We start from the raw sequence: 52,346 nt of genomic DNA, 5'->3' as shown, positions 1-52,346 counted from the left end.
GAGGCCCAGCGCGAGGCCCTCCGGCAGGAGGCCGACTCGGCGGTGGCGCTGGAGCACTGGCTGGACGCGCTGGGGGAGTGGGTCACCGCCTTCGACGGGCTGCCCGATCCCCTGCGGGCGGCACTGTCCCAGGAGTCCTCCCCGCTGGCGATCACCTGCCAGGGCTTCATCGCGACCACCGAGGAGTTCCTCGGCGCGGCCCAGCGCGAGGGCACCGCCCGGTCGTGGGTGCGTGGGCGGGACCTGTTCCTGGCCGCCCTGGCCACGGCCTGGGTGCGCGGGGCCGCCATGGCCGACGAGGCCTCGACGCAGGCCGTGCGCGAGATGGTCCGCTCCGGCTGGGCCACACCCCGACCCGAAGACACCCCGGCGACCTGACCAGCACCAGTAGCCACGGGGACGCCCGCACAGCCCAGTGCCGAGCACGGCGCTCCTCAGGACGAAGCGGCAACGACCGCGGAGTCCGTGAGGGTTCCCAGGTATCGGCCCGCCGGCTCCTCGTGAACCGCCACTGCGGGCCCTACGCCCGAGTGGACGTCACCACCTTCATTCCATCCCACCTACCCCGGAACGAGGACTCGTCATGCCCACCCTTGGCATCATCGGCAGCGGCAACATCGGCGCGGCCATCGCGCGCCTGGCGACAGCGGCCGGCATCCCGGTCGTCATCGCCAACTCCCGTGGCCCCGAAACCCTCACCGACCTCGTCGCCGAGCTGGGTCCGCTGGCCACCGCCGGCACCGTCGAGCAGGCGGCCGACGCCGGGGAGCTCGTGGTGCTGTCCGTGCCGCTGACCGCGACCACCGCCCTCCCGGCGGGGCTGCTGGACGGCAAGACCGTGCTCGACACCAGCAACTACTACCCGTTCCGCGACGGGCGCATCCCCGAGCTCGACGCGGAGGAGCTCACCACCAGCGAGCTCGTCCAGCGACACTTCACCGGCGCCCGGCTGGTCAAGGCGTTCAACAACATCCTCGCCCACCACATCCCCGCCCTGGCCCGCCCCGCCAGGTCCCCCGACCGCACCACCCTGCCCATCGCCGGCAACGACGCCGCGGCGAAGACCCAGGTGACGGCACTGATCGACCGGCTCGGCTTCGACACCCTCGACGTCGGCGCCCTGACCGAGAGCTGGCGGTTCGAGCCCGAGGCTGCCGCCTACACCCGCCTCTACCTCGCCGACCCCGCCACCCCCGATGAGCGCCTGCTCGAGGCCCCCGCCGCCCCCGTCACCGCCGCCCGGTTGGCCTCCGCCCTCGAGGGGGCCCAGCGGGTGCGGGTGGCCGAGCGCACCTTCTGACCCGGCCCCGGAGGCGCACCCGCTTACCGATCCCGACGGTGATGACCGCCCCGGCCCGCCCCTGGGTCGAGCGTGCGCCGCCGTGATGCCCAGCCCAGAAGATCACTCACTGGGTGATGAATGAGGCCTCGTCCGCAGCCCCGGCGCCCTTCCCCCATGCCGCCCCGATTGAGGACGGGAGTACCGCACAGTCCCGGGGCGGGGTGAGGTGTGACTCTGGAGTCGCCTCGGTGCTGACAACAAGGTGCCACCCCGCAGACCGGCCCTCCTGGCGATCGTCGGCAACCAGGCGCCGAGCCCATGGGCCAGGGGCAGCGCCGGGCCGCCGTCGGGATGTCGACACGGTTGCCCACTACTTCGCCGGCGACATCGGTCCCCACGGTTACCCAACACTCATCGGCCTCTCCGGGTCGAGGAGGGGGGGGGTCGCTCCGTTGACAATGTGGAGACAGTCTCCATATCTTTGGGACAAGTAGGCGGAGAGACACTCCGTTTAAGTTCCCTCACACTGGAGAATCCTCGATGACCAGCCCGCAGATGATCCTCGGCATGCAGCTCGGCAACGGCTACGGTTCCCAGCCCGCCGCCTGGCGTGCTCCCGGGGTGGACCCGTCCAGCTACACCGACTTCGACGCCCAGGTGCGCTACGCCCAGGCCGCCGAACGCGGGAAGTTCGCGTTCCTGTTCCTGCCCGACTTCCTGGCCCTGAGCGGGAACCTGGAACACGAGGCGCCCCAGCTCACCCTGGAACCCATGATGACGCTGGCGGCGATCGCCCGTGGCACCCGGCGCATCGGGCTGGTGGCCACCGGGTCGACGACCTTCAACGAGCCCTACAACCTCGCCCGGCAGTTCAAAGCCCTGGACGTGATGAGCCACGGCCGTGCCGGCTGGAACGCGGTGACCACCAGCGACCCCAGCTCCGCGGCCAACTTCGGCCGCCAGATCGCCGCCCGCCCGCAGCGCTACCAGCGCGCCCACGAGACCATCCAGATCACCCAGGCGCTGTGGGGCAGCTGGCAGACCGACGCCTGGCTGAGGGACACGAGCACCGGACGGTTCGCCGACCCGGCGAAGATCCAAGCGATCAACTTGGGCGGGGAGCACGTCGCCTCCCAGGGGCCGCTGCCTGTTCCGCCCTCGGAGCAGGGCCAGCCGGTGATCTTCTCCGCCGGAGGCGGAGCGAACGGACTCGAGATAGCCGGCCGGTACGCCAGCGCCGTCATCGGTGCGGTCTTCACGATCGAGGACGCACGCACCCAGCGCGAAGCCATCAGGGACGCTGCGCGCGGGGCCGGACGGAACCCCGACGAGGTGAAGTTCTTCGCCGGGGTGATGCCGGCCATCGGCCCCACCAAGCGGGCCGCCCTGGATCGCCGCGTCGCCTTGGGTGAGCACACGTTCCCGGCCCGGGTGCCGTACCTGGGGTCCATGCTGGGACTGGAGCTGGAGGTCAGTCAGCTGGACCGGCCACTGACCCCCGCCCAGCTGGCCGCTGCGCGGCCTAGCCCCTTCGATCCCCGCTCCCCGCGAGCCCTGGAGGTCGCCCGGGAGGGGTGGACCATCCGCGACATCCTCGCCCACGGGGTCATCGACTACCACCCCACACCGGTGGGGCCCGCGTCAGTGACCGCCGATCACCTGCAGGAGTGGTTCGAGGCCGGGGCCGCCGACGGTTTCTGGGTCTCCATCGACGTCTACGAGGACGGGATCGACACCTTCGTCGACGAGGTCGTGCCCATCCTGCAGGAGCGCGGGCTCTTCCACCTCGACTACGAAGGTCCCACCCTGCGCGAGAACCTCGGGGCCCCTGCCCAGTACGGGCTGGACCCCCGGCTCACGGATCCGGCCCGATGAACCCGGCCATGAGCACAGCAGCCCACCGGCGGGACATCGACCCCCCGGGCCTTCGGGGACACGCTCGGGCTCTACGCCTCTGGGATCACGATCATCACCGGCCATGACGAACAGGGCCCGATCGGGTGCACCTGCCAGTCCTTCTACAGTGTCTCCACCGACCCGCCGCTGATTTCCTTCAGCGTCAAGAAGACCTCCACCACCTATCCCCGGATCCGGCAGACCGGGAGATTCGCGGTCAACGTCCTCTCGCAGGCGCAGCAGGGGGTGTCGAACCAGTTCGCCCGCAAGGGTGCCGACAAGTGGGCGGGCATCCGATGGGGCTCGACCCGGGCGGGCAACCCGGTCCTGGAAGACACCCTGATGTGGCTCGACTGCGAGAGCTGGGCCGAGCACGACGCCGGTGACCATCTCATCGTCCTGGGCAGGGTCATCGAGATAAGCCCGGCCACCCAGCCCGTGCGCGAACCTTTCCTGTATTTCCAGGGTCGATACCGTTACCTGCACCCGGACCAGGCGCCCTGAGGTGCGTCACCAGATGTGGTGCCGGCATGGTGAGCTGGCCCCTCAGTGGCCGGCGGGTGCGGTGCTGGTGCGGGTGACGAGCTGGGCGGGAAGCACGGTGTGCTCCCCGGTCACGGTGGTGTCCTCAGTCGTCGCATCCAAGCGGCGCAGCGCCAGGTCCACGGCGGTGCGGGCGAGCAGGCGGGGGTCCTGTGCCAGTGTGGTGAGGTCGAGGTAGGGCAGGGAGGCCTGCTCGGAGTCGTCGAAGCCGACCACCGACAGGTCCCCGGGCACGCACCGGCCCAGGATCCGTGCCTGGCTGACCACCCCGACCGCGCAGCGGTCGTTGAAGGCGACCACGGCGGTCGGCGCGGGGTCCTGGGCCAAGAGCTGGGTGATCGCGGTGGCACCGCCGGCCTCCGAGGCGCCACCGCGCACGATCAGCATCTGCTCGCCGAGGCCTGCAGCGGCCATGGTGTCCTGGTAGCCGGCTCGGCGCCTGGCTCCGCCGGCCTCGCGGTCGGCGTCGATGTAGGCGATCCGCCGGTGCCCGAGGCCGAGGAGGTGCTCCACGGCCAGGACTGCGCCGCGGTGGTCGTCTGTGGCCACGCTGTCGAAGCCCGCCGCGTCGAAGGCCCGGGTGGCCGAGACGACCGGCAGGGTCGCACTGATCTGTTCGAGGCGGGCCTGGGACAGGGCACTGCCCAGTAGGATCAGGGCTTCGCACCGGTCGCGCAGCAGGGCCTCGAGGGCGGCGTCCTCGGCCCGGTGCGGAGTGACGGCGGACAGCACCATGTCGTAGCCCCGTTGCTGGGCGGCGGTGTGCAGGCCATCGAGAATCTCCCCGTGGAATGGCTGGACGGGTTCGAAGGCCACCCCGAGCAGCCGGGAGCGGCCCTGGCGCAGCAGGCGGGCGCGTTCGTCGCGGCGGTAGCCCAGTTGGGCGGCCACGGCCAGCACGTGGGCGCGGGTCTCCTCACTGGCCCCGGGGGCGTCACGGAAGACGATCGAGACCAGGGGCTGGGAGACCCCGGCCGCCCGGGCCACGTCGCGCATGGTGACGCGGCGCCCGGACGGGCGGCCGGGAGCTTCGGGGACCGGGGCGTCCGGGGTCACGCTGAGGACGTGGTGAAGGCGTCCCGGAAGCGTTCCAGGGCCACCTCGGGGTCGGCGGCGGCGAAGGCCTCCATCGCGATCACTCCTTCGTATCCGGTCTCGGTCAGGGCGGCGGCCACTCGGGGGTAGTGGATCTCCCCGGTGCCGGGCTCGCAGCGTCCGGGGACGTCCGCCACTTGGATCTCTCCAATATACGGAAGCGCGCGGGCGCACAGCTCCACCAGGTTCCCCTCCCCGATCTGGGCGTGGTAGAGATCGAGGTTCAGTCGCAGATGCGGGCTGTCCACGGCTGTGACCAGGGCCAGGGTGTCCTCGGCCCGGCCGAAGGGCACCCCGGGGTGGTCGACCGCTGTGTTGAGGTTCTCCAGGGTGAACACCCGCCCGTGGCGTTCGCCCAGTGCCGCCAGCCGCTCCAGGGTGCGGGCGGCGGCCAGCCAGTCCGCCCCGGTCACGACCTCGTGGGCCACCACGGGCAGGCCCTGCGGGTCCAGTCCGGTGCCGTGGACGTTGAGCCGGGGGCAGTCGATCACCTCGGCCGCTGCCAGGGAGTCCTCGGCGGTGCGCAGCAGCTGTGCCGCCCCGTCCGGATCGATGAGGCTGCCGGAGACGTAGCCGGTCATCGACCCGAACCGGGCCCCGGTGCCCACCAGAGCGGGCAGGTCCTTGGTGGTCCAGTCCCAGATCTCCACCTGGAAGCCGGCCTCGTGCAGCCGCCGCACGCGCTGTTCGAACGGCAGGTCGGGGAAGAGCATCTCGGCGTTGGCCGCCAGGGTGAATCCGCTCACCGGGTGACCCCCACCAGCTCCAGGGTCACCGGGGCGCCGGTGCGGCAGGACTCGATGCAGCCCAGGGCGATCCGCAGCGCGTCGCGGGCCGCCTCCACCCCCGGACCCTGCGAGGGATGTCCGAGCGCGGTGTCGGTGAAGGCCTGCAGCTCGCCGGTGTAGGCGGTCCGCATGGACTGGGTGTCGGCGCGCACCGTGTCGATGCCGATGCCCTCGGGCCCGTAGTAGCGCATGCTCGAGGCCGCCAGGTCCCCGGCGGTGACCATACCGGCGGAGCCGAAGGCCTCCGCCCGGGTGTCGTAGCCGTAGGCGGCGGCGAAGCTGGCCTCGGCGGTGGCGATCGCCCCGTTGTCGTAGCGGATGGTCACCACGGCGGTGTCCAGCAGCCCGGCGTCCTTGAAGTCCGGGGCCACCAGGGCGTCGGCCACCGCGTGGACCTGCAGCGCCTGCGCGGCGGGGTTGAGGAAGTTCAGGGTGTCGAAGTCGTGGATCAGGGTCTCCAGGAAGATCGTCCACGGGGCCACGGCCGCCGGGTTCGCCAGCCCCGGGTCCCGCGTGGTCGAGCGCAGCAGCTGCGGAGTGCCGATCCGCCCGGCCTCGATCGCCGCGCGGGCCTGCGGGAAGCCATCGGCGAAGCGGCGGTTGAACCCGATCCGGAAGAGCACCCCGTGGGTCTCCACCGCGCGCCGGACCCTCTCGATCTCCTCCAGCGTCATCCCGGCCGGCTTCTCGCAGAAGATTGCCTTGCCCGTCGCGGCGACCTGCTCCACCAACCCGGCGTGGAAGCGGGCCGGGGCGGTGATCACGACCGCGTCGATTCCCCGGTCGGCCAGCAGCTCGGCCGGATCGGCGTAGGCGGCAGGCATGTGCAATGCGGTGGCCAGGCGCGCTGCGGCGCCCTCGACCGGGTCAGCGATCGCGACCAGTCGGGCGTTGGGCACGGTGCGGGTGATCAGTTCGGCGTGGCTGGAACCGATCCGGCCGGCGCCGATCAAACCGATGTTCAAGGTACGGGGATCCGACACGGGATTCTCCTTCGAGTCAGGGGTGGAGCGCGGAAGGGGAGGCTCAGGAGCGATGTCCTCAACATGTCCTGACAAACCTTTGGCAGAAAGACTAGTACGTATTAGTGTGATTGCCAACACAACTAGCGACCGGGTTTGCGGCAGCGCGTTCCAGCGCCGGGACCCGGCCAGAAGAGGAGACCTTTCATGACTGCACCGCGTGGTTCCGCCGCACAGCGCTGCCAACGGGTATCCCGGCGACCCTGGTCCGCGGCGACGGTACTCGTCCCCGCCCATGGCCTGACCGGCTGCTCACCCTCGGGCGGGCAGCAGCCCACCACCCGCCCTCTCGGAGGAACGGCATGACCGCAACGCTGTCCCTGTCGATCGACAAGAACTCCCCGGTGCCCCTTTAGACCTGGTCTCATAACTTCGTTGCCTGGCGCAGTCGGCGGAGCTTGATCAGGGTGACGGCGAGCATCAGCAGCGGGAGCGGGGTGGCGGCGGTGCGGTCGTAGCGCAGCCCGAGGCGCTTGAACCGTAGGACCCAGGAGATGGTGGGTTCCATGACCCAGCGGTGCCGGCCGAGGTGGTTCTTGGCCTCGATCCCGCGCCGGGCGATCCGAACCTTGATCCCTCGCCGGTGCAGGTAGCGGCGGCACCTCGGGTAGTCGTAGCCCTTGTCCGCGTGCAGCTTCTCGGGCCTGCGGCGGGGCCGCCCCGGGCGCCTGCGTCGGCCGCGCACACTCGGGTTGGTCTCCAGCAGCGGCTCGAAGAGTCTGCTGTCGTGGACGTTCGCCGCTGAGGCCAGGACGTGCAGGGGAAGACCGGCCGCGTCGGTGAGCAGGTGGTACTTCGTGCCCGGTTTCCCGCGGTCAGTGGGGTTGGGCCCGGTCAGCTCGCCCCCTTTTGGCCCGTACGGACACCGCGTCGATGCTGGCCCGGGACCAGTCGAGGATCTCCTGCTCGGAGAGCTGCTCGAGCACGGCTCGGTGGAGCTTCTCCCAGACTCCAGCGTCCTGCCACTCGCGCAATCGACGCCAGGCGGTGTGCCCGGACCCGCACCCCAGAGCCGGAGGCAGATCCCGCCACCGGCACCCGGTGTGCAGCACGAACAGGATCCCATCCAGGGCCGCCCGGTCCTCGATCCGGGGTCGGCCCCCGGGCCCTCGAGGTGGTGGCTGAGGCGGGATCAACGGGGCGATCAGCTCCCACAGCCGGTCATCGACCATCCACGACTGCGTCCTCGTCGTCATGCAGGCACTGTGAACCACTCCCCGGCGGGTGGCAACGACCGATCAGGTTTTGAGACCAAGTCTAAGGAAAGTCATGCCGGGGAACGTCTCACCAGTCATGGGGGCATAAGCGAACCATCCAAAGGTGCCTCGAACGGATTGAGCAACACCGTCAGCGCCCCTCCCAGGAGGGTGAGCACGGACAGGGCAACCAAAACCAGCACCCACCGGGGCGTCTTGCGCGGAGGAACCGCTTCGGAGATGTTGGCGCCAGTGACACTCATGGGCCGAGGCTAACGCTCCAGCACAACACCTCCACTCGTACTCAGCCGCAACCACCCCGGTATTCCAAACTGTTGCAGCAGGGGTTCCTTCTGGGCCGCCGAAATGTAGGCGCACGCCCACTTGGTGCGTCCCGAGTGGGACCTCGGACAGGAGAACCCAGGGCTTCCTAGAGGAAAAGGGCCACGGCCGCCATCGACAGGCCGGTCAGGATCAACGTGCCGGCCCCAGCCAGGCCCACTGTTCCACGGGAAGGGAGGCGGCGGCCTTTGCGCACCGCACGCCGGGCGACAGCGGCGTAGTGGCGTTTGGCGTAAAGCTGCCAGAGGATACCGGCGAGAATCGTGCAGGCCCCCAGTGCGCAGATCACGGTGTCAGCCCCCATGCCTGCCATTGTGGCCCGACTCAGCACAGGGTGCTCCGCGACCGGAATCGGGACCACAACCTCGCGATCCCGATCGACTCCTGCGCCCTCATGCGGCAGCAAGGGTTCCTGGATGGCGGCCCTGAGCGAGGTTCTTGCGTATTTTTGAGGGTATGCGGCATACGGTGGGCGTTACCGAGCGGAAAGGCGGGATTTGGTGAGACGAGCCCTGCACGTGCATCGGCTGAGCACCTATCTGGTGTTCCAAGCCCTCGCCCCGGTCCTGGCCCTGGGCTACGCCGCTGTCTTGTCGATGGACGGCACCGACTGGTCGACCTGGTTGCTGTGCTGGGCGGTGCTGACCGGGGTGGGGCTGGTGTGGACCCAGCTGGTGTGGGGCCCGTGCTGGGAGGCCGGGGCCGACTACGGCCTGACCGCCGGGGTCCGCATCGGGCTGATGACTGTTTCAGGTGTGGGGTTGATGCTGCCCTTCCGGGTACTGAACGTGGTGGTTGACCCCGTGTGGTTCCTCTACGTCTTGGTCCTCACTCCCTACGGGCTGGTGGCTGGGTTGCTCGGTGGGGCCGTCCTGGCCATCCGGGACCGCGGTGCTTTCCCTGTTCCTCGTCTCCACGATGCCGCCGGGGCAGACCACCGCTAGGGAGGCGGGTGCCCGCGCGGCCGCGGGCAGGCCTGGGTGATCGACGGTTCAGAGGAGGTCGGGGTAGCGGAACGGATCGGTATCCGGTGGCCGCCTGCGATGATCAAGGCATGGAAGCGGACTTGACCGATCTGACCCTGCCGGAGGAGGACCGCCAAGAGCTGATTCGCTGGACCGTCGCATGCGTCGAGCGACTGTTGCCCGTGTTCACCGCCGAGCGTCCCGAGGACTCACGGCTTGGCGACGCTCTCGACGGCGCACGGCAGTTCGCGGTAGGGCAACGGGGTGTGGGGCCGATGCGGGAGCTCGCCTTCGGTTGCCACGCTGCGGCCCGTGGAGCATCAAGTGCGTCCGCGACGGCTGTTGCACGAGCTTGCGGTCAAGCGGTGGCGGTCGCTCACATGGCAGCCCACAGTCGAGAGATAGAGCGATACACGCGCAAGGCCCTTACCGGCGAAAAGCTGGCCCAGGAACTCGCCTGGCAGCGAACGCACGTGCCGCCCCGGTTCCGTCAGTACGTCTACGGTGACAACGCCTGACGGGTCTGCCGCAGGTCCACCCGACTCCTTGGCCAGCCGCAAGGCACAAGGGGCTCCTCCGCTGAAACTGCACATCGAGGGAAGCTATCTGGTGCTGCGTCAGAAAACGTTTGCGAGGTTCGTCGTTGATCCTGAGCCGACGGTAGGTGGCGTGGCACTGTGCATCGAGGTCGATGCGTTATGGGCGCCGTCCCGTGGCGAACCTGAACGGCCCGAGCGCCGGATCCCTATCGCGCTCGGTCTGCGGACTGGTTCGCACCACGACGGCGTTAAGGTAGGTGCGATCGGGGCGCCGGTGAGAAATGGCGCCGGCAGTCATCTGAGTACGCTCCGGTGAACGCGGGGCGCCCATCAAGGGAGAACAACGAGATGAGACCACTTCGATACTCGATCAACGTCACGCTCGACGGCTGCTGCCATCACGAGGCAGGGCTTTCCCCGGACGAGGAGTCGATGCGCTACTGGACCGCTGAGATGGAGCGAGCCGATGCCCTGCTCTTCGGCCGGGTGACCTACGAGATGATGGAGTCGGCGTGGCGGAAGCCGGCCACGGGCACGTGGCCTGACTGGATGGCTGAGTGGGAGATCCCGTTCGCAGAGACCATCGACCAGGTGAAGAAGTACGTCGTGTCGAGCACGCTGAGCGGGGTCGATTGGAATGCCGAGCTGGTGCGAGGCGACTTGGGGCAAGCGGTTCAGCGGCTCAAGCAGGAGCCGGGCGAGGGCCTGTGGGTGGGTGGCGTGACACTCCCCCTCGCGTTGGCAGATTTGGGACTGATCGACGAGTACGAGTTCCTTGTGCAGCCGGTCCTTGCCGGTCACGGGCCCACGTTGCTCGCCGGTCTGCGCGAGCGCATCCAGCTCGAGCTCGTGGACCGCCATGAGTTCCGGTCGGGGGCGGTCGCCATGCGATACCGACCCACCCGAGTTGCGGCCTGACGTGATTCGTCCTGGCACGTTGGCTGCTTCCTCGCGACGGAACGACGTCTCGGGGTCGAGTTGCCCCGCGCTGGCCGTGACCCGAACGCACGGACATATCGACGGGGCATCACCCCGAGGTGCCGGTAGCGGACAGGACAATCGCTGCCTGACGCGGCCCTGCTAGGTTCGCGCCATGATGATCGAGGTGGAGATCAGCGAGTGGGAGCAGCAGTGCTGCGGCGACCCGTGTCGGATCGGCTCGACCCTCACCTGGAAGCTGGTGGCCCGCGACCCGTCCAAGAACCACGGCCGGTCTGCGCCTCGGTACCGCGAGGAGCACCACGGGGAGACTCCCGAGCACATGCCACATCTGCCGGTGACCGGCACCGTGCGCTCCATCGATGCGTTGCACTACGCCTTCGACGAAGGCCCGCACCCGGGCGAGCTCACCATCCGACGCAGCAGCGAAGCGAGCGCACCACTGGACGCGTTCCCCGGTGCTGGCCCGCAGCTGCCGGGATGCTCGGACGAGCACCAGGTGCTGGGCTACCGCGTGCAGCTGGAGGTCGCCGACGATGCGGAGTTGCCGGCCTGTGCACCGGGGGAGCCGGGCTGGGAGTAGGACCCGCCCGGTCCGAATGCCGGGGCGTCAGCCGGTGCGGTCGGAGATGTGCAGGGCGAGCAGCTGGCGCGGGTGCGTGTGACGTTCCAGCTCGACACCTCGTCGTGTCTTCGGGTCTCGGAGAACTACTCCGGGGACGACGTCGGTGAAGCGGACAGACCCCAGTAGACCTCTTGACCGTCCGTCAGGACCTTCACGCTGAACGTCTCCGGTGCTGGCTCGTCGGGGATGCCGAAGTACATGGTCGTGGTGATCGGAGAGGCCGAACAGTCCCCTCCGCCGTAGGTGCCGCTCTCACCGCTGAACACGATCTTCGCCGAGCGGTCCTTGAGAGCCGTCTCGGAATCCGTCGGCTCGCACGCCACCGTGACGGCGTACCACCCGGCCTCGACGTCGGGGGTGGAGTCACTGGCATGGGCCCCACCCGAGGCAGCGACGTTGGCCATGGAGAAGCCGCCCTCCTCCGGGACGGGCACGTTGTCGGCGGCCCAGTCGGTGAGGTTGGGAGCCGGAGGTGATGCCGGCTCCTGCGATGCGCAAGCGGTGACGGCCAGCGCCAGCGCGGCGATGACTGCTGCAGCGGTGAACGTTCGGCTCGTCATGCCCGCCACCCTAGCGTCGGATGCATCCATGGGAGTGGCAGACGCAACGCCGCCGTGTCGTCAGCCGGTGCGGTCCGCAGTGTGCAGGGCGCGCAGGTAGGCCCAGGCTCGGGGAGCCCGGACGACGTCGATCCCGGTGAGGACCACTGGGGCGCCCAGTGCGGCCAGCCACGGAAACGCCGGGGCGATCGGTGCGCAGAGCAAGAAGGCGATGAACATGGCGCACCCGATCACCAGTCCCTCGAGGTTGGAGCAGGCGACGACGCCGACCGCGGTCCGCACCTCGCGGTGTGCGGGCAGAGACCCGGCCTTCGCCGCGGCGGCGAACGCTTGCTTCCACTGCGCCTGGCCGACGCGCTTGTCGAAGCGCGGGCGCGGCACCCGGACGCCGCGGTCGAGCAGCACGACCAGTCCGAAAAAAGCGATCAGCGGCACCGGCCACCAGACGGTCCGCGTCTGACCGGACCCGTCCAGCACCAGGCGGACGGCCAGCGACAGGCCGACGACCAGCACGGCTGCCGCCGGCAGAGCGCGCACGAGGACTTGCCCGGCGGTCGGGACAGGGGCCTCGGCTGTCGCCTGGGCGGTCTCGTCCGTGGCACTGACGGTACCGGCCGACGACGGCAGTGCGGGCGGGCCACAAGAGGGGAACGACGAGGCTGGTTCGCGCGTGCCAGGATACGGGGGCCGGGACGCGATCAGGGCAGCGGAACGAAGAGACCAGCACGGATACCGACCGCAGTGTGGGTGATCGTCTACCTAGGGGTCGCCGGGTGGAGCTGAGCGCTACTCCTCGTCCTGGCCGTTCCTCTCGTAGGTCTGGACTCGCCATTCAAGCCAGTCGAGCACCGGGCGCCCAATAAGGAACGCGAGCCCCAGCAGGAGGATCCAGATGGGGAACACCCCGCGGAACATCCAGATGATCCACATGCCCAGGGCCACCACCGCCACGCCGGCGCAGACGCCCAGCACCTCACCTCTCACAGGACCTCCTCGGACTCGGTGTCGGACCCGGCGATCGTCACGAGCACCTCGTCGGTGTGCTGGGTGGAGTGGTCCATGAGGTCGAGGCTACCGGCCGGCCCGAGCTGTGCGAGCGGACCACAAGAGGGGAACGACGAGTGCGGCGACTGCGTGCCAGGATGCGAGGGAGATGGGAAGCGGAGGTGCATGAAGTGTCGAGACGAGCTCGATGGCTCCACGTGATCCGGTCCGTGGTCATGATCGTCGGTACCCTCCTCCTGACGGCGAGCCTGGGGCAGTTGGCGCGCGAACAGCGCAGCTCCGGTTCATGAGCGAGTGCACCCCGCGGCACCGGGCGCCGCAGTCTGCTCAGGTGCGCCGGGCCGAGCGACAGGGGTTGCTGGCGCTGATCTCGCTGCCGTTCCTGCTGGCGTTCCCGATCTGGTTCGCCGTGCGCACCGACAACGTGCTGCTGCTGATCGTCTCGGCCATCGGTGCGGTGCTCGGGACGGGGACCGGCGACAAGCGGAGGGCCCGGCGCCGACAGCGCGCCGACGAGACTTAGCGGACACAGCTCTGACGGCGCGGCGGGGGAGTATCCGCGGCGGCCCCGGGGTGTCGTGCTCCCGGGGCGCTGGAGCGCACCGCCACGAGCACGGAGACCACGATCGTGGCGCCCGCGATCAGCCGGCGGATCACCGCGGCAGGTGGCGCTGCAGCCACATGGTCGCCCACAGCTTCAGCCGCGTCTGGTCCCACTCCGGGGCGTCGACCACCAGGGCGGCGTGCCCGTAGCGGTGGACCGATTCGACGCCGTCGCGGTCGCACAGCTCGTGGATCATCTGCTCCACCACCTCCGGATGGTGCTCGGCGATGTCGGCGCGCAACCCGACGTCGAAGCATTCGACCTCGGCGACGACCGTCACCGCAGGGTCCTCGGCGGTGGATGCGGCCGGACCTTCCCCGCGCAGCGCGGTGATCGTTCGGCGCACGTGTGCCAGCATCTCGGTCCCGCTCATCGGGTCGCGGCCGTGGGCGGACTGGTAGGCGCTGTAGAGCGGCATGGCCGGCAGGAAGATCTCGTGGCTGTCGGCGGCCAGGACTGGGTAGTGGAGCATCGGGTAGTCGGCGATCCGGTGGTGCCCGACCTGCCAGGCGGCCTCGGGCACCTGGGCGGTGAGCACGTCTGCGAGGTAGGAGGCGAAGCCGTCGATGAGCGCGATCGTCGACGCCGGCGGATGCGGGTCCACGAGCCGACCGTGCCGGGCCCAGGACGGCCAGGTGGGTCGGGTCGGATCCTCGGCGAGCGTGCGCGGATCGACGCCGAGCTCGGCGGCGCGGGCGGTGATCCAGACCCACAGCGGGGAGATCGAGTAGACGGAGCCGTCGAGCATCTCCTCGGGATTCAGGCCGTGATCGGTCAGCGCGGCGCGCAGCTGCAACAGTGCTGCCTCGCGTTCGGCCAGGTACGCATCGAGGGCGTCGGCGGCCTGCGTGGCGTCCATCGACTCGTAGAGCAGGTCCTCCATGGTGTGACTCTACTGAGGGCGACCGCCGGCGTCGCGGGAACCGCCGGTGGGCTCATGGCCTTCCGGGTGCACCTGGAGGTCACCGGCGACGCGAAGCTGCCGGCCTACGTTCCTGGAGAGCCGGGCTGGGAGTAGGCCTCGTTCGGTCCGGATGCCGGGTCGTCAGCCGGTACGGGCCGCGGTGTGCAGTGCGCGCAGATAAGACCAGGAGTGTCGGGCCTGCACGACGTGGAACACGGCCAGGGCGCCGGCGACGGAGGCAAAAGCCGGCCACGGCGGCTGCGGCGTCGCATACCAGGCCACCAGCACACCGGTCAGGGTTGCCCCGGAGTAGACCGCGGACTCGAGGCGTTGGCATGCAGTGACCCCGGCCGCGGTGCGCACCTGTGGGTCCGACGCCACGGCACCGGACCGGGACGCCGTCACCAGCGCGCAGTGAACCCGCTCGGTGGTCACCTGCGGGAGTGGGGGGCGTGGGGCGCGGGCCAGCCGGGCAAGCACGTGGAACGCGACGACGAGCCCGATGAGCAGGGCCGGCCACCACGGCGTGCGCAGCTCCTCGGATGGCACGTCCAGCAGCCACCACAGGGCCACCGGCATCGCGACGACCAGGACGGCGCAGGCCGGCAGCGTGCGGGCCACGGCCTGGCCGGCGGTGGGCACCGGAGCAGCGGAGCCGGGCGAAGCCTCGCTGTCTGTGGCGCGCACGTGTTCGTTGCCGTTGGCCGTCATGACATCAGCCCTCCTGCCGGTCGAGCACACGGTTGCGCCCGACGGTCAGCCACAGGATCGGCCCGAGCACCGGGGCCACCAGGATCACCAGCAGCCACAGCAGCCGCTGGGCCGGGGTGTAGCGCCGGTCCCGCGACAGAGAGATCACCGCGACGACGAGCAGAGCGATCAGCGCACCGCCGAGCAGGAGCGCAGTGAACTCCCAGTGCGTGGGGACGATCGGGTTGGCGCCGGAGGTGCTTTCCTGCAGTGCCGCCATGGCGGGAGTCAGCGCGCTCAACAGCCGGCCTCGGTGTGAAAGGCACGGAATGCGGAGAGGAACTCCCCGGCGCTGGAGGCCTCACAGTTGCTGGAGATCAGGTAGCTGTAGCCGAGCACCGCGACCAGAAGGCCGAGCCCGGAGATGGTGATCCTGATCCAGGTGGTCCGGGTGCGGCTGATCGTCTCGGTCATCGTCGCTCCTCGGTGTGGTGGTCCCTGTCCGCGCCGCGGCGCCGGGACGGGCGGACCGCGATCCAGAAGCCGGAGGCGATCGCCGCGCCGTCGATCAATGGGACCGGGTCCATGGCTCCACACTAGACGGACATGCATCGTGCCCGGAGGAGGTGCCGTGAGGGTCACCGGCGGGCCGGTCCGGTCCTGCGCTCGCGCGCCGATACGCTGACGGCGTGGCTGAGACAGGGGCACCCGAGGCCCTGGGGTTCCGCTACGACCCGGAGGATCTCGACGAGATGTTCGGCACCGAAGCCTGACCCGAGCACCGAGACGACGAACGCCCCGGCGCTCCGACACGGAGTCCGGGGCGTTCGTCACGGCGCTACACCCGCCCAGGGCTGCACCGACCACGGTCACGGGGCCGGGGCCTCCTCTCCCGCCGCGGCCTGATCGAGCAGGTGGCACACGTCGAAGACGTACTCGGTGGTGTTCTCCACGAGCTCCGCGCTGACCACCGCGGGCGGCTCCCCCGGGTTGGTTCCGGATTCGGACTCCAAGGTGATTGTCGCCTTGAGACGCCCCGAGAGGAAGATGAACGCCTGTGGCAGCCCGGCCTCTGCCAGCACCTCGACCTCCACCTCATCGGTCACTATGACCAGCGCGGGGCCGGTGCGGTCGATGGTGAAGGTAGTGCCGTCGCCGTACAAGGTCTCGATCGCTGAGAAATCCAGCTCGACGTCCTCCAGGGTTGCCCCGTCCGAAGCCCGGACGATGTCCACGGCGGACGTCCCGCGGGTTTCCACCACCGTGTCTCCGTCCTCGGTGACCACGGCGCGGTATCGAAGGGGCTCGACAGGTTCCGGGGTGAAGGTGACTTCCGAGTCGCACAGCGGCGCGGTGTACGGGGTCAGGTGGCCCTCGGGGTAGGGCACGAACTTGCCGTGGGTGCTGGGCGTCGTCCCCTGCATCTCGGCCGGCGGCTCGGCCGACGGGACGGGCTCATGGCTGGTTGCGCCGGCCGGTGTTGCGGCGAGCAGCAGGACGGCAGCCGCCGCGGCGGTGATGCGCTGGGTGGTGTTCATGATCGGTCCTCGTGGCTGGGTGCCGAGGACGGGCCGGACGCTGTCCACGGCAGGTGCAGTGGATGGGATCTGGAGCTGCAGGCGGCGTCGAGCGGCGCCCACGGGCCCAGTCTCGTCATCTCAGCGGAGCTCGGGTGATGGAGCCGGAGGGTTGGCGCCGAGATCGTTATGGGTGCACCGGATGAGCCGTCACAAATGCTCGCGAGTCGGTGCGAGAGCGAACGCCATGGGCTCCAGGACGAAGCCCGGGGCGTTCGCCGTCTCGCTCAGTCGTCGAGGTCGGCCTTGCGGCCCTGGCGCCACTCGTAGATGGGCAGGCCGACGGCGATGAGCACCGCAGCCACAGTGAGCCCGGTCGAGTCCCGCTCGAACCTGGTCTCCGGCGGCCACGACCCGAACTGCCCGAGCACCAGGAACGCCGCACCCACGAGCTTCGCGATCAGATACCCGCGCAGGGACTGGTCCGGCGTCATGGACCCTCCTGCCGCCCGTTCGCCTCGCCGCGGCGGGCGCCCGGGGTCCACAGGTTGGTCAGCAGCAACCACGCCACTCCGATCGCGGTCAGCCACCAGTTCCACTCGCCCAAGATCAGACGCAGCCCCACGATGAGGGCCACGATGATCGCCGCTTGGAAGATCACCTGTTGCCGTCGCCTCGACACGCTGTACTCCTTCTCGCTCGGCATCATGCTTGTTCGCATCGTGACACGGGTTCCCCGCCCCTGTCTGACCGCTCATGGGTTGAACGTGGTGCGCCGGGCGACGGTCGTGCCACACTCGCGGCACCAGGAGAAGGCCGCCGAGCCGGCGGTGGCTCTGGGGTACTGAGGAGGATGCCGTGAACCCGGTCGATGTGGAGCGGTTCTACGCCCACGTGCTCAAGGGCCCGACCCTTGACGCGTGCTGGCTGTGGGTGGGCGCCATCAGCGACGACGGGTACGGCCGGTCCTGGTTCAACACCCCCCACCGGCCAGAAGGTCGTCCCCGCTCACCGCTTCGCCCGGGCGACCGTCCACGGCGGCCCGGAGGCGATCGAGGACCAGACCGCCCTGCACTGGTGCGATGTGCCGCTGTGCGTGCGAGCCTCCCTTGAGGCGAACACGCACCTGCTGCTCGGCACCGCCTCGGAGAACATGAAGGACCGGGGGCTCAAGGGCCGGATGCCCTCACCGAACGCCGCGCGGTGGCGACGGCTCAGCCGCGCTGAACGCGCCTTCCGGTCCCGGCACCTGCGCGAGCAGCTCAAGCAGCACGGTTGGGATCAGGGCTTCATCCGGCAGCTGGTCCATGACGTCGACCCGAACCATCCCGTGCTGTTCTGATCACCCGCACCAGCCTGACCGTGAGGCGTCTCCGCACACATGGGAGGAGAGCCGGCACCGACCCGCTCGACGCGGCGAAGACCGTCCGAGCCCGTCGGTACGCTCGATTCGTGTCCGGCCGATCACGGAGGTAGTCCATGCCAGCACCCATGTTCAGACGGCGGTGGTTCCGCGTGCTCATCGGCCTCGCGGCCGCCGTGGTCCTGGTTCCCACCCTCGTCTACGTCATCGGTGGCTCCGGTGCCCGTGAGGCGATCGACGGCTTCTGGCGGTGGTTCGACGGCAACCTCGAACGCCTCCAGGTGATGAGCTGGGTGGTCGCCGCCGTGGTCGCTGCCGTGAGCTATCTCAACTACCTCTCCACCCAGTCTGCGCAGCAGCTGGAGCACGCCCGCTGGGCGGTGGACCGCGCCACCGAGGGCGAGCCGGAGCAGCAGCAGCACGTCGTGCGTCAGGCCATCGTGGATCTCCAGCGCAGCGCCGAAGAGAGCGGCGAGCAACTGCCAGGCTTCGTGGACACAGCGCACACCGTGACCGACACCTTCAAGGAGGACATCCTCACCGCCGCCGGCAAAGATCCGGCGGCCGTCGAAGAGATCGAGGGCGAGGCGCAGCACGGTGAGTTCGGCACCGTGGACGGCACCCAGGAAGGGGAGCGATAATGACGACACGACCCTCTGAGAGGAGGAGCGACATGGCCGTATCCGCAGAGAAGATCGACGCCGCCGCCCAGGCGCTGGACCTTGACCCGAAGGTTCTGAAGGTCCTGACCAAGCCGTCGGAAGTCCGCCAGATCCCAGTGCACCTGGGCCTGCTGGGCAACGAGCCGATCTACGTCGACAGCCAGGAACAGGCGCGCAAGCTGGAACGATCCGACCGGGCCTACGCCTACATCACCGCAGCAGCTTCCTGAACGCTCGCACCGCCCCGCCGCCCGCACCGGGTGAGCGGGGCGGTGCCATGTCCGGCGGACGTCAACCGGGCCGGCCGCACACATGGGGGTCATGACGACCCCTTCCGCAGAGCACCATCACTCGCGCGCCACCGACGGGCGAGCCGACCACACCTAGACCAGCATCGAGGAGCTGATTGCTCACGACCGGTGGGGCCGTCCGCGGCGGATCAATGACCGGGCGATCGTGGCCGCTACGCTGTCCCCCCAAGAAAGAAATTGCAGGTCATACACCGGTCCTCCCCATTGTTGTCAGGACGGTTGGGCATCGACCACACCACCGTGGCCAAGGCCGAACTGGAAAACGAGATGGCCTCATAGTGAGAGTCCACCTACACGTTCTCCATCGCCCCAAGCTGATGGCCGAGGATGTCGACGTCGTCGGACTTGCGTTGCCCCCAAGACACGGTGGTGCTGTGTGGGAGCGAGAAGTCCCAGCTGCAAACGGTTGGGAGGACCACCGTGGGGCTCGGGGTGCTGAGGGATCGGTTGACTCCTGACCTCTGAGGATCTCAGTGTTCCTTGGCGGAAGGATGAGCCCCATGTCCAGGGCCTACCCCGTCGAGTTCCGCCGTGATGTCGTGGCGGTCGCTCGAAAGCACGAAGCGCCGCTGGCCCAGATCGCGAAGGACTTCGGGATCAGCGAGGCGACGCTGCACAGCTGGTTGCGCAAGGCCGGCGTCGAGGACGGGGTCACCCCCGGCGCTACCGATGCCGAGTCCGCCGAGATCCGGGCCCTGAAGGAGCGCATGCGCCTGCTCGAGCAGAAGGACGAGGTGCTGCGCCGGGCCGCGGCGTATCTGTCACAGGCGAACCTGCCAAAAAACTGATGTACCCGCTGGTCCGTGAACTGGCCGCCACCGACGCCCCGATCCGGGTGCCGGTAACGGTGACCTGCCGGGTATCGGGCTGCTCCAAGCAGGCGTTCTACGCCTGGGCGAAGCACCCTGTCTGCGACCGCAGCTGGGAGGAGGCGCACCTGATCAACGCCGCCGTCGATGCCCACCGCGACGACCCGGCCTTCTACCGCTTCATCGCCGACGAACTCGCGGAGCAGGGCTGCACCGCCTCGTCAACGGCGGGTCTGGCGGCTGTGCTCCCAGCAGCGGCTGTGGAGCGCCTTCGCCAAGAAGCGCGACCTGAATCGCTGGGCCGGCCCACCGGTGCACGACGACCTCGTGGAGCGGGACTTCACCGCGACAGCCCCGAACCAGTAGTGACTCACCGACATCACCGAGCACCGCAAGAACGCCGGCAAGCTGCACCTGTGCGCGATCAAGGACGTCTACTCCAACCGGATCGTGGGCCACTCCATCGACTCGAGGATGAAAGCCTTTCTGGCCGTCCCGGCGCCGCGGATGGCGAACGCCCGGCGAGATCCGGCCGGGACCGTGGTGCACTCGGATCGAGGCAGTCAGTTTCGATCCAGGAAGTCCGCGCGGGTGCCGGCGAACAACGGCCTGGTCGGGTCGATGGGCCGGGTGGGTGCCTGTGGCGACAACGCCGCGATGGAGTCGTTCTTTTCTCTGCTGCAGAACAACGTCCTGGACACCCGTCGCCGGGTCACCCGCGAGGATCTGCGCCTGGCGATCGTGACCTGGATCGAACGGACCTACCACCGCCGTCGCAGACAACGCCGTCTCGGTAAGCTCACTCCGGTCGAGTACGAGACGGTCATGAAACCGGCTGTCGATCTGGCGGCCTGAACCCACGAGTCAACGAAACCGTCAGCGCCTCCTTCCGAGAGGACGAAGGGCGGGAGGCAAGGATGTGGCCTCCCGCCCTTCATGTAACTGCGCTTCACCTGTGGCCCGGTCGACGGTGGGCGTCGGGGAGCTCTGGCCGCACGATCATCCTGGCGGGGGAGGCAAGGGGCGCACCCGGGCTTCTAGCCTGGAATCTCATACACGCCCAGCAGGCGCCGGAACCCGTGCGGAGAAGCAGGAGGCTGACCTGGGCGGCAGCGAACGCTGCCTCCCAGGGAAGTGGGGGAGGCAGCGTTGGGGTCAGGAAGCTGCTGACGCGCTCTTGCCACTGTCTCCGGCATGGATCCCCCTGGCGCCGGACTGGGGATGGCGACGGAACCGGAGGAGCAGCAGTGGTAGCAGAAGTAGGTACGACAGCGGAGGCGACATGAGTGAGCCGCTGGTCCACATCCAGGACTTCCGGATGACCTTCGGCGACACCACGGTGATCGAGGATTTGTCCTTCGACGTGTCCGCGGGGGAGACCTTCGGGTTCCTGGGCTCCAACGGGTCCGGGAAGACCACCACCCTGCGGGCGCTGCTGGGCATCTACCAGCCCACCGCCGGCACCCTGCACCTCAACGGCAAGATCTTCGAGCCGGCCGACGGCGCCCGCCTGGGGTATCTGCCGGAGGAGCGGGGGCTGTACAAGAAGGAACCGGTGCTCGAGACGATGACCTACTTCGGCCGCCTCAAGGGCCTGGACAAACACAAGGCCCGGTCCTGGTCGCTGGAGTACCTCGAACGGGTGGGGCTGGCCGAGAAGGCGAGCACCCGGCTGGACAAGCTCTCGGGGGGGCAGCAGCAGAAGGTGCAGCTGGGGGTGACCATCATGAACACCCCGCAGCTGCTGATCCTGGACGAGCCGACGAAGGGGTTCGATCCGGTCAACCGGCGGCTGCTGATGGACATCATCGAGGACCAGCGGCGAGCCGGGGCGACCGTGGTCATGGTCACCCACCAGATGGAGGAGGTGGAGCGGCTGTGCGACCGGGTGATCCTGCTCAAGGACGGCACCTCCCACGCCTACGGCACGGTGCGCCAGGTGCAGGAGCAGTTCGGTTCCACCACCTACCGGGTGACCCACACCGGGGTGGTACCAGGTTCACACCACTACACCCTGCTCAGCAGTCAACCGGTGGGGCAGGGGCATGTGTCCGAGCTCGCCCCGGCACCGGGGGCCGATGAGACCACGGTGCTGGCCGAGCTCGTGGGTGCCGGGGTTCCGGTGTCCGGGTTCAGCACCCAACGCACCTCACTGGAGGAGATCTTCCTGCGGGTCTACGGCACCGACAGCCTCGAGGCAACCGAGGTCGAGACGGCGGGGGTGGGGGCCTGATGGGACGCCACAACCTCTCCACGGTGGTGGGTTTCGAGTTCACCCGTACCGTGCGCAAGCGCGGGTTCTGGGTGGCGATCCTGGCCGTACCGGTGGTGATCGCGATCATCTTCGCCCTGTCGTTCGTCTCCGGGACCTCGATGAGCGACAGCGAGGACGCCCAGGCCGAGACCGAGATCGCCTTCGCCTACACCGACCCCTCCGGGATGATCCCGGAGGAGCTGGCCGCCGCCTACGGCGGGGCAGAAGCCACCGACGCCCAGGCGGCGATCGAGCGGGTCAGATCCGGGGAGCTGGAGGCCTACTTCGCCTACCCGGAGGATCCCGCCGCCCAACCGATCGAGGTGACCGGGGTGGACCGGGGGCTCTTCGACAACGGGACCTACGAGGCGGTGGCCCGGTCCCTGCTGACCACCGCGGCCCAGCAACGGATCGGGGACCCGGGGGTGAGCGCCGCCGTGGCCGGGGAGGTGTCGGTGGAGCCGAGGATCTACCGCAACGGGGAGCTCACCGGCGGGTTCACCGACACCATCGCCCCCCTGGCGCTGCTGGGAGTGTTCTTCCTGGTGATCGTGATGCTGTCGAACCAGATGCTCAACTCCGCCCTGGAGGAGAAGGAGAACCGGGTCACCGAGATGATCCTCACCACGGTGAACCCCACCACCCTGGTGGTCGGCAAGATCCTGGCCGTCTTCGCCATCGGGGCCGTGCAGATCCTGGTGCTGCTGGCCCCGGTGCTGATCGGCTACGCCTTCTTCCGCGACCGCCTGGCCATCCCCGAGGTGGACCTGTCGGCGCTGCGGCTGGATCCGGGGACCATGGTCGTGCAGTTGCTGCTGCTGGTCGGGGGATTCGTGCTGTTCACCGGGGTGCTGGTGGCGATCGGGGCGGTCATGCCCACCGCCAAGGACGCCGGAGTGGTCTTCGGGCCGCTGATCTTCGCGATGTTCATTCCCTTCTACGCCATCAGCCTCATCATCTCCGACCCCGGTGCGCTGATCGTCCAGGTGTTCACCTGGTTCCCGCTCACCGCCCCGGTGACCGGGATGCTGCGCAACGCCTTCGGCACCCTCGACCCGGTCACCGCCGGGATCATCATTGTCGAGCTGTTCGTGCTCGGGGTGCTGGTGCTGAAGGTGGCGGTGCAGCTGTTCCGCTACGGCTCCATCGCCTACACCGACAAGCTCAACCTCCGCACCGTGCTGGGGCGCCGGCGCCCGGCAGCGGTGAAGAACTGACCTCTGTCGGCGGCCTCCCCTGACGGTCGAGGACGGCAACACCTTGGGCCCCGGCGCATAGTGTGCCGGGGCCCGAGGTGTGTCGGACGCCAGCGGTCGGTGCGGCTCAGCTCTCGCATTCGGTGCCGTAGCACACCGCGCCGGCCTGGCGGGTGAGCTGGGAGCGGTGCTGGGCCAGGAGGCAGGAGCAGCAGATGAACTCGTCGACCTGCTCCGGGGCCCCAGGAACAGAGAAGGCCACATGCCTGGCAGCCACGCTCATCGACTGTGCCCGACCGATGGTGGTCACCAGGTGACGGGGAGCTCGTGCAGGCCGAAGATGTCGACGTCGTTCTTGAAGGGCAGCTCGTCGACGGGCACGGCGCTTCTGAGGCCGGGGATGCGGCGGAACAGGGTGTCGAGGACGATCTGCAGTTCCAGGCGGGCGAGGTTCTGGCCCAGGCACTGGTGTGGACCGTAGCCGAAGGCGAGGTGGTGGCGTCCGCCGCGGTCGATGTCGAAGGTGTCCGGGTCGGTGAACACCTCCGGATCGCGGTTGGCGGTGTTGGACAGCCCCAGCACTCCTTCGCCGGCGCGGATGAGCACCCCGCCGATCTCCACGTCTTCCCGGGCCACGCGCGAGGTGCCCAGCTCGGCGATCGTGAAGTAGCGCAGCAGCTCCTCCACGACGTCGGGGGTCCTGCGGGGATCCTGGCGGATCACGGCCAGGTCCTCGGGATGGTCGATCAGGGCCAGGGCGCCCAGGGAGATCATGTTCGCGGTGGTCTCATGACCGGCCACCAGCAACAGGAAGGCCAGGCTGACCAGCGCCTCATGGTCCACGGCGCCCTGTTGCTGTTGTTTGCGGATCTGACGGCCCAGCAGGTCCTCGGTGGGATCCTGCTCCTTCGCGGTGATCAGCTGGTCGAGGTAGGACAGCAGTTCCTGCAGTGCCTGCTGGATCTGTGGCACCGCCACACGGCGGGAGAGCAAGGTGGCCGAGCGGGTCTGGAAGAAGTCGTGGTCGGCGTAGGGCACCCCGAGCAGTTCGCAGGTCACCAGCGAGGGCACCGGCAGGGACAACCCCTGCACCAGGTCCACCGGGCGGGGCCCGGCCAGCAGGGCATCGATGCGCTCATCCACGATCTGCTGGATGCGCGGGCCCAGTGCGGTGATCCGTTTGAGGGTGAACTCTCCCATCACCGCTCGTCGGGCCGGCCCGTGCTCGGGCGGGTCCATGCCCAGCAGGCTCAACGACACCGGAATCGCTTCGTGGGTGAAGGCCGGGAACCCGGGATGGTTGCGGTCGGAGCTGAACCGCGGGTCGGCCAGCATCGCCCGGATGTCCTCGTGGCGGGTCAGGGCCCACACGGTCATCCCGGAGGGCAGTCTGACCCGGGAAATGGGCGTCTCATCGCGCAACTGCAGATGCTCGGGCGGTGGGGTGTAGGGGCACTGCCGGGTCAGGGGCAGGGCAACGGGTTCGGTGGAGGTCATGGTGCACCCCGTCCTGGTCACCGTACGGCACAACTTCTTCCGTGGTGGTTCACGCTACAGAGCCGGTGGGAACCCGTCCATATGCGTCATGACCTGCGACGATAGGTGTCCGAAAGGAAAAGGGCCACAGTCGCTGCTGTTCCTTCAACGGGAGACGGGATCCTTCCATCCGAGACACGGCGCCGACCCTTTCGCAGGGTCGGCCGGGGACGAGGCGACGGACATGCGGGTCAGCGTGGACGAGGGCAGGTGCTGCAGTTCCGGGCAGTGCGCCGCCCTGGCGCCCGGGGTGTTCGACCAGCGCGAGGACGACGGCGTCGTCGTCCTGCTCGATGCAGCACCACCGGAAGCTGCCCACGACGCGGTCCGGGAGGCCGCGCTGGCCTGCCCAGCCGCCGCGATTCAGCTCCGGTCGTGAACGGGTGATACCGCCCGACACCAGCTGCACCCCCCATCCATCCTCCGAGCTCCGCTGCCACCGAGTCGAACCCTCACGCACAGCGCGTTGCCGTGGGGGGGGGGGGGGCCGCCGCGGGCAGAACGGGACCATGGGACGAGAACTGTTCTTATTATCGAATCGCTATATGTTTATGTTTTTGGTGTACTGGTGGTACGCATTTTCCGGAGCACCGCCGAGATGAGAAGGAGCTGATCATGGCCGAGACCGAGAGCCGTGCCGAGCACACCCTGGAGCAGCACACCCACGGTGAGAACTGTGGGCACGAGGCTGTCCAGCACGACGACCACGTGGACTACCTCCACGACGGGCACAAGCACGCCGCCCACGAGGACCACTACGACGAGCACTGAGCGAGCAGTTCGCTGTGCTGATCGAGAAGCCCCTGCTGTGTGCAGGGGCTTCTCGGCCGTCGCCCCCGGCTGTACTGGAGGATCTATGAGTCCCGACCCTGCTGCTCTGGAGGTGGCGGCCCGGTTTTTCCGGGCTCTGGGCACACCGGCCCGGTTGCAGCTGCTGTGTCTGCTGGAGGACGGGCCGGCGACGGTGTCCCGGTTGGTGGAGCGTTCCGGGTTGTCGCAACCGCTGGTGTCCCAGCATCTGCGCACGCTGCGCGAGACCGGGCTGGTGAGTCTGACCCGCAGCGGCCGCGAGGCCATCTACGCACTGGCCGACACCCACGTCTCCCACATCGTCGGGGACGCCCTCGCCCACGCAGGTGAGGCTCAGCAGTCCCCGGGACAGCATTCGGCGTAGGGGGCTGAGCGGTCGGATCGCCCGGAGCCGGTGGTCTCAGTGGCGACGGATCCTCGGTGGCGGAGTGACACCACAGGCAGCAGCCCGCAGGGACGGGGGCAGAATCCGGTCAGGGCGCAGGATCTGCTGCGGCCCTCCATTGACGACCCACGCCTGCAGGGCCTGGAAGCGGTCCGAGTTCTCCAGGCCGGTGAACCAGGCCAGGGGGCCGATCTGTCTGCTGGGGCCGTCGCGGCGGGCCACAGCGGCCACGCAGGCCAGCTCACAGCGGCCCAGACAGGGTGAGGTGATGAGCACGGCCCCGCGAGTGGCCCGGACGGTGGAGGCGATCTGCTGTTCATGCTCCTCCCCGCCGGCCAGGCGCTGCAGGGCCGAGCAGCGGGGGCCGGTGCACCAGGCCACGACCGGCCCGCTGGCCTCGGTGGAGTTGTCAGGCTCGACCGGCTTCCGGGTTCGGGGTGTCGTGCGTTTCATGGGGTGGTCCTTCCGGTGCCGATGAGGGTGGTCGCGTCGATCCAGTCGACTCCGTGGGCGGCGAGCTCCTGCAGAGAGGCCTGCCGGACCCGGTCCACCTGAGCGGGGTTGAGCCCCTCGAGCAGGGCCCGGAAGCCGGAGCCGATCACGAGATCCCAGGCCACGGTGGCCGGGGGATCTGCGGTGTGGGAGTGGGTGTGGACCAGCACCCGGTGCAGACCTCGTGCGCCCAGCCACTGGGCGAAGGTGGGGAGCGTGTCGATCCGGCTGATCGCCGCGTCCTGCTGGGCCTGCGCCCAGTCGACCGGGTGTGGTTCCCAGGGCAGCAGTGCAGCCGGCAGGTGTCGCCCGACAGGTTCGATGGCCCCTCGGCGCCAGATGGTGAGGGCTGCGCGCCCGCCGGGGCGGGCCTGGGCCATGAGGTGCTCAGTGCCGGTGACCGGGTCGGGAAAGAAGATGCCCAGCGCCCATCGCACCAAGTCGTAGCCCTGGATGGTCAGGGGTGGAGCAGTGGCATCAGCCACGGTGAACCGGGCTCAGGAGAGGTGCTCAGCCCGGGCTCGACGAGCATCCGCCGCGACCTCCCGGCCGGCCAGGTCCACACCGTGCACGTAGCCGGTGGGTCCCACCAGTCGGGCTGCCGGCAGCGCGGAGGCCCCGGTGCCACAGCAGGCGTCGAGCACGCGTTCGCCCGGTTGCGGCTGGGAGATCACAACGCCGGCGCGGCTGACTGGTTCCCACCAGGGGATGTGGAGACGGTCGAAGGCCGGGGACGCATCCTCGAAGGCGTCGGCGAAGTCTGACGATCCGGTGCCGGGGGTTCCCATGATGAACAGCTCCTCGTGGTGCCGTAACGTCTCGGTTCGTCGGTCGGCAGGGGGTGCCTAAGACCGATCCGGTGACAGGCACCCCCCACGGGTATCCGGTGCCTCAGTGGTCGTCGTCCTTGTGGTCGTGGTCCCCGTGGTCGTGACCCTCGTCCCCGGAGGGAGACTCGGGGCTGCCGTCGACCACGGCGATCTCGTTGGGGATCTCGGGCAGGTCGAAGCTGTCCACCACGGTGCCGGCGGCGATGTCGACCACGTGCAGCTTCTGCGCCGCGGCGTCGGTGACATAGGCGCGGTCCCCGGCAACCTTCACGGCCGGGCCCGGCTGCTGCCACTCCTCGGGCTCCTCCCAGGCCTGGACGACGTCGACCTCGTGCAGCACCTCGCCGGTGCCGGCGTCGAGGATGTTGAGCTGCCCGTCGTAGGTCAGCACCAGGGCCTCGTCCTCGGGGCCGCGGGCCAGGGAGCGGAACCAGTAGGCCGAACCGAGGTCCACGGTCCGGATCGTGTCGGTGCGGGTGTCGATCAGTCCGATCCGGGTGGGGCGCTCCTGCTCGGCGTCGGGGTCGGTCTTGTAGTCGGCCAGCACGATCGGGGAGTCGTGGGAGCCGAACTGGTTGCCCGAGCGCTGGTAATACTCCGGCACGGCGACCTTGTGGAAGGCGCCGTCGCGGTAGACCACGGGACCGTTCTCACAGCCCAGGGAAATCACATCGCCCTGCTCGGTCGGAGCGGCCGCGGCCTCACCGTGGACCCCGGGGCAGTCGGTGGTCTCGGCCACGACCTCGCCCTCCGGGGTGACGACCTGCACGGTGTCGCGGGCCTCCTCGGTGCCCTGGGTGAGCAGCAGGTTCCCGTCCGACAGGGGCACGGCCACCCCGTGGTGAGCGGCCTCGGTGGCGTGCTTCTCCACCTCGTCGGCCTCCACGACGCCGTCGGAGAGGGCGGTGGAGTCGAGGATCTGGATGTCCCCGCCGCCGTCGGCGAACAGTGCGGTCTTGCCCTCGTGCACCACCACGTGGGCGGCCTCGGGGGCGTCCAGGGCGGTGTCGGTCAGGGCGGGGGCCTGTTCGTAGTAGTGGGAGTGGTCGCCGTGGGTCTGGTCGATCAGGCCGGTGTCGAAGAGGCGGAAGACGTCGCTGTCGCTGACCAGTACGTGGCGGCCGTCCCCGGCGTTGTTGAGGCGCAGGAACCCCTCGTGCTCGGTGGTGCCGACGACCTCCCCGGACCCGGCGTCCACCGTCATCAGGCCGCCGTCGTAGGTGAGCACCACCCGTGGGGTCAGCGATGCGACCTCCTGGCGTCGGTTGGTCCCATCGGAAGCCGACGGTGATGCGGAGGAGGCGGTGGCAGAACTCGCAGCAGTGGAGGACCTGTCCGATGCGGGCTCGGCCTCAGCGGTGCCGGAGGAGCAGGCGGACATGGCCAGGGCGGCGACGACGAGCCCCGAACAGGTCAGGGTGCGTGAAGAAGTGTGCATGCCTGAACCATACTTGAGAATGAGAAGCATTCTCAAGTATGGCCGACCCAGCTCCACCTTTTCCCCCCGGAATCTCATTTTGACAATCATTCTCAATTTATATGAGACTCGTTCTCATGAACATGTCTCGGGTCGTCCTGTCCGCATCCGCCCTCCTGTCGGTCGCAGCCCTTTCCGCGTGCTCCGGTGCCGCCTCGGAGCCGAGGTCCTCCGCTGAGCCCGGAGCGGGGGGAGGGCTGTCGGTGGCGGCGTCGTTCTATCCGTTGCAGTACGTCACCGAGCGGGTGGGCGGGGACCTGGTGACGGTGCAGTCGCTGACTCCCGCCGGGGCTGACGCCCACGACGTGGAGCTGTCCCCGGCGGCGGTGGCGGAGCTCGGGGAGGTGGAGGCGGTGGTCTACCTCTCGGGGTTCCAAGCCGCGGTCGATGACGCCGTGGCCCAGGCAGCCCCCGAGTACGTGGTCGACGCGGCCGGACCCGCCGATCTGATGGCTGCTTCCGGCCACGACCACGAGCATGAGGGCCACGACCACGAGCATGAGGCCCACGACCACGGCGGGATGGACCCGCACTTCTGGTTGGATCCGGTGCGGCTGGCCGCAGTGGCGGAGGAGGTGGCCCGCCAGTTCGGGGAGGCCGATCCGGACAACGCCGGCACGTACGAGGCCAATGCCGCGCAGCTGGCCGGGGAGCTGACCGACCTGGACGAGGAGTTCCGCACGGGTCTGGAGTCCTGTGACCAGCGCACGGTCGTGGCCGGTCACGAGGCCTACGGATACCTGACCGACAAGTACGGTCTGGAGCAGGTCGGCATCGCCGGGCTGGACCCGGAGGCCGAGCCCTCCCCGGCCCGGCTGGCCGAGGTCGGCAACGTCATCCAGGACCAGGGCGTGACCACGGTGTTCACCGAGTCGCAGCTCAACCCCAAGGTTGCCCGGACCCTGGCCGATGACCACGGCATCACCAGCGCGGTGCTGGACCCGGTGGAGTCCCAGGTGGAGCAGGACAAGGACTACCAGCAGGTCATGCGCGAGAACCTCGAGGCCCTGCGTGCTGGACTCGGCTGCTGACCCTGTGTCCCCGGCGGTGGTGGAGCTCGACGGCGTGTCCGTGCGCCTGGGCGGCACCCCCGTGCTCGCAGACGTCGACCTGGCCGTTCCCGCCGGGCAGGTCCTCGGCATGCTCGGGGGCAACGGCGCGGGCAAGTCCACCCTGATCAGGGCGGTCCTCGGGCTCGTCCCGGTCTCCCGCGGGCAGGTGCGTGTCTTCGGCGCCGATCCGATCGGGGATCGCCGGCGTATGCCCTGGAACCGGATCGGCTACGCCCCCCAGCGGGTGAGCGCGCCCACCGGGGTGCCCGCCACCGCCGCGGAAGTCGTGGCCACGGGGCTGCTGGACCGGCGCCGGCTGCGTCCGGGCCGCACCGACCGGGCCCGCTGCCTGGACGCCTTGGAGGAGGTGGGCCTGGCGGGGAGGGCCCATGAGAGCGTGCAGATCCTCTCCGGAGGCCAGCAGCAACGCGTGCTGCTGGCCCGGGCGCTGGTGCGTGACCCGGACCTGCTGATCCTCGACGAGCCCCTGGCAGGCATCGACCAGCACTCCCGTGAGGTACTGGCCACGACGATCGCCGGCCTGCAGGAGCGGGGCACGACGATCGTGCTCGTGCTGCACGAGCAAATGGAACTGGAACCACTGATCCACCGCACCGTGGTTCTGCACGCCGGCCGGCTCGTCCACGACGAGCCGGGCCCCGCGGCGCCCCGGTTCCCCCGGTCCGTTCCCGTCCGGGAGAGCATCCCGGCCCGTTCCTGTCCGCCCCACGTCCACAGAAACCGAGCCGATGCCTCTTCTTGACTCCCTGGCCACCATGCTGGCCAGCCCCCTGATGCAGCGCGGACTGATCGTCGCCGTCCTGGTGGGTGTCTCCGCCCCGGTGGTGGGCACCTACCTCGTCCAGCGCCGCATGGCCCTGCTCGGGGACGGCATCGGCCACATGGCTCTCACCGGTGTGGCCGCCGGCTGGCTCGCCGGAGCCGCCGCCGGACTGACCCCCCACGACCTGTTGGCCGTGCCCGGAGCCGTGGTCGCCTCGGTGCTCGGGGCCGTGCTCATCGAGACGGTCCGGGCCCGCGGGAGGACCAGCGGGGATGTGGCACTGGCGCTGCTGTTCTACGGCGGGATCGCCGGAGGCGTGCTGCTGATCGGGCTCGCCGGGGGCACCTCCGCCAACCTCACCGGCTACCTCTTCGGCTCCATCTCCACCGTCACCGGACTCGACGTCGTCCTCACCGCCGCACTGAGTGCTGTGATCCTCGGTGTGGGCCTCGGGCTGCGCCCCGCCCTGTTCGCCCTGTGCCACGACGAGGACTTCGCCCGGGCGGCCGGTCTGCCCGTGGGCACCCTGAATCTGCTGATCGCCGTGGTCGCGGCGCTGACCGTCTCGGTGTCCATGCGCGTGGTGGGAGTGCTGCTGGTCTCGGCGGTGATGATCGTGCCCGCGGCCACCGCGCAACTGGCCTCCCGGTCCTTCGCCACCACCATGCACCTGGCCATGGGCATCGGGGTCCTGGTCTGCGTCACCGGCCTGTCGATCACCTACTTCCGCCCCCTCTCCCCGGGGGCGACCATCGTGGTCCTGGCCATCGGGGTCTACGCGGCCGTGTCCGTCACCGCACCACTGTTCACCGGCAGGCTGCTCCATCGGCCTCCGGACTCCACGACGACTGCTGGGAGCCCTCCGCGCGTCCCGGAGGAGGTCTGAGCTGCAGCGGGCCACACGGCAGCGGGCCACACGGCAGCGGGCGGCGGTCATGGAACTGCTCGAGCACGCCACACAGTTCTTGAGCGCCCAGCAGATCCACGACGTGCTCATCCACCGGGGGCACGCCCTGGGGCTGGCCACCGTCTACCGCACCCTGCAAGCACTCACCGACACCGGAGAGCTCGATCTGCAGCGCGCCGAGGACGGCGAACACCTCTACCGGCGCTGCCACCGCCAAGGCCCCCACCACCACCTGGTGTGCCGGGCCTGCGGTGCGGCCGTGGGCCTGCCCGGCACCGGCCTGGAGCGCTGGGCCGCCCGACAAGGGCAGGTCCACGGCTTCACCCGGACCAGCACCACGGTGGAGCTGCGCGGGCTGTGCCCCTCCTGCTCCACCGACCCCGTCCCGTCCCGGTCGGTGGCCGCCCGGGGCCGGGCAGCTCGACAGGAAGCCTCGTGAATTCCTTGGCCCACCAGCACCCGGAGAACCGGGCTGAAGCACCGAAGCACCGGCAGTGCATCCGATTCCGCACCCCAGCCACCCCCGTGGTCTCGCAGTGTTCTCGAAGAACGACACCGCACAGCCGGACCACGCCACCGAAGCTCTCCGTGCTGGTGCGGATCGCACTCGATGCCAGCCACGCCGAGATCATCGTCACCGGCCGGATGACCACGCACAACCAGCAGGGCCTGCACCCGGTCATCGACCGAGTGCGCACCCTGGCCCCGGCCACGACCGTCACCGTGGACCTGACAGAAGCCCACGTGGAGGCCGGTGCGGCACAACGACTGCGCCAGCGCATTGATCGGGGCACGGGTGGGGCCGTGCACGTGCTGCCTCCGGGGGAGACCATCCGCACCGGCCCACGGTGAAGCCGGGGCGGCACCACCCGCACAAGCACCGCCACACCCCTGCAGCCGACTCGCCCCTGGGTTCGGTGGGGCTCCTCAGGGGTGCTCACGCTCCTGCTGGGCCGGGACAGAGCTCGCAGCCCGATTTGTTCTCTGAGAATGACAATCATTACTATGAGGGGTCGTCGGTGAACGTGACCATAGGGAGAAGCATGCGCGGTGATGCCCAGATCGAGGTGTCGGACCTGGGGGTCACTGTGGCCGGCCGATCGCTGCTGCAGGGAGTGGACCTGCAGGTGCGACCCGGCCGGCGGGTGGCCCTGCTCGGAGCCTCCGGATCGGGAAAATCCCTGACGGTGCAGGCCCTGCTGGGCCTGCTGGGACCGCAGTTCCGCGTGCAGGGCTCCCTGCGGGTCGCCGGGCGTGACCTGCCATGGCGTCAGGCGCCGGGACGGCGCCCGGGGATGGCAGCGGTGTTCCAGGACTCCCAGGCCGCGCTGAACCCCGTGGTGCGCCTGGACCGGCAGCTCCTGTCCGCGGTGGCCCGCCGCCGCCAGGTCAGCGCCGCAGCCGCCGCACAGATCATGGCGAACCTGCTGGGCGAGGTCGGTTTCGAGGACCCGGAGCGGATTCTGGGCGCCTACCCCTCCCAGCTGTCGGGCGGGCAGCGGCAGCGGGTGTGCCTGGCCCTGGCGATGGCGGCCTCCCCGCAGCTGCTGGTGGCTGATGAGCCGACCACGGCCCTGGACATGATCAGCCAACGCCACGTGGTCGAGGCCCTGCGCCGGTGCACCGGGCAGGGCCGCAGCGGACTGCTGTTCATCACCCACGACCTGGCGGTCGCCGCCGACCTGTGCGAGGACGTCGTGGTCCTCGAGCACGGGCGCGTGGTCGAGACCGGCTCGATGGAGCAGGTGGTCCGCTCACCGCAGGCGGCGTTCACCGCCTCCCTGGTCGCTGCCGCCCGGGCCGGTCTGCGGCCCACCGAGCACGCGCTGGGGGCGGCATCGTGATCGAGGGACCGGAACCGACCATGCTGCACGGCGTCGGACTCACCAAGAGCTACCGGGCAGGTTCCGGGGTCGTGGCCGCCGTGCGCGGGATCGACCTGGAGATGCGCGAGGGCGAGTCGGTGGGGCTGGTGGGTCCCTCCGGGTCGGGCAAGTCCACGGTGCTGTCCCTGCTGCTGGGCCTGGAGCGCCCCGATGAGGGTGAGGTCCGCTTCAACGGGGTACCCCTCACCGGACGACAGGAGATCCGGCGGGCCCGGCAGGCGGTGCAGTACGTCCCGCAGGACCCGGCCTCCAGCCTGGACCCGCGGCGCACCGTCGAACGCCAGCTGCAAGAGCCGCTGCGCCGCTTCCGCATCCCGGGCGACCACGCGATCCTGGTCCGCGACGCCCTGGAACAGGTCGACCTCGGCACCGAGCACCTGGGCCGGCGCGCCCACGAGCTCTCCGGCGGCCAGGCCCAGCGGGTGGCGATCGCCCGCGCCCTGGTGACCGGTCCCCGGATCCTGCTGGCCGACGAGGCCGTCAGCGGACTCGACCTACCGCTGCGCAACCAGGTCCTGGAGCTGCTGAAGGACCTCCATGTCCGGGCAGGCCTGGGGCTGCTGTTCGTCTCCCACGACCTCACCGCGGTCCGTCTCCTGTGCGACCGTGCGCTGGTGCTCGACCACGGGCAGGTGGTGGAGCAGGGTCCCACCGACCGGCTCCTGCAGACCCCCTCCCACCCGGTGACGCAGGAGCTGGTGGATGCTGTTCCGCGCCTACCCGCCTGAGACCCGCACCCAGCTGGTGTTCGACCTCGGCTTCCACGCCGTGATCCCCTTCCCGGCCGGTGCCACGGCCGGGGAGTACGGCCTGGGTGCGGCCGCGATCGGCGTGGTGCTCGGGGCGGTGGTCGGCCCGGTGCTGGGTGCTGCGCTGCTGGGCTGGGGGCTGGACGCGGCCCTGGGCGCGGGCATCACGGTGTGCAGTGCCGTCACCCTGCTGTTGTGGTGGCGACTGCCCACTCCGCCCGCACCCGGATACCGGCCCCACCGGCAGGCCCCAGCGCACTGGCACACCCGGGCGCCGGCGGGTGCCGGAATGCCTGCGCGACCGCCGGTTCCTCGCCCTCTGCGCCCTGGTCCCGGTGAACCTGCCGGCCTGCAACCAGCTCTACTGCGCGGTCCCGGTGGAACTCGACCGCCGGGGGCCGGGGCAGGAGTGGCTGGGCGGACTGCTCCTCTTGACCTCCGTGCTGATGATCACCCTGCAGCAGTCCGTCGCCGCAGCGGCCCGCCGGATCGGTCCCAGGCCCACCCTGTCGGCCGGTCTCGGGCTGCTGGCAGCAGCTGTCGCCGTGGTCGCCACCACCGCGGTCCAGCCCAGGGGGCCCGAGGGGGAGGCGGTGGCGCCGGTGCTGATCACCGTGACGGTGCTGGTGCTGGGGCACATGGCCCTGACCCCCACGGTCCTGTCCCCGGTGCCCGACTTCCTCCCCGCCCGGGGCGCCACCGGCTCCCCGGGCCCCGACTTCACCCTCAACTTCACTGTCCAGCTGCCGATCCACTGATCACCACCATGAAAGGGCCCTCTGATGCCCCCTCGCTCCTCCGTCCTCACTCCTCGCTCTGCTCGCCGGACCACCGGCCTCGGGCTGGCCGCGGTCAGCCTGCTGCTGCTCACCGGCTGCTTCGCCGAGGGCTCCAGCATCTCCTCCGCAGAAGGCTCCGGCGAGCCCACCGACGCCCGGGTCGAGCTGGCCATGCTCCAGCCCCCGCGCTCGGGGTTGTCCCCGCTCAGCGACGACGCCTTCAAGCTCTCCCGCTGGTCCACCGCCGAGACCCTGGTGCGCCTGGATGAGGCCGGGGACGCGCAGCCGATGCTGGCCACCGCGTGGGAGCAGCTCGATGACACCACCTGGTCCTTCACGATCCGCGACGGGGTCACCTTCCACGACGGCACGGCCATGACGGCGGAGAACGTCGCCGCTTCCTTGGACCGGGCCGTGACGGCCGAGCCGGCCCCGCGGATCCTGGACGGGGTGCAGATGAGCGTGGCCGCCGAGGGCGACACCGTGCGGGTGACCACCGCCGAGGCCGATCCGCTCGTGCCCCAGCGGCTGTCCAGCCCGCAGCTGTCGGTCCTGGCCCCGGCCGCCTACGAAGGCAGCGCGGTGGACCCGGTGGGCCACGGCACGGGGCCGTTCGAGCTCACCGCCGTGGACGGCACCTCGGGGGCCACCCTGGAGCGCTACGAGGACCACTGGAACGGGGCGGCGGCCGCAGCCGGCATCGATGTGTCCTTCGTGCCCGACGGCACCGCCCGGGCCGCCGCACTGCGCACCGGCGAGGCCGACGTCGTCGAGGCCGTGCCCGTGGGCCAGGCCGCCCAGGTCGAGCAGGAGCTGTTGGAGGAGGTGCCCATGCCGCGCACCAACACGCTCTACCTCAACACCGAGGACGGCCCGTTCGCCGACGCGGGCCTGCGCGCGGCCGCCCGGCAGGCCCTGGACCCGCAGACGATCGTGGACGGGGTCTACGAGGGCCGCGCCGACGTGGCCGCGGGACTGCTGGGCCCGGCGATCCCCTACGCGGCGGAGAAGCGCGACACCGAGCCCTATCGTGAGCTGCTCGCCGACCGCCCCGAGGCGGGGGACCCGGCGGGGAAGAAGATCACCATCGGCACCTTCACCGACCGGGCGGAGCTGCCCGAGGTCGCCGTGCAGCTGCAGCAGCAGTTGGAGGCGGCCGGTTTCGAGGTGGAACTGGAGGTGCGGGAGTACCAGTACATCGAGGCCGACGCGATCGAGGGTGCGTTCGACGCCTTCATCCTCTCCCGGGCCACGGTGCTGGACTCCGGGGACCCGGTGGCGTACATGGTCAGCGACTTCGGCTGCGAAGGCTCCTTCAACATCTCCCAGTTCTGCTCCGAGACCGTCGACGCCGCCCTGGACAAGGCCGAGAAGGCCGCCCCCGGGGAGGAGCGCCGGACGGCGATCCTCGAGGCGGAGGCCGCGATCCTGGCCGAGGACGCCGCGATCCCGATGCTCCACGAACGTGTCATCCAGGGCGAGCAGGACGGTGTCGAGGGTGCCGCCCGCGATCCGCGCGAGCGCGAGCTGATCACCGCCGAAACCACCGTCGCCGAGTGAGCCGCGTCAGTCAGGTGGCGGCCAGGGGAGGGGTGGCGGCCCTGATCTCGCGGACCTTGGCGTTCTTCGCGGTCGTGGTGCTCATCGGGGCGCTGCCGTGGCTGTCGGGCAACAGCCCGGAGTACACGGTCCTGCGTGCCCGCTACGCCGACCGGCCGGCCACCCCGGAGGTGCTGGCCCAGATCCGGACCGAGCTGGGCCTGGACGCAGGCCCGCTCGCGGTCTTCACCGACTGGGCCACCGGGGTGCTCACCGGGGACTTCGGCACCTCCTGGATCAGCGGAGACCCGGTGCTGCCCGGTGTCCTGGGCGCCCTGGGGGTGTCCCTGACCCTCATGGGTGCCGCCCTGGCGGTCGCGCTGCTCGTCGCCGCCCTGGTCTGCCTCCCCACCGTCCGGGCCGGGCTGGCCGGACGACCTGCCCGAGGGGCCGGCGCGACGGCGGCTGCGCTGACCGCGCTGCCGGAGTTCCTCCTGGCGGCCGTGCTGCTGATCGTGGTCGCGGTCTGGGCAGGCTGGTTGCCGCCCTATGGTTGGCGTGGCCCCGAGTACGTGGTGCTGCCGGCCCTGGCTCTCGGCCTGCCTGCGGGCGGGCTGATCGGCCGGCTGCTCTCCACAGCCCTGGCCGGGGCCTTCACCGAACGCTGGGTGCACACCTGGGCCGTGGCCGGGCACTCCCGGGCGCGGATCGCCGCCGCGGCCCTGCACCGTGCCCTGCCGGGGGTGATCGGACAGATCGCCCTGGTGATTGTCGGGCTCACCGGTGGAGCGGTACCCGTCGAGGAGGTCTTCGCGATCCCCGGTCTGGGTCGGACCCTGCTGGGGGCTGCCGCGTCCCAGGACATCCCGGCCCTGCAGGCCGGTGTGCTGGTGCTCCTCGTCCTGGCCGCAGCCGTGGGAGCCCTGACCGCTCTGATCCGCCGGGTCCTGCTCGGTCCGGCCGCCCGCACGGGGGACCTGCCCGTGCCCGGACCCCCCATCAGCCAGGGACGGTCGTGGTGGGTGGTTCCGGCTGTCTCCGGCGCGGCGCTGCTCGCGCTGGTCGTGGCCGGGCTGTTCCGGGACCCCTACACCTCCGCCCACGCCCGGCTCGAGGCGCCCTCCTGGGCGCTGCCGCTGGGGGCCGACGCCGCCGGGCGCGACGTCCTGGCCCGGGTGGGCCACGGCGCGCTGGACACCCTGGGCCTGGCCCTGGTCGTGGTCGCCGCCTGCCTGGTCATCGGCCTCGTCATCGGACTCACCGGGGCGTGGTCCACCGGGCCGGTGGAGGTCACCAACGCGGCCCCACCGATCATCGCCGGCATCCTCGTCGTGGCGATGGCCGGCCCCTCGGCCGCCGGCGCCGCCCTGGCCGTCACGCTGGTGAGCTGGGCGCCCCTGGCCGCCCACACCGCCGCACTGGTCGCCGAGATCTCCGCACGGCCCTACGTGCGCGTGCTGCCCCTGCTGGGGGCGGGACGCACCCGCATCCTGGCCGGGACCGTCCTGCCCACCCTGCTGCCGGAAGTCACGCGGCACGCGCTCCTGCGCCTGCCCGGCACCGCCCTGGCCATCGCCGGCCTCGGGTTCCTGGGACTGGGGCAGCAACCACCGGCCCCGGAGTGGGGGCTGCTGCTGGCCGAGGGCATCAACTACGTTGAACGCGCCCCGTGGACCGTACTGGGTCCCGCCGTGGCCCTGGTGCTGGCCTCGGTGCTGGCCGTCTCGCTCTCCAGCGCCGACAGCACCAGGCGGCCCCGCCTCGGGCAGGGTTCCCCGGCGCCGGAGGCGGCCGAGGGGCCGCGCCCGCAGACCCTCGTCGGCCGCTGAAGCGGGCACCCACGACCACGGGGGTGGGGGGTCGCACCGGGCACCCGGTGCGACCCCCACCCCCGTGGTCGTGGATCTGTGAGGACATCAGCGATGGGCCAAGACCGGCCCGATCACTGCTGTTGCCGTGCTGACCCGCCCCGGGGTCAGCCTTGACGTGCCTTCATTCGGGGATTCTTGTTGATCACAAAGGAGCGACCCCGTCGGCGCACGACCTGCGCGCCAGGGACCTTCTTCAGGGCACGCAGCGAGTTGCGTACTTTCATGTCCTTCTCCTTCTGCTGAATGGTTCATTGGGTGGTGTTCAGGTCGAAAGGATCGGCGAGCCCGGTGGTCCCGGACATCATTTCCGCCTCGGTGAGCTCACACCAGGACAGGAGCCGGGCGAACTCAGCCGCATCCATGCCCTCACCGGTGGCCGCAAGCCAGGTCCGGCGCTCTCCCGGGTGCTCTGCAACGGTGCTGGGCACGTCCTGTTCAGGGGTGGTGAGAGGCAGGTCGGCTTCCTGGGCCACCGGCCACGGACCGGCGTTCTCCAACCACACCCGCGGACCGATGCCCTGGACGGTGACGCGGTGTTCGGGGGCTACCGCCAACCAGACCTGTCCTCGCAGCCCGCAACAGCCCTCGGCCATGCTCGCCAGAGCCTGCCGGAAGCGTTCGGGATGCAGCGGGGCGCAGACCTGATGCACCACGGTGCCGAACGGTGAGGTCCGCCCGGCCAGCACAGACGGCGAGGAGGCGAACGGGCCCGGGTATCCAGTGGTGGAGCGATGGATTGCCTCGATCGGGTCTTAGCGGCTCGAGCGGACATCGGCGGCGTTCGTCCCGCGCAACGCGGGTCGCGGGGGGCGTTTGACCTTCATTCTCAACTAGATGAGAATGGGTGACGGAGCAGCCTCGACCGCAACACCTGACCTCGCACCGGGTCTCACGAGTAGCGGACTTCACCACCCCGGAGGCCCGACGGCCTCATCATCGTGGGACTACTTGGTCCGGGTGAGCTGGTCGTTGTCCATGCATCCGGGCGGGATGTGGGTCCAGCCCCCACAAAAAATCTTGGTGCGGGCCGTCTGATCGGCTGCTGGTCCACCATCGGGGTCATCGATGCGGCGGTGGACGCAGATGGGCCCGCCATCATGGTCTTCCTGTCGTTCTCATCGGGGTGACGTAGCCAACATGCACGGGTTGCAGTGGTCTCGGCCGCCGCACTGATGAACTGATCCGCCCCTACGCCCCCCGGGGACACCACGAAAGGTCCGGCCATGTCCCGAGCCACACGGCAACGCACCGCGCTCATCGGATTGCTCGAGCGCACCCCGGAGTTCCGCTCCGCCCAGCAGATCCACGCCATGCTGCAGCAGGAGGAACAAGCGGTGTCCCAGGCCACCGTCTACCGCACCCTCAGCGCCATGGCCGCGGCCGGGGAGGTCGACGTGCTGAGCACCCCGGGCGGGGAGGCCCGCTACCGCCAGTGCCGGCAGACCGAACACCACCACCACTTGGTGTGCCGCACCTGCGGCCACGCCGTGGAGGTCAGCGAATCACTGGTGGAGCGCTGGGCAGCACAAGCCGCTCGCCAGCACGGTTTCACCTCCCCCTCCCACTCGATCGAACTGCACGGAATCTGCGCCTCCTGCCAGTGAGACCCACCGCATCAGCCATCGACCGCTCACGTCCCACCGCGTGACCGGCCGGAGCCGGAGCGTCCTTCTCGGGGAGTGCTTCGCCCCCTCCGGCGAGACGCTGTGGCCGCCCAGCGTCCTGGTGGGGCATGCACGTGCTTGCGGGGCGGTAGCGCAGCAGGACGTTGCCTGAGCCGGGGAACGGTCGGGCTTCCAACAGGGACAACGCAACGGGATACAGGAACAAGGGCAGGCCGGCGGCGAGGGCAACAGGACTGTGACGGTCAGGTGGAGCTCATCGATCAGTCCACGGGTCAGCAGGCCGTTCCACACGATGCGACTGGCGAAGGCGAGGATGTCTGCGGTGCCGTTGCGTTGCTCCTGGGTCAACCACTGGCCCACGTCACCGCGGCCGATGACGGTGGTGGTGGAAGCCCAGAGGGGCCGTGGCCACCTTCAGGGTGTCGGAGACGACGACCTCGGGGATGCGATTGTCGATGCGGCCGACTACCCGGTTGTCCTGGCTCAAGGCCCGGTGAGCCGGGTCCTGCGGGGCGTCGGCGACGAAGGGCCAGTAGCTGCTGAAACCGTCGAAGGAGGTTCGGCCCAGCAGCACGGTCCCGGCCGAGCGGATGCGCTCGAGGTTGTAGGCGTCGAAGAACTCGTCCATGGCGGGCACCACCGGGTTGCCGTTCTCATCGGCGTGGAACCCATCCTGGGAAACGATGTTGTTGACGATGAGACGGCGCATGGGTGGCTCCTCGATCCTGTGCTCGTGCGGAACAAGAACCGGTCAAGGCGCCCGGCGGATCCATCAGCCGGTGACCGTCCCGGGGTTCGTGCCTCAGGCGGAACCCATGGCATGTGTGGCCCTCTCCACGGGTCCTGCCCCGTGCGCTGAGGGCAGGACCGGTTGCCCGGCTCGGTGCAGCCCCGAAGTGGTGTGGTCCTGACAGGGGAGTCATGTACAGGACGGATTCTCGGCGATGCGGGGATCCGGCGGGCTATCGCGTGGGGATGCTCTGGTGACGGCTTCCGATGTTCTCCTGGTCCTGGCGTCTGCGGTGCGGCATTGCACCAGCAGTTGGTGCGGCCACTTCGCCTCTTGCCCCATGAGCTAGGGACGGACGACGTCGTAGGTGATCTGGACCATGCCGTTGTCGAAGCGGCGCTCCCGGACGAGTCGCAGATCCAGTGACAGCCCGTCCGGGAAGACGGCGGTGCCGCCTCCGACGATGACCGGGCACAGCAGGAGCTCGACCACGTCGACGACCCCCAGCAGCAGGGCGCTCCTGGCCAGGGTCGGACCCTCGACCGTGACGTCACCGGGGGCCTCGGACTTCGCCCGCGCGACCGCCTCGGCGGTGAAGGCGCGCTCGAGCCGGGTGCGCTCGGTCCAGGTCTGTGCGAGGGAGGAGGAGAAGACGACCTTCTTGGCGCGCTTCCAGGTGTCCGCGAAGTGCGCTGACTCTGGCGACCAGGTCGCGGCGGCCGGATCGGTCTCCCAGATGGCCATGGTCTCGTACATGCGGCGCCCGTAGAGGTAGGTGCTCACCGATGCCAGGTCTGCGGTGAGGGCGGCGACGACGGCTTCGTCGGGTACGGCCCAGGAGAAGTTTCCCTGGGTGTCGGTGTTGTAGCCGTCCAGCGAGGAGGCTACGGAGTAGATCACTTTCCCCATGCCCACACTCAACCCGCCTGATGTGATCGGGCACAAGAGGCGGAATGCACTTGAGGTTCCCAGGAAGCGGCGTCCGGTGCGGCGGAAGTACATGGCGTCGCCAACGACGAAGACCGAGCCGAGGATGGCCAAGCCGCATCCGAGCAGGAAGATCGCCGCCGGCAGAAAAGGAGATCCCGTCGGGTGCTGGATGCGGGAGACCTCCATGAGCGCGAACATGGCCAAGGCGATACCGGCACCGGCCCCGGTGAGAGTGAGAGCGAACAGACGAAAGGACCCGGCACGGTTCGCCCCGAACGATCCAACGGCATCTGTCCCACTACCCGAGTCCCGGAAGAGCTCCGCCTCTGTCCCAGTGCCCAGAAGAAAACGACGGCGCCTACGAGCAGGACAACGCCCGCGCCGATGAAAGATCCTGCTGGGCCGTGGACGCTCATCGTGATGACGCCCGGCGCGCCCAGGATCAGAAGTCCCGCGTAGACCAGGGCAGCACCTCTCATCAGAGCCGCTGGCCGAGAAGGCGACCACCCGGCTGGACAAGCTCTCGGGGGGTCAGCAGCAGAAGGTGCAGCTGGGGGTGACGATCATGAACACCCCGGAGCTGCTGATCCTGGACGAGCCGACGAAGGGGTTCGATCCGGTCAACCGGCGGCTGCTGATGGACATCATCGCCGAGCAGCGGCGAGCCGGGGCCACGGTGATGATGGTGACCCACCAGAGGGAGGAGGTGGAGAGGCTGTGCGAGCGGGTGATCCTGCTCAAGGACGGTATCTCCCACGCCTACGGCACGGTGCGGGCGGTGCAGGAGCAGCTCGGGTCCACCACCTACCGGGTGACCCACACCGGGGTGGTACCAGCCTCACACCACTACACCCTGCGCAAGCGCGGGTTCTGGGTCGCGATCCTGGCCGTACCGGTGGTGATTGCGATCATCTTCTGATGCCGACGTCGCGGGAACTCCATCAATGGCCCTCGCCTTCCTGTTTGCCGGACTGGCCTTCCTGGACCGAGGTCTGGCCGAAGTAAGGGGCACGACGTTGAAGGGTCGGGACCGCCGGGCCGCTGCCGGGAAGCTCGCCTTCTCAGCAGCGCTGTTTCTGAGCGCCGGCAGACTTCTGATGGTCGGGGACCGACCGCCGGCGCGGGCTGGGTCCAGGACTCTCCGTTGGGCGGAGGCCGCAGAGTCGTGTGCGGGCCAAGGTACGTCGCGTCATTCCGTGTCAGAGACTTGCCGGGGCACAACCCGGCGCGCACTCTGGTGGCACGGATGGAAACGGAGACAACCACGAGCGCAGGAGGGGGCCATGAAGCGGCTTGCTGCGGTGTCAGCAGCACAACTGTGTCTGGGCGTGACGGGGCGGCGCAGAGCCCTCCGCGACCGGATCGCCTACGACGTCGGATTCCGGCGGGGTGCGGCCGAGAACATGGAAAGCGATCAGTGGTTCAGAGGCACCGCCCTGTCCGCCCCCAACTTCATGCTCATACTCCAGGGAGTGTGCACTGCCCTGCTGCTGGTGCGTCCCCGCCGCTGGGTGGCGCGAGTGCTGGGCGTGCTGGGCACGGTGATGATATGCGGCCAGGCCGCGGAACGGCCGGCCCGCGCGGCCTGGTGTCACTGGGATGCCCGGATCGCGCCTCTGACCGCCGCCGCGACCGTACTGGCTGCCGTCATGACGTGGTGGGGCCTCGTCGGTGGCCCCATAGAGGATTGAGCCTGTCGCAGGGATCGCAGCAGCCGATCTCAACGGCTCCGTGGCGGCCCCGCTGGAAGTCTGGTCCGCCACAGGCAACGGGCGCCACTGCAGGGGCGCTGCGTGCGGCGAGACCATGCCTCCCACCGACGGGTCTCGCGCAGTCGGGCCGCCCTCAGCGGTTCACCGGCAGCCTCAGCCTATGCAACCTGTCGGCGGCCGGGCAGGCGGAGATCTGTGCACGAGCAAGCGGCGATGCGTAGACCGCCACGACGAGTACGGAGGACCCGATGGACCCGGACAGGCAACCGCGTGGGTACCTGACCGCGATGCTCGCCGGCGCCGGGATCATGGAGCTTGCCCAAGTGGTCGGCCGGCCGCCGGAAGGGCGCTTCGAGGTGTCATTCGCCTGGTTCACCGCGGCCGCGGCAAGCGTGGCCGTGTCGCTGACGCTCCATGAGTGGCGACAGCCCCACCGGCCGCCCCGGGGGAACTGGCTGTACTGACCGGAGAGGTTGATGGAGTGACTCACTCTGCCCGACCATGCACCGGTCTGGCGTTCGCTGGGGGTTCTCCGACCTCGTGGATGGTATGGCCGCCGCAAGCCGTCTGGGTGACGCTGGCCCGCTCGATGCGCGACACGGTGAACCATCGCATGGCGTTGCGCAGTCGGCACCACCCCACCAGGTACCACTGGCCGTTCGTGGAGGCGAACAGCACGGGTTCGACGTCGCGGGCGGTCGTGGTCCCGTCTCCCGATGTGTAGCGAATGCGGATCACTTGCTGTTCGGCCATCGCCTCCTCCAGTGCCGATCTGATGGTGCGCGAAGAGGGGGGCATCGCGTTGACCCAGACGCGGCCGGCCAGCTCGTCGGCTCTTGCCCGGGTTCTGGGATCGAGGACGTCCAGGATCTTCTGGATCCCGGCTGCTGCCAGATCGGAGCAGGGGGCATCGGGTGCAGCGGACACGGCCGCCATGAGCGCCACGGCCTGTGCTGGGGACAGGCTGACAGGTGGCAGGGACGCGCCGACGGCCAATCCGTAGCCACCGCCCGGACCTGGACGCGACCATACGGGCGCGCCGCTGTTCTCGAGCGCAGCGAGGTCTCTCTTGACGGTGCGCACGGATACGCCGAACTCCTTCGCCAGCCGTTCGGCGGAGCAACCCCGTGATCCGTTACGGCGCAGCATCTCGGTCAGGGCATGGAGTCGTTCTGCTCGCTTCACTGTTCAGCCCACCGCGAATTCATGACACAAATAGTGACATGCACCTGCCCGTAGCACCTCGGAAGGTGGAGTCATGACAACTACGACGAGCAGTCCGACCATCATCCTCGTCCCCGGCCACTGGCTGGGCGCTTGGGCGTGGGATGAAGTCCTGGAACACCTCAAAGCCGACCACTCTCGTGCAGTCGCGATGACGCTGCCCGGTCTCGACGGGGACGATCCTGAGCGTGCCGAGAAGACTCTCGACGATCAAGTCGCAGCGGTCCTGGACGTCATCACTCGACTCGGAGCCTCCGACGACGAGCCCGTGACACTCGTTGCTCATAGCGGGGCCAACGCCCCCGTCAGCCTCGTCCTCGACCGGCACCCTGGCCTTGTCCATCGGGTGGTGTGGGTCGACTCCGGCCCCATGGCGACGGGAAGCGCCTTCGCCCCTGACCTCCCGGAGGGGGTGGAGGAGCTCCCGCTGCCGTCCTTCGACGTCCTCGCACCGCAGGCGAGCCTCGAAGGCCTGAGCGCCGAGGTCCTCGAGCGTTTTCGCACCCGGGCCGTCCCTGAGCCCGGCGCCGTGCTTCGTCAGCCCGTCGAGCTCACGAACGATGCCCGCCGCAAGGTCCCCACCACCCTGGTGTGCTGCTCGATCCCGAGCGCGCAGGTTCTGGAGCTGGCCCGAGGAGGTCATGCCATGTTCGCCGAAGTCGCGAACATCGAGCACCTCGACGTCATCGACCTCCCGACGGGGCATTGGCCCATGTGGAGCCGTCCCCGCGACCTCGCCGAGGCCATTCAGTCGGAGGCTTCTCGAACCGACTGAACTGCACGTACAACCTGAAGGGGCCAGCCGAGTCCGGCTGGCCCCTCTCCGTCTCCGAGGGGATTCATGACATCCAAACGCTGCTCCCACACCACGCCACCGGCTGAAGGTCGCCCGCCTCGTCGTCGATGACGGTTGGCCGATCAGCGAAGTTGCCGCCCGCTTCCCGGTCTCGTGGCCCACGGTCAAGAGATGGGTCGAGCGATACCGGGTAGGCCAGTCGATGCAAGACCGATCCTCGCGGCCACACCACTGGCCGAACACAACCAGCGCGAAGACCGCCTGTCGCATGTCGACCGTGCTGCCGGTGAACCCATCCGTCGGTACGAGCACGACCATCCCGGCTCCATGGTTCACGTAGATGTGAAGAAGCTCGGCAACATCCCCGACGGTGGAGGCTGGCGCTACGTCGGCCGCCGACCAGGCGAGAAGAACTGCACCAAGACACCCTGCAAGCCGCGCCATGAACACAGCGACCCACTTCCGGGCTACGCCTACGTCCACACCGTTATCGGCGATCATTCCCGCGTCGCCCACGCCGAGATCCACGATGACGAAACCGCGCAAACAGCCACAGCGGTGCTCGTTCGTGCTGTCGAGTGGTTCAACCAGCGGGGCATCACCGTCGAGCGGGTTCTGTCTGACAACGGGGGTGCCTGCCGCTCACTCTTGTGGCGGGACACATGCGCCGAACTTGCAATCGAGCACAAGCGCACCCGCCCGTATCGTCCACAGACGAACGGCAAGACCGAGCGCTTCCACCGCATCCTGGCCGACGGCTGGGCCCTCGCCCGCTGCGATACCTCCGAGGCTGAGCGTCGTGGGGAGCCATATGGCTGGCTGCACCATCACAACCATCACCGATCCCACACCGCATGCGGCAGCCAGCCGCCCTTCTCACGATCGATCAACGTGTCCGGTCAGTGCAACCAGCCACATACGCCGCAAGCGCCCCGGGCACCGTCCTGCAGCCCATGGCGTTCGCTCTCGCACCGACTCGCGAGCATTTGTGACGGCTCATCCGGTGCACCCATAACGATCTCGGCGCCAACCCTCCGGCTCCATCACCCGAGCTCCGCTGAGATGACGAGACTGGGCCCGTGGGCGCCGCTCGACGCCGCCTGCAGCTCCAGATCCCATCCACTGCACCTGCCGTGGACAGCGTCCGGCCCGTCCTCGGCACCCAGCCACGAGGACCGATCATGAACACCACCCAGCGCATCACCGCCGCGGCCGCTGCCGTCCTGCTCCTCGCCGCCGCACCGGCCGGGGCGACCGCCCCCGAGCCCGCCTCGCCGGCCGAGCCGCCGGCCGAGATGCAGTGGCCGCCGCCCAGCACCCACGGCAAGTTCGTGCCCTACCCTGACGAGGCGAACCAGCCCTTCACCATCGCCGCCTGTGACTCCGAGGTCACCATCTCAACGGGCGACCTCGACGAGCGCGAGTACCGCTCCCTGGTCACCACCGAGGGGGACACGGTGTTGGAGCACCGCGGCGACCTCACGCTCGACATCACCCGTGCCTCCGACGGCGCCATGCTCGACGAGGTCGGCGTGGACGGCCGGAGCTTCGAGACCTACGCCGCCGACGGGACCTCGATCGAGATCAGCGGCTCGGGATCCGGGGTCGTGTTCGCCTACAGCGAGCTCGAGGCGCAGGCGTTCGCCGAGGCCGGGCTGCCGGAAGCCTTCCTCTTCCTGTCCGGGGAGCTGGCCGGGACGATCACCCTGGAGCCCGCAGCCGAGCCGGGACAGGAGCCGACGGTGGTGTCGGCGGAGATCACCGAGAACTCCACGGAGTACGTCTTCGACCTGTGCGACCTGCTCGACCAGGCGGCCGCCGACCAGCAGACCCCCTCTCCGTGAGCCGGCCTCGCTGACCACCAGCGCACCTCACCGGGCCTCCGCCGGCACGGGCAACGCCCCGGTCTCCGCGGTGGAGGCCGGGGCGTTGTGCGGGATGGAGAGCAGGTCAGGCCATGCCGGAGGCGTTGATCTTCGCGAGGTCCTCGTCGGAGATGTCGCCGTCGAAGTTCTCGTCCTCGTAGGCGCCACCCAGGGCGTCCTCGCCGAGGTGGATGTCGGCGACGTCGGGGGCTCCTGCGAAGTCGGTGCTGGTTCACCCACGATGTGTGCGCCGCCACCAGCGAAGACCTGCCACCCGTGGCGCGGAACGGGGCGTCGGGCGAAATCTCAGCGGCAGTACCGCTCCTCGAGCCGCCGGTCCATGCCCCGGGCCCGGGCCCGCTGTGCCAGTGCGTGGATCACCGGCCCGGCCACCCGGGAGACTCCGGGCAGGCGCATGTCGGTGAGCTCCATGATCCACGCCGTCACGAACGGGTTGCGCGGCACCCCGTTGGACCCGGACAGCCCGTCGCTGGCCAGCCCGTAGAGGATCGGCAGGCCTTTCTCGAACCCTTCGCTGGCCGGAGTGATCTCGACCAGGGCTCGCACCCTGGACGAGCCCTGGTTCACCCACCGGTGCACGGTGTTCACCGGCGCTGTGGCCTTCTCGCCGGGCAGCACGACCTGAGGCTGCTTGGCGACCTCGACGGTCAGGGCGCCCTCGAGGATCTCGAAGTGCTCGGAGGAGTGGAGATGGTAGTGGCGGGGCACGCCGGCGCCCGGCTCGGCCACGAGGTGGACGAGGGTGTACTTCCCGCCGGTCTCCGCGCTGGTGCGCAGGAAAGTGACCGCGTCGTCCTGGAACGTGTTCCGGTGCGCGGTACGCGTGGCGAGCAGCTCGTCGATCTCCGCCTGGGTCAGTCGCATGTCGATCCCCGTCCGTGCGTTTCTGCTGGTCACAACGCTACGCCGAGGCCTGGGCACGGGACCTGCGTGCGGGCAGATGACGACCGGGAGCGTCGAAGGCCCGCTCCGCGGTGTGCGGGGGAGGGGTAATGACCTCGGCGGGCTGCGTTCGGGGCGGCCGGCAGGCCTCGGCGGGTGGTCTCCCCGGCGACGGTGACGTCCAAGGTCGTGATCACCGCTCCGCGAGAGCTGCCGCCGACGCCGAGCGACCGGATCGCCAGCACTGAGACCGGCCGGCTGGCGGATGCGACCTTCCACGACGGAAACCGGCCCGCCAGTCGATGAGATCCTTTGCGACGACACGCACCCAACGGTTCCGTCGCGGCCGTTGCCGACGACCGGAACGCGGAGGCACGATCTTCATCTCTGCTGATTCCGGAGGCCGGCACCCATCACTCCCTCATCGTCTACGCGGAGTACGTCGACCCGTGGTTCTGGGAAGACCAGGTCGGCCACATCTGCGCCACCACGACGTACTCCTACGAGAACGGCACCACCTGCGTGGTGACCGAGGCGCTCACCGCGGTGGACGGCACCATCCGCCACGACATCGTGGACGTCTCGTGCAGCTGAGCCCGGCCTGACATCCGCCGGACCTGCCCTCAAGGACAGGGGCTGCCCCTCGACCGAGAGCTGATCGGGACGGATCAGCGGGAACTCCAGGGCGGCGGTCGTCCGTTTCGTCAGGGGAGGCCTGCGCGCGGACACGCGACGCCCCCCCGGCCTCTGAGCTCGCCGGCCGATGAGGTCAGCGCCTGCGCGGGATCCGGCGGACCATGGCCACGCTGCTGCCGGGCACGATGCCGTACATGAACGACCCGACCAGCTCGAAGTCGTGCTCCTGGACGGTCCGGGCGATCTTGTTCTGCCCATCGTCCGCGCCGGTGAAGCCGGTGACGGCGCCCGTGGCGAAGACCGGTCCGTCTCCGGTCTCGCTTTCGACGACCCTCCACCGGGTGGGTCCCTCGTACCCGGGGCCGGCGTCCTCGCCCCAGGTCACGACCATGGCATAGAGAGTGTCGGTGCCTTCCTCCAGGTGCTCGATCGCCTCGCTGACGCTGCGGCGCAGGACGTGGATGTCACCGCCGCAGTCCCGCTCCAGGTGCTCACGCAAGAAGGCCAGCAGGGCGTCGTCGTCGGGCATCAGAGGCTCTCCTTCGGCTCCGGGGCGGTGTCCACGGCACCGATGGTAGATCGGTTCCGGAGAGGAGGAAATGCTCCCGAGCTCGTCGTCCGGCGGTTCGCTCCGCGGTTGAACAGGTGACCCCGGGCGATCGCCTGGTGGAAGGGGTCGTCGCGGGCGGCGGGTCAGCCGTTGAGCCGGCTGGCCGGGACCGGCACGGACGAGTCGGTCCGGGTGCCGTTGCCCAGTTGCCCGACCTGGTTCCAGCCTCAGGCCCAGATCGTGCGAGCCGTGGTGAGCGCGTACGCGGAGTGATTGTTCGAGTCGATGCTCTCGACGTCGGGAAGGCCGGTGACCCGGACCGGCGCGGACGCCTCCATCGTGGTGTCGTCGTCCGGCTGCCCGGTGTGGTTGGAGCCCCAGGTCCAGACCGTGCCGTCCGACGTGAGCGCGTACACGGAGGATTGATGGGCTGCGAGGCTCTCGACGCCGGACAACCCGCCGACCTGAACCGGCACGGTGGAATGCGGGGTGGTGCCCTCGCCCGGTTGCCCGGCGGTTGTGAGGACCAGCGAGGTCTCTTGCAAATGCTATTTCCTGGCGCGCGTCGCCGCCCGCCTGTGACGGCGAGCACCTCCTGTGTGGCGCCAGCCCGAGTGCTCGTCAAGCGGCCCCTGAGTGACCGCGGCCCCGGCGCCGGCCGGCGGGAGCCGCCCTGATGCCAGTACCCCTCACCACGCCGAGGTCGGAACCCGTTGTCCGGACGTGGTGAGCAGTTTCCGCGGTCGTCGGTGCGTCCCGGGTGGGTGGCCCGGCCCCGGGGCGAGGCTCACCGCACCGCACCTGGTGGGCCGGTCCCTCGGGGATGGGGTCCGCGTCGAGCGGATCGCTGAGGTGATGGGCCGCCGTCCCTGGCGGGGAGCAGAGTCGCCCCCCGACGACCGATCATCTGATCACAGGTCTGCTGCCCACCAGGGCGGCGGTCATCCGGTCGATCTCCGACGTCCAGCCCCCCGGCCGGTCGCGTCGATCCAATCCACGTCGAGCGGGGCAGCCCCCCGGCTGATCACCCTTCGTGATACGTCAACTATACCGCTCGTCGGCAGAAAGGACACTTTTCATCTTGTCCCCCTTTCGGTGGCCACGACCAGCAGCATCCCCGGGGACACCCTCCCGGAGGAGCCGGTGCACGGTGTGCAGGACCAGCACGATCCGTGCGGGATCCGGCGCTGAGGGTGCCGAGGGCGGTGACGGGGACCTCCTCCCCGCCGTCCGTGCTGTCGAGGAGCTCGTCGGACTGCGCCTCGACCGAGGCGGCGTCGGGCAGGTCGTAGCCCCTGCGCAGCACGGCCCTCACCACCGCCCAGGAGGCCTCCGGGACAACTGCCAGGAGGTCGGCCGCGGAGCGGGTCCGGTACCGTTGCCGGCCCGTTCCGGGCAGGGTGGGGGGAGAACGAGTCGGTCGAGTCCGTCGTAGCGCGGAGAGGTGGTACCCCATGATCAGGACCAAGCAGGAGTCGCCGCAAGATCCCAGCTGGTGGTGGAGGATGGGACATCTTCTGGACCGTGTGCTGGATGCGGTCAGTGTCGTTCCCCTGCTGGGCTGGCTGATCAGGATCATCGGACGGTGAGTCAGGTGCGAGGGCGACGTGATCGAGAGGACGGCGGGTGAGCCCGCCGACGGGGCGGGCGTGCCACCGGCAGGACGACACGGACGCCGGTCACAGAACGGTGGCGACGTGGTGAAAAATGAGGGCCATGCCGGAGCTGAACCACGACCTGCCCTGGACGGCGCTGCCGCCGTCGTTGACCCCTCTGGTGACGCCGCACCTTGCGGCTGTCGCCCAGGAGCTGATGGATGCGGCCAGCCATGATGTCCCCGTCTATGCCGCTCCCCTGGAGGGTCCTCTGCGGGAGGAGATCCGGCTGGGGGTCGAGGCCGCCCTCAACCGCTTCCTGAGCCTTGCCGGCACCGGCCGGCCGGCGTTGCAGGAGGAGGACCGACGCATCTACGAGGGGCTCGGCCGGGCTGAGGTGCACCAGGGCAGACCGATGGATGCCCTGTTCGCCGCCTATCGTTCGGGGGCCCGCACCACCCTGCGGTCGTTGTCGCGGGTGGCCGTGGACGCCGGCTTCGAGGCTTCGGTGCTGATCGCCCTCACCGAGTCGGTGTTCGCCTACATCGAGGAGCTCTCCGCGGTCAGTGCCCAGGGCTACGCCGCCGAGCAGTCGGAGCGCGCCGGGGAGCGGGACCGGCTGCGGGAGACGGTCGCGGACATGATCATCCGGGGCCATGGCGACGAGGAGTCCGTGCGCACCGCCGCCGCCGCGGCCGGGTGGCCATTGCCCGAGCGGGTGGTCATGGTGACGCTGGCGGCCGATCAGCACACCGGGCTGAGGTCCCGGCTGGGGGAGAGCGTCCTGCTCACCTCCCGTCCCGGTGATCTGGTGGCGGTGGTCCCGGAGCCTTCTTCTGCGAGCGGGCGCAGGCAACTGGAGCGGGTCCTCGCCGGACGAGGGGCCGTGGTGGGCCCGGCCCGGCCCTGGCGGGCGGCACCGGACTCGCTGCGGCTGGCGGTGACGGCCCGGGACCTGCTGCCGCGTGAGCAGCCGGAAGCCCAGGAGCCGTTGTGGGTCACCGACCACATCCTCACGCTGGTCCTGCAGACCGAACGGTCCTTGCTGGAGGATCTCGCCGCCCAGCGACTGGCACCCCTCGACACGCTGCGCCCCGGCCAGCAGGAGCGGCTGCACGCCACCTTGCTGTCCTGGCTCAAACACCACGGCCACCGCGCAGAAATGGCCGCCGAGCTGGGCATCCACGAACAGACCGTCGGCTACCGGATCAACCAGCTGCGCGAGATCTTCGGCGAGGACCTCAACGACCCCCGGACCCGTTTCGAGCTCGAACTCGTGCTGCGTGCCAACGGCAGGTAGGGGCCCAGCTGTGCCGTGCGCGTGGGGATCCTGGCGGACCGGGACACGACCGACCGGGACGCCGGCCACGACAGTGATGTGCCCGGCCGGGCCCTGGTGAGTTCTCCGGTCGCAGCACCCAGGCCCCCATCGGCCGGTTCGGTCGTCCCGGTGCGCCGCTGTGCGGTCAGGTGTCGCCCGTCACAGCGGATCCGGGCCGGACCGCGTACAGTGGAGTCCAGTTGTTGAAGTTTCGTTTTTCGCATTTCAAGCAGTTCGCCCGATCCGGGCGCAGCA

Annotated in this window: 68 protein-coding genes and 4 pseudogenes (1 of these 72 running past the window's edge); 40 read left to right on the top strand and 32 right to left on the bottom strand. The window is 69.7% G+C overall.

From position 1 onward, the window contains the following. From RE027_RS13850 to RE027_RS13835, 4 genes are all read left to right on the top strand, one after another. Nucleotides 1-378: the 3' portion of a TetR/AcrR family transcriptional regulator gene (locus tag RE027_RS13850; protein ID WP_368808860.1), read on the top strand. Its footprint begins 225 nt before the window's first position; the window shows 378 of its 603 coding nt (coding positions 226-603); its start codon lies off the left edge, out of view; it ends in the stop codon at nucleotides 376-378. Between the two features lie 205 nt (nucleotides 379-583). Then, complete coding sequence (locus RE027_RS13845; protein ID WP_368808859.1) at nucleotides 584-1,300, top strand: NADPH-dependent F420 reductase; 717 nt, start codon at nucleotides 584-586, stop codon at nucleotides 1,298-1,300. Nucleotides 1,301-1,822: 522 nt separating this feature from the next. Continuing rightward, the gene (locus RE027_RS13840; protein ID WP_368808858.1) at nucleotides 1,823-3,157 is read left to right on the top strand and encodes an NtaA/DmoA family FMN-dependent monooxygenase; all 1,335 of its coding nucleotides are present in this window, start codon (nucleotides 1,823-1,825) and stop codon (nucleotides 3,155-3,157) included. 84 nt (nucleotides 3,158-3,241) lie between these two features. Next, on the top strand, nucleotides 3,242-3,682 hold the full coding sequence (locus tag RE027_RS13835; protein WP_438612441.1) for a flavin reductase family protein: 441 nt from the start codon (nucleotides 3,242-3,244) through the stop codon (nucleotides 3,680-3,682). Nucleotides 3,683-3,724: 42 nt separating this feature from the next. Here the strand turns inward: RE027_RS13835 and RE027_RS13830 are convergent, their stop codons facing one another. The 6 genes from RE027_RS13830 to RE027_RS13805 form a co-directional block, all read right to left on the bottom strand. Then, nucleotides 3,725-4,777: a LacI family DNA-binding transcriptional regulator gene (locus RE027_RS13830; protein ID WP_368808857.1), complete on the bottom strand. Its 1,053-nt coding sequence runs from the start codon at nucleotides 4,775-4,777 to the stop codon at nucleotides 3,725-3,727. Next, on the bottom strand, nucleotides 4,774-5,562 hold the full coding sequence (locus RE027_RS13825) for a TIM barrel protein (RefSeq protein ID WP_368808856.1): 789 nt from the start codon (nucleotides 5,560-5,562) through the stop codon (nucleotides 4,774-4,776). Before RE027_RS13825 ends, RE027_RS13830 begins: the two co-directional genes overlap by 4 nt. Then, a complete protein-coding gene (locus tag RE027_RS13820; RefSeq protein WP_368808855.1) occupies nucleotides 5,559-6,587 on the bottom strand; it encodes a Gfo/Idh/MocA family oxidoreductase in 1,029 nt (342 codons plus the stop codon). Before RE027_RS13820 ends, RE027_RS13825 begins: the two co-directional genes overlap by 4 nt. 403 nt (nucleotides 6,588-6,990) lie before the next feature. After that, nucleotides 6,991-7,798 (bottom strand): IS5 family transposase gene (locus tag RE027_RS13815; protein WP_438612440.1). Its coding sequence is split into 2 segments (ribosomal slippage): nucleotides 6,991-7,477 and nucleotides 7,476-7,798, totalling 810 coding nucleotides; the frame shifts between segments, so codons are not numbered across the junction. Nucleotides 7,799-7,917: 119 nt separating this feature from the next. Beyond that, nucleotides 7,918-8,085: a hypothetical protein gene (locus RE027_RS13810; RefSeq protein WP_368808853.1), complete on the bottom strand. Its 168-nt coding sequence runs from the start codon at nucleotides 8,083-8,085 to the stop codon at nucleotides 7,918-7,920. Between the two features lie 167 nt (nucleotides 8,086-8,252). Further along, entirely contained in the window at nucleotides 8,253-8,468 is a 216-nt protein-coding gene (locus RE027_RS13805) for a hypothetical protein (protein WP_368808852.1), read from the bottom strand. A gap of 196 nt (nucleotides 8,469-8,664) precedes the next feature. On the opposite strand from RE027_RS13805, the gene RE027_RS13800 reads away from it, so the two are divergent. The 5 genes from RE027_RS13800 to RE027_RS13780 all read left to right on the top strand — a co-directional run bounded on the left by RE027_RS13800 (nucleotide 8,665) and on the right by RE027_RS13780 (nucleotide 11,190). Continuing rightward, entirely contained in the window at nucleotides 8,665-9,108 is a 444-nt protein-coding gene (locus RE027_RS13800; protein ID WP_368808851.1) for a hypothetical protein, read from the top strand. A 122-nt stretch (nucleotides 9,109-9,230) separates the two neighbouring features. Beyond that, a complete protein-coding gene (locus RE027_RS13795; RefSeq protein ID WP_368808850.1) occupies nucleotides 9,231-9,647 on the top strand; it encodes a putative immunity protein in 417 nt (138 codons plus the stop codon). A 28-nt stretch (nucleotides 9,648-9,675) separates the two neighbouring features. Continuing rightward, the gene (locus tag RE027_RS13790; protein ID WP_368808849.1) at nucleotides 9,676-9,984 is read left to right on the top strand and encodes a hypothetical protein; all 309 of its coding nucleotides are present in this window, start codon (nucleotides 9,676-9,678) and stop codon (nucleotides 9,982-9,984) included. Nucleotides 9,985-10,016: 32 nt separating this feature from the next. Next, the gene (locus RE027_RS13785) at nucleotides 10,017-10,586 is read left to right on the top strand and encodes a dihydrofolate reductase family protein (protein ID WP_368808848.1); all 570 of its coding nucleotides are present in this window, start codon (nucleotides 10,017-10,019) and stop codon (nucleotides 10,584-10,586) included. A 175-nt stretch (nucleotides 10,587-10,761) separates the two neighbouring features. After that, the gene (locus tag RE027_RS13780; protein WP_368808847.1) at nucleotides 10,762-11,190 is read left to right on the top strand and encodes a DUF6578 domain-containing protein; all 429 of its coding nucleotides are present in this window, start codon (nucleotides 10,762-10,764) and stop codon (nucleotides 11,188-11,190) included. Nucleotides 11,191-11,315: 125 nt separating this feature from the next. Here RE027_RS13780 and RE027_RS13775 read toward each other — a convergent pair whose 3' ends face one another. From RE027_RS13775 to RE027_RS13760, 4 genes are all read right to left on the bottom strand, one after another. Then, nucleotides 11,316-11,792 carry a hypothetical protein gene (locus RE027_RS13775; RefSeq protein ID WP_368808846.1) on the bottom strand — a complete coding sequence of 159 codons (477 nt, stop codon included), beginning with the start codon at nucleotides 11,790-11,792 and terminating at the stop codon, nucleotides 11,316-11,318. Between the two features lie 60 nt (nucleotides 11,793-11,852). Then, entirely contained in the window at nucleotides 11,853-12,329 is a 477-nt protein-coding gene (locus RE027_RS13770) for a hypothetical protein (RefSeq protein WP_368808845.1), read from the bottom strand. Between the two features lie 249 nt (nucleotides 12,330-12,578). Next, complete coding sequence (locus RE027_RS13765; protein ID WP_368808844.1) at nucleotides 12,579-12,776, bottom strand: hypothetical protein; 198 nt, start codon at nucleotides 12,774-12,776, stop codon at nucleotides 12,579-12,581. After that, nucleotides 12,773-12,964, bottom strand: a complete 192-nt coding sequence (locus RE027_RS13760; protein ID WP_368808843.1) for a hypothetical protein — start codon at nucleotides 12,962-12,964, stop codon at nucleotides 12,773-12,775. Before RE027_RS13760 ends, RE027_RS13765 begins: the two co-directional genes overlap by 4 nt. A 119-nt stretch (nucleotides 12,965-13,083) precedes the next feature. Here RE027_RS13760 and RE027_RS13755 point away from each other — a divergent pair, with 119 nt between their 5' ends. Continuing rightward, nucleotides 13,084-13,320 carry a hypothetical protein gene (locus RE027_RS13755; protein WP_368808842.1) on the top strand — a complete coding sequence of 79 codons (237 nt, stop codon included), beginning with the start codon at nucleotides 13,084-13,086 and terminating at the stop codon, nucleotides 13,318-13,320. A gap of 130 nt (nucleotides 13,321-13,450) precedes the next feature. Here RE027_RS13755 and RE027_RS13750 read toward each other — a convergent pair whose 3' ends face one another. Further along, nucleotides 13,451-14,284, bottom strand: coding sequence for a hypothetical protein (locus RE027_RS13750; RefSeq protein ID WP_368808841.1), 834 nt, complete (start codon nucleotides 14,282-14,284; stop codon nucleotides 13,451-13,453). A 3-nt stretch (nucleotides 14,285-14,287) separates the two neighbouring features. Between RE027_RS13750 and RE027_RS13745 the strand changes: the two genes are divergently transcribed. Beyond that, nucleotides 14,288-14,419: a hypothetical protein gene (locus tag RE027_RS13745; RefSeq protein WP_368808840.1), complete on the top strand. Its 132-nt coding sequence runs from the start codon at nucleotides 14,288-14,290 to the stop codon at nucleotides 14,417-14,419. 27 nt (nucleotides 14,420-14,446) lie between these two features. Here RE027_RS13745 and RE027_RS13740 read toward each other — a convergent pair whose 3' ends face one another. The 6 genes from RE027_RS13740 to RE027_RS13715 form a co-directional block, all read right to left on the bottom strand. Continuing rightward, on the bottom strand, nucleotides 14,447-15,016 hold the full coding sequence (locus RE027_RS13740; RefSeq protein WP_368808839.1) for a hypothetical protein: 570 nt from the start codon (nucleotides 15,014-15,016) through the stop codon (nucleotides 14,447-14,449). A 4-nt stretch (nucleotides 15,017-15,020) separates the two neighbouring features. Beyond that, complete coding sequence (locus RE027_RS13735) at nucleotides 15,021-15,275, bottom strand: PLD nuclease N-terminal domain-containing protein (protein WP_368808838.1); 255 nt, start codon at nucleotides 15,273-15,275, stop codon at nucleotides 15,021-15,023. Nucleotides 15,276-15,292: 17 nt separating this feature from the next. After that, complete coding sequence (locus RE027_RS13730) at nucleotides 15,293-15,469, bottom strand: hypothetical protein (protein ID WP_368808837.1); 177 nt, start codon at nucleotides 15,467-15,469, stop codon at nucleotides 15,293-15,295. Nucleotides 15,470-15,864: 395 nt separating this feature from the next. Further along, a complete protein-coding gene (locus tag RE027_RS13725; protein ID WP_368808836.1) occupies nucleotides 15,865-16,533 on the bottom strand; it encodes a hypothetical protein in 669 nt (222 codons plus the stop codon). 266 nt (nucleotides 16,534-16,799) lie between these two features. Continuing rightward, nucleotides 16,800-17,006 (bottom strand): hypothetical protein, encoded by a 207-nt coding sequence (locus RE027_RS13720; protein ID WP_368808835.1) that lies wholly within the window; start codon nucleotides 17,004-17,006, stop codon nucleotides 16,800-16,802. Next, nucleotides 17,003-17,194 (bottom strand): hypothetical protein, encoded by a 192-nt coding sequence (locus RE027_RS13715; RefSeq protein ID WP_368808834.1) that lies wholly within the window; start codon nucleotides 17,192-17,194, stop codon nucleotides 17,003-17,005. Before RE027_RS13715 ends, RE027_RS13720 begins: the two co-directional genes overlap by 4 nt. 414 nt (nucleotides 17,195-17,608) lie before the next feature. Here RE027_RS13715 and RE027_RS13710 point away from each other — a divergent pair, with 414 nt between their 5' ends. From RE027_RS13710 to RE027_RS13685, 6 genes and pseudogenes are all read left to right on the top strand, one after another. Further along, the gene (locus RE027_RS13710) at nucleotides 17,609-17,854 is read left to right on the top strand and encodes a hypothetical protein (protein WP_368808833.1); all 246 of its coding nucleotides are present in this window, start codon (nucleotides 17,609-17,611) and stop codon (nucleotides 17,852-17,854) included. Nucleotides 17,855-17,991: 137 nt separating this feature from the next. Further along, nucleotides 17,992-18,516, top strand: a complete 525-nt coding sequence (locus RE027_RS13705) for a hypothetical protein (RefSeq protein WP_368808832.1) — start codon at nucleotides 17,992-17,994, stop codon at nucleotides 18,514-18,516. A 32-nt stretch (nucleotides 18,517-18,548) separates the two neighbouring features. Then, nucleotides 18,549-18,767 (top strand): hypothetical protein, encoded by a 219-nt coding sequence (locus RE027_RS13700; RefSeq protein ID WP_368808831.1) that lies wholly within the window; start codon nucleotides 18,549-18,551, stop codon nucleotides 18,765-18,767. A gap of 581 nt (nucleotides 18,768-19,348) precedes the next feature. Beyond that, nucleotides 19,349-20,512 (top strand): annotated as a pseudogene (locus RE027_RS13695) (IS3 family transposase). A gap of 427 nt (nucleotides 20,513-20,939) precedes the next feature. Then, on the top strand, nucleotides 20,940-21,890 hold the full coding sequence (locus RE027_RS13690) for an ABC transporter ATP-binding protein (RefSeq protein WP_368808830.1): 951 nt from the start codon (nucleotides 20,940-20,942) through the stop codon (nucleotides 21,888-21,890). Beyond that, nucleotides 21,890-23,128: an ABC transporter permease gene (locus tag RE027_RS13685; protein ID WP_368808829.1), complete on the top strand. Its 1,239-nt coding sequence runs from the start codon at nucleotides 21,890-21,892 to the stop codon at nucleotides 23,126-23,128. Before RE027_RS13690 ends, RE027_RS13685 begins: the two co-directional genes overlap by 1 nt. Nucleotides 23,129-23,234: 106 nt before the next feature. On the opposite strand, the gene RE027_RS13680 is transcribed toward RE027_RS13685, so the two are convergent. Both RE027_RS13680 and RE027_RS13675 read right to left on the bottom strand, forming a co-directional pair. Continuing rightward, complete coding sequence (locus RE027_RS13680; RefSeq protein WP_368808828.1) at nucleotides 23,235-23,384, bottom strand: DUF4193 family protein; 150 nt, start codon at nucleotides 23,382-23,384, stop codon at nucleotides 23,235-23,237. 29 nt (nucleotides 23,385-23,413) lie between these two features. Continuing rightward, nucleotides 23,414-24,604: a cytochrome P450 gene (locus tag RE027_RS13675; RefSeq protein ID WP_368808827.1), complete on the bottom strand. Its 1,191-nt coding sequence runs from the start codon at nucleotides 24,602-24,604 to the stop codon at nucleotides 23,414-23,416. 223 nt (nucleotides 24,605-24,827) lie between these two features. Between RE027_RS13675 and RE027_RS13670 the strand changes: the two genes are divergently transcribed. From RE027_RS13670 to RE027_RS13660, 3 genes are all read left to right on the top strand, one after another. Then, nucleotides 24,828-25,022 (top strand): ferredoxin, encoded by a 195-nt coding sequence (locus RE027_RS13670; RefSeq protein ID WP_368808826.1) that lies wholly within the window; start codon nucleotides 24,828-24,830, stop codon nucleotides 25,020-25,022. A gap of 236 nt (nucleotides 25,023-25,258) precedes the next feature. Then, complete coding sequence (locus RE027_RS13665; RefSeq protein WP_368808825.1) at nucleotides 25,259-25,414, top strand: zinc transporter permease; 156 nt, start codon at nucleotides 25,259-25,261, stop codon at nucleotides 25,412-25,414. A gap of 85 nt (nucleotides 25,415-25,499) precedes the next feature. After that, on the top strand, nucleotides 25,500-25,817 hold the full coding sequence (locus RE027_RS13660; RefSeq protein WP_368808824.1) for an ArsR/SmtB family transcription factor: 318 nt from the start codon (nucleotides 25,500-25,502) through the stop codon (nucleotides 25,815-25,817). 36 nt (nucleotides 25,818-25,853) lie between these two features. On the opposite strand, the gene RE027_RS13655 is transcribed toward RE027_RS13660, so the two are convergent. From RE027_RS13655 to RE027_RS13640, 4 genes are all read right to left on the bottom strand, one after another. Further along, nucleotides 25,854-26,291 carry a hypothetical protein gene (locus tag RE027_RS13655; protein ID WP_368808823.1) on the bottom strand — a complete coding sequence of 146 codons (438 nt, stop codon included), beginning with the start codon at nucleotides 26,289-26,291 and terminating at the stop codon, nucleotides 25,854-25,856. Continuing rightward, nucleotides 26,288-26,815 carry a hypothetical protein gene (locus RE027_RS13650; RefSeq protein ID WP_368808822.1) on the bottom strand — a complete coding sequence of 176 codons (528 nt, stop codon included), beginning with the start codon at nucleotides 26,813-26,815 and terminating at the stop codon, nucleotides 26,288-26,290. Before RE027_RS13650 ends, RE027_RS13655 begins: the two co-directional genes overlap by 4 nt. A 12-nt stretch (nucleotides 26,816-26,827) precedes the next feature. Continuing rightward, nucleotides 26,828-27,118 carry a class I SAM-dependent methyltransferase gene (locus RE027_RS18300; RefSeq protein ID WP_438612438.1) on the bottom strand — a complete coding sequence of 97 codons (291 nt, stop codon included), beginning with the start codon at nucleotides 27,116-27,118 and terminating at the stop codon, nucleotides 26,828-26,830. A 103-nt stretch (nucleotides 27,119-27,221) separates the two neighbouring features. Continuing rightward, entirely contained in the window at nucleotides 27,222-28,598 is a 1,377-nt protein-coding gene (locus RE027_RS13640; protein ID WP_368808821.1) for a hypothetical protein, read from the bottom strand. Nucleotides 28,599-28,840: 242 nt separating this feature from the next. Between RE027_RS13640 and RE027_RS13635 the strand changes: the two genes are divergently transcribed. The 10 genes from RE027_RS13635 (at nucleotide 28,841) to RE027_RS13590 (ending at nucleotide 38,162) form a co-directional block, all read left to right on the top strand. After that, nucleotides 28,841-29,668: a metal ABC transporter solute-binding protein, Zn/Mn family gene (locus RE027_RS13635; RefSeq protein WP_368808820.1), complete on the top strand. Its 828-nt coding sequence runs from the start codon at nucleotides 28,841-28,843 to the stop codon at nucleotides 29,666-29,668. 4 nt (nucleotides 29,669-29,672) lie between these two features. Next, nucleotides 29,673-30,452, top strand: a complete 780-nt coding sequence (locus tag RE027_RS13630) for a metal ABC transporter ATP-binding protein (protein WP_368808819.1) — start codon at nucleotides 29,673-29,675, stop codon at nucleotides 30,450-30,452. Then, the gene (locus RE027_RS13625; RefSeq protein ID WP_368808818.1) at nucleotides 30,439-31,359 is read left to right on the top strand and encodes a metal ABC transporter permease; all 921 of its coding nucleotides are present in this window, start codon (nucleotides 30,439-30,441) and stop codon (nucleotides 31,357-31,359) included. The genes RE027_RS13630 and RE027_RS13625 overlap by 14 nt, the downstream gene beginning before the upstream one ends. Before the next feature lie 49 nt (nucleotides 31,360-31,408). Further along, a complete protein-coding gene (locus RE027_RS13620) occupies nucleotides 31,409-31,819 on the top strand; it encodes a Fur family transcriptional regulator (RefSeq protein WP_387921609.1) in 411 nt (136 codons plus the stop codon). Continuing rightward, nucleotides 31,816-32,232, top strand: coding sequence for a hypothetical protein (locus RE027_RS13615; protein WP_368808817.1), 417 nt, complete (start codon nucleotides 31,816-31,818; stop codon nucleotides 32,230-32,232). The genes RE027_RS13620 and RE027_RS13615 overlap by 4 nt, the downstream gene beginning before the upstream one ends. A 191-nt stretch (nucleotides 32,233-32,423) precedes the next feature. Further along, nucleotides 32,424-33,224, top strand: coding sequence for an ATP-binding cassette domain-containing protein (locus RE027_RS13610; RefSeq protein WP_368808816.1), 801 nt, complete (start codon nucleotides 32,424-32,426; stop codon nucleotides 33,222-33,224). A 20-nt stretch (nucleotides 33,225-33,244) separates the two neighbouring features. Further along, nucleotides 33,245-33,994, top strand: a complete 750-nt coding sequence (locus RE027_RS13605; RefSeq protein ID WP_368808815.1) for an ABC transporter ATP-binding protein — start codon at nucleotides 33,245-33,247, stop codon at nucleotides 33,992-33,994. 302 nt (nucleotides 33,995-34,296) lie between these two features. Further along, nucleotides 34,297-34,773, top strand: a complete 477-nt coding sequence (locus tag RE027_RS13600) for a hypothetical protein (RefSeq protein WP_368808814.1) — start codon at nucleotides 34,297-34,299, stop codon at nucleotides 34,771-34,773. A 24-nt stretch (nucleotides 34,774-34,797) separates the two neighbouring features. Then, nucleotides 34,798-36,354: an ABC transporter substrate-binding protein gene (locus RE027_RS13595; RefSeq protein WP_368808813.1), complete on the top strand. Its 1,557-nt coding sequence runs from the start codon at nucleotides 34,798-34,800 to the stop codon at nucleotides 36,352-36,354. Next, nucleotides 36,351-38,162 carry an ABC transporter permease subunit gene (locus tag RE027_RS13590; RefSeq protein ID WP_368808812.1) on the top strand — a complete coding sequence of 604 codons (1,812 nt, stop codon included), beginning with the start codon at nucleotides 36,351-36,353 and terminating at the stop codon, nucleotides 38,160-38,162. The genes RE027_RS13595 and RE027_RS13590 overlap by 4 nt, the downstream gene beginning before the upstream one ends. Before the next feature lie 146 nt (nucleotides 38,163-38,308). Here RE027_RS13590 and RE027_RS13585 read toward each other — a convergent pair whose 3' ends face one another. Both RE027_RS13585 and RE027_RS13580 read right to left on the bottom strand, forming a co-directional pair. Then, nucleotides 38,309-38,428, bottom strand: a complete 120-nt coding sequence (locus RE027_RS13585) for a ribosomal protein bL36 (protein ID WP_368808811.1) — start codon at nucleotides 38,426-38,428, stop codon at nucleotides 38,309-38,311. 24 nt (nucleotides 38,429-38,452) lie between these two features. Next, complete coding sequence (locus tag RE027_RS13580) at nucleotides 38,453-38,857, bottom strand: CobW C-terminal domain-containing protein (protein WP_368808810.1); 405 nt, start codon at nucleotides 38,855-38,857, stop codon at nucleotides 38,453-38,455. 570 nt (nucleotides 38,858-39,427) lie between these two features. On the opposite strand from RE027_RS13580, the gene RE027_RS13575 reads away from it, so the two are divergent. Then, the gene (locus tag RE027_RS13575) at nucleotides 39,428-39,808 is read left to right on the top strand and encodes a Fur family transcriptional regulator (protein ID WP_368808809.1); all 381 of its coding nucleotides are present in this window, start codon (nucleotides 39,428-39,430) and stop codon (nucleotides 39,806-39,808) included. Between the two features lie 382 nt (nucleotides 39,809-40,190). On the opposite strand, the gene RE027_RS13570 is transcribed toward RE027_RS13575, so the two are convergent. Both RE027_RS13570 and RE027_RS13565 read right to left on the bottom strand, forming a co-directional pair. Next, nucleotides 40,191-40,538 carry a dihydrofolate reductase family protein gene (locus RE027_RS13570; RefSeq protein ID WP_368808808.1) on the bottom strand — a complete coding sequence of 116 codons (348 nt, stop codon included), beginning with the start codon at nucleotides 40,536-40,538 and terminating at the stop codon, nucleotides 40,191-40,193. Nucleotides 40,539-40,904: 366 nt separating this feature from the next. Then, on the bottom strand, nucleotides 40,905-41,468 hold the full coding sequence (locus RE027_RS13565; protein ID WP_368808807.1) for a dihydrofolate reductase family protein: 564 nt from the start codon (nucleotides 41,466-41,468) through the stop codon (nucleotides 40,905-40,907). Between the two features lie 508 nt (nucleotides 41,469-41,976). Between RE027_RS13565 and RE027_RS13560 the strand changes: the two are divergent. From RE027_RS13560 to RE027_RS13550, 3 genes and pseudogenes are all read left to right on the top strand, one after another. Next, a pseudogene (locus RE027_RS13560) lies at nucleotides 41,977-42,342 on the top strand (ATP-binding cassette domain-containing protein); the annotation flags it as partial. 430 nt (nucleotides 42,343-42,772) lie between these two features. After that, nucleotides 42,773-43,180 carry a hypothetical protein gene (locus RE027_RS13555; RefSeq protein WP_368808806.1) on the top strand — a complete coding sequence of 136 codons (408 nt, stop codon included), beginning with the start codon at nucleotides 42,773-42,775 and terminating at the stop codon, nucleotides 43,178-43,180. A 269-nt stretch (nucleotides 43,181-43,449) separates the two neighbouring features. Beyond that, on the top strand, nucleotides 43,450-43,665 hold the full coding sequence (locus RE027_RS13550) for a hypothetical protein (RefSeq protein WP_368808805.1): 216 nt from the start codon (nucleotides 43,450-43,452) through the stop codon (nucleotides 43,663-43,665). A 22-nt stretch (nucleotides 43,666-43,687) separates the two neighbouring features. Here the strand turns inward: RE027_RS13550 and RE027_RS13545 are convergent, their stop codons facing one another. Continuing rightward, the gene (locus tag RE027_RS13545) at nucleotides 43,688-44,386 is read right to left on the bottom strand and encodes a helix-turn-helix transcriptional regulator (RefSeq protein WP_368808804.1); all 699 of its coding nucleotides are present in this window, start codon (nucleotides 44,384-44,386) and stop codon (nucleotides 43,688-43,690) included. Nucleotides 44,387-44,459: 73 nt separating this feature from the next. On the opposite strand from RE027_RS13545, the gene RE027_RS13540 reads away from it, so the two are divergent. The 3 genes and pseudogenes from RE027_RS13540 (at nucleotide 44,460) to RE027_RS13530 (ending at nucleotide 47,065) form a co-directional block, all read left to right on the top strand. Next, nucleotides 44,460-45,200 (top strand): alpha/beta fold hydrolase, encoded by a 741-nt coding sequence (locus tag RE027_RS13540; RefSeq protein ID WP_368808803.1) that lies wholly within the window; start codon nucleotides 44,460-44,462, stop codon nucleotides 45,198-45,200. 103 nt (nucleotides 45,201-45,303) lie between these two features. Then, nucleotides 45,304-46,124, top strand: a pseudogene (locus tag RE027_RS13535) (DDE-type integrase/transposase/recombinase); the annotation flags it as partial. Between the two features lie 278 nt (nucleotides 46,125-46,402). Continuing rightward, entirely contained in the window at nucleotides 46,403-47,065 is a 663-nt protein-coding gene (locus RE027_RS13530; protein WP_368808802.1) for a hypothetical protein, read from the top strand. 327 nt (nucleotides 47,066-47,392) lie between these two features. Here the strand turns inward: RE027_RS13530 and RE027_RS13525 are convergent, their stop codons facing one another. Next, complete coding sequence (locus tag RE027_RS13525) at nucleotides 47,393-47,971, bottom strand: cupin domain-containing protein (protein WP_368808801.1); 579 nt, start codon at nucleotides 47,969-47,971, stop codon at nucleotides 47,393-47,395. 330 nt (nucleotides 47,972-48,301) lie between these two features. On the opposite strand from RE027_RS13525, the gene RE027_RS13520 reads away from it, so the two are divergent. After that, entirely contained in the window at nucleotides 48,302-48,583 is a 282-nt protein-coding gene (locus RE027_RS13520; protein WP_368808800.1) for a hypothetical protein, read from the top strand. 175 nt (nucleotides 48,584-48,758) lie between these two features. Here RE027_RS13520 and RE027_RS13515 read toward each other — a convergent pair whose 3' ends face one another. The 3 genes and pseudogenes from RE027_RS13515 to RE027_RS13505 all read right to left on the bottom strand — a co-directional run bounded on the left by RE027_RS13515 (nucleotide 48,759) and on the right by RE027_RS13505 (nucleotide 49,651). After that, nucleotides 48,759-49,154 (bottom strand): hypothetical protein, encoded by a 396-nt coding sequence (locus RE027_RS13515; RefSeq protein ID WP_368808799.1) that lies wholly within the window; start codon nucleotides 49,152-49,154, stop codon nucleotides 48,759-48,761. A gap of 164 nt (nucleotides 49,155-49,318) precedes the next feature. Next, nucleotides 49,319-49,390: pseudogene (locus RE027_RS13510) on the bottom strand (hypothetical protein); the annotation flags it as partial. Between the two features lie 12 nt (nucleotides 49,391-49,402). After that, the gene (locus RE027_RS13505; RefSeq protein ID WP_368808798.1) at nucleotides 49,403-49,651 is read right to left on the bottom strand and encodes an RCC1 domain-containing protein; all 249 of its coding nucleotides are present in this window, start codon (nucleotides 49,649-49,651) and stop codon (nucleotides 49,403-49,405) included. Nucleotides 49,652-50,629: 978 nt separating this feature from the next. On the opposite strand from RE027_RS13505, the gene RE027_RS13500 reads away from it, so the two are divergent. Together RE027_RS13500 and RE027_RS13495 are read left to right on the top strand one after the other, a co-directional pair. After that, a complete protein-coding gene (locus tag RE027_RS13500; protein WP_368808797.1) occupies nucleotides 50,630-50,764 on the top strand; it encodes a hypothetical protein in 135 nt (44 codons plus the stop codon). 127 nt (nucleotides 50,765-50,891) lie between these two features. Further along, on the top strand, nucleotides 50,892-52,070 hold the full coding sequence (locus tag RE027_RS13495) for a PucR-like N-terminal domain-containing protein (RefSeq protein WP_368808796.1): 1,179 nt from the start codon (nucleotides 50,892-50,894) through the stop codon (nucleotides 52,068-52,070). Nucleotides 52,071-52,346 lie beyond the last annotated feature (276 nt).

Source organism: Kocuria sabuli (assembly GCF_040981185.1).
Classification (GTDB): domain Bacteria; phylum Actinomycetota; class Actinomycetes; order Actinomycetales; family Micrococcaceae; genus Kocuria; species Kocuria sabuli.
This window is presented reverse-complemented; position numbering and strand designations above follow the sequence as displayed.

What these genes read in the sequence shown, in the direction of transcription:
- RE027_RS13515 (WP_368808799.1), bottom strand. Translation starts at nt 49,154, where the DNA reads ATGCCCGACGACGACGCCCTGCTGGCCTTCTTGCGTGAGCACCTGGAG.
- RE027_RS13500 (WP_368808797.1), top strand. Translation starts at nt 50,630, where the DNA reads ATGATCAGGACCAAGCAGGAGTCGCCGCAAGATCCCAGCTGGTGGTGG.
- RE027_RS13585 (WP_368808811.1), bottom strand. Translation starts at nt 38,428, where the DNA reads ATGAAAGTACGCAACTCGCTGCGTGCCCTGAAGAAGGTCCCTGGCGCG.
- RE027_RS13775 (WP_368808846.1), bottom strand. Translation starts at nt 11,792, where the DNA reads ATGACGAGCCGAACGTTCACCGCTGCAGCAGTCATCGCCGCGCTGGCG.
- RE027_RS13720 (WP_368808835.1), bottom strand. Translation starts at nt 17,006, where the DNA reads ATGACGCCGGACCAGTCCCTGCGCGGGTATCTGATCGCGAAGCTCGTG.
- RE027_RS13625 (WP_368808818.1), top strand. Translation starts at nt 30,439, where the DNA reads ATGCCTCTTCTTGACTCCCTGGCCACCATGCTGGCCAGCCCCCTGATG.
- RE027_RS13755 (WP_368808842.1), top strand. Translation starts at nt 13,084, where the DNA reads ATGAGCGAGTGCACCCCGCGGCACCGGGCGCCGCAGTCTGCTCAGGTG.
- RE027_RS13840 (WP_368808858.1), top strand. Translation starts at nt 1,823, where the DNA reads ATGACCAGCCCGCAGATGATCCTCGGCATGCAGCTCGGCAACGGCTAC.
- RE027_RS13595 (WP_368808813.1), top strand. Translation starts at nt 34,798, where the DNA reads ATGCCCCCTCGCTCCTCCGTCCTCACTCCTCGCTCTGCTCGCCGGACC.
- RE027_RS13530 (WP_368808802.1), top strand. Translation starts at nt 46,403, where the DNA reads ATGAACACCACCCAGCGCATCACCGCCGCGGCCGCTGCCGTCCTGCTC.
- RE027_RS13700 (WP_368808831.1), top strand. Translation starts at nt 18,549, where the DNA reads ATGGCCGTATCCGCAGAGAAGATCGACGCCGCCGCCCAGGCGCTGGAC.
- RE027_RS13690 (WP_368808830.1), top strand. Translation starts at nt 20,940, where the DNA reads ATGAGTGAGCCGCTGGTCCACATCCAGGACTTCCGGATGACCTTCGGC.
- RE027_RS13620 (WP_387921609.1), top strand. Translation starts at nt 31,409, where the DNA reads ATGGAACTGCTCGAGCACGCCACACAGTTCTTGAGCGCCCAGCAGATC.
- RE027_RS13565 (WP_368808807.1), bottom strand. Translation starts at nt 41,468, where the DNA reads ATGGGGAAAGTGATCTACTCCGTAGCCTCCTCGCTGGACGGCTACAAC.
- RE027_RS13805 (WP_368808852.1), bottom strand. Translation starts at nt 8,468, where the DNA reads ATGGGGGCTGACACCGTGATCTGCGCACTGGGGGCCTGCACGATTCTC.
- RE027_RS13670 (WP_368808826.1), top strand. Translation starts at nt 24,828, where the DNA reads ATGCGGGTCAGCGTGGACGAGGGCAGGTGCTGCAGTTCCGGGCAGTGC.
- RE027_RS13655 (WP_368808823.1), bottom strand. Translation starts at nt 26,291, where the DNA reads ATGAAACGCACGACACCCCGAACCCGGAAGCCGGTCGAGCCTGACAAC.
- RE027_RS13780 (WP_368808847.1), top strand. Translation starts at nt 10,762, where the DNA reads ATGATGATCGAGGTGGAGATCAGCGAGTGGGAGCAGCAGTGCTGCGGC.
- RE027_RS13665 (WP_368808825.1), top strand. Translation starts at nt 25,259, where the DNA reads ATGGCCGAGACCGAGAGCCGTGCCGAGCACACCCTGGAGCAGCACACC.
- RE027_RS13540 (WP_368808803.1), top strand. Translation starts at nt 44,460, where the DNA reads ATGACAACTACGACGAGCAGTCCGACCATCATCCTCGTCCCCGGCCAC.
- RE027_RS13570 (WP_368808808.1), bottom strand. Translation starts at nt 40,538, where the DNA reads ATGCGCCGTCTCATCGTCAACAACATCGTTTCCCAGGATGGGTTCCAC.
- RE027_RS13610 (WP_368808816.1), top strand. Translation starts at nt 32,424, where the DNA reads ATGCGCGGTGATGCCCAGATCGAGGTGTCGGACCTGGGGGTCACTGTG.
- RE027_RS13555 (WP_368808806.1), top strand. Translation starts at nt 42,773, where the DNA reads ATGAAGCGGCTTGCTGCGGTGTCAGCAGCACAACTGTGTCTGGGCGTG.
- RE027_RS13735 (WP_368808838.1), bottom strand. Translation starts at nt 15,275, where the DNA reads ATGGCGGCACTGCAGGAAAGCACCTCCGGCGCCAACCCGATCGTCCCC.
- RE027_RS13640 (WP_368808821.1), bottom strand. Translation starts at nt 28,598, where the DNA reads ATGCACACTTCTTCACGCACCCTGACCTGTTCGGGGCTCGTCGTCGCC.
- RE027_RS18300 (WP_438612438.1), bottom strand. Translation starts at nt 27,118, where the DNA reads ATGGGAACCCCCGGCACCGGATCGTCAGACTTCGCCGACGCCTTCGAG.
- RE027_RS13760 (WP_368808843.1), bottom strand. Translation starts at nt 12,964, where the DNA reads ATGCACCTCCGCTTCCCATCTCCCTCGCATCCTGGCACGCAGTCGCCG.
- RE027_RS13675 (WP_368808827.1), bottom strand. Translation starts at nt 24,604, where the DNA reads ATGACCTCCACCGAACCCGTTGCCCTGCCCCTGACCCGGCAGTGCCCC.
- RE027_RS13705 (WP_368808832.1), top strand. Translation starts at nt 17,992, where the DNA reads ATGCCAGCACCCATGTTCAGACGGCGGTGGTTCCGCGTGCTCATCGGC.
- RE027_RS13605 (WP_368808815.1), top strand. Translation starts at nt 33,245, where the DNA reads ATGCTGCACGGCGTCGGACTCACCAAGAGCTACCGGGCAGGTTCCGGG.
- RE027_RS13660 (WP_368808824.1), top strand. Translation starts at nt 25,500, where the DNA reads ATGAGTCCCGACCCTGCTGCTCTGGAGGTGGCGGCCCGGTTTTTCCGG.
- RE027_RS13730 (WP_368808837.1), bottom strand. Translation starts at nt 15,469, where the DNA reads ATGACCGAGACGATCAGCCGCACCCGGACCACCTGGATCAGGATCACC.
- RE027_RS13785 (WP_368808848.1), top strand. Translation starts at nt 10,017, where the DNA reads ATGAGACCACTTCGATACTCGATCAACGTCACGCTCGACGGCTGCTGC.
- RE027_RS13525 (WP_368808801.1), bottom strand. Translation starts at nt 47,971, where the DNA reads ATGCGACTGACCCAGGCGGAGATCGACGAGCTGCTCGCCACGCGTACC.
- RE027_RS13550 (WP_368808805.1), top strand. Translation starts at nt 43,450, where the DNA reads ATGGACCCGGACAGGCAACCGCGTGGGTACCTGACCGCGATGCTCGCC.
- RE027_RS13845 (WP_368808859.1), top strand. Translation starts at nt 584, where the DNA reads ATGCCCACCCTTGGCATCATCGGCAGCGGCAACATCGGCGCGGCCATC.
- RE027_RS13575 (WP_368808809.1), top strand. Translation starts at nt 39,428, where the DNA reads ATGTCCCGAGCCACACGGCAACGCACCGCGCTCATCGGATTGCTCGAG.
- RE027_RS13810 (WP_368808853.1), bottom strand. Translation starts at nt 8,085, where the DNA reads ATGAGTGTCACTGGCGCCAACATCTCCGAAGCGGTTCCTCCGCGCAAG.
- RE027_RS13725 (WP_368808836.1), bottom strand. Translation starts at nt 16,533, where the DNA reads ATGAACACCACCCAGCGCATCACCGCCGCGGCGGCTGCCGTCCTGCTG.
- RE027_RS13685 (WP_368808829.1), top strand. Translation starts at nt 21,890, where the DNA reads ATGGGACGCCACAACCTCTCCACGGTGGTGGGTTTCGAGTTCACCCGT.
- RE027_RS13740 (WP_368808839.1), bottom strand. Translation starts at nt 15,016, where the DNA reads ATGACGGCCAACGGCAACGAACACGTGCGCGCCACAGACAGCGAGGCT.
- RE027_RS13495 (WP_368808796.1), top strand. Translation starts at nt 50,892, where the DNA reads ATGCCGGAGCTGAACCACGACCTGCCCTGGACGGCGCTGCCGCCGTCG.
- RE027_RS13750 (WP_368808841.1), bottom strand. Translation starts at nt 14,284, where the DNA reads ATGGAGGACCTGCTCTACGAGTCGATGGACGCCACGCAGGCCGCCGAC.